The sequence below is a fragment of the Lactobacillus xylocopicola genome (assembly GCF_033096005.1).
Lineage (GTDB): Bacteria > Bacillota > Bacilli > Lactobacillales > Lactobacillaceae > Lactobacillus > Lactobacillus xylocopicola.
The window spans coordinates 752,157-809,827 of sequence record NZ_AP026803.1; the positions used below are offsets into that span (position 1 = coordinate 752,157).

Sequence of the window (57,671 nt, forward strand, 5' to 3'; positions counted from 1 at the left end):
GATAAAACAGTAGAAAAATATCTAACTTTCATTTAAAATTAGGTTATGATATTGGGAGGTAAATAATGTCAGAAAACAGTAATCAATTTTTAGATGCACTAAAGCAAATGCAAGGAGTTGAGGTCGGCGATATTGTAGATGTTGAAGTCCTGGACGTTGAAGAAGGTCAAATCGATGTTGGTGTAACCAATGCTGGTATCGAAGGTGTTATTCCACGTCGCGAATTCACGTCAGATCGCAACCTTGACCTTCGTAGTGCAGTTAAGCCAGAAGACAAGTTTAAGGCTTTAGTCTTAAGAAAAGCTGGTGGCGATAAGGAGAATGGTGAGTTCTTCTTCTCCGTTACCCGTCTGAAGGAAAGAGAAGCTTACGACGAATTACAAAAGGACTTTGAAGCAGGCAATACTATCGAAGGTACTGTTACTTCATCAGTACGTGGTGGTTTGTTAGTTGATGTTGGTACAAGAGGATTCTTGCCAGCTTCACTTATTTCCAACCGTTACGTCTCAGATCTTAAGCCATACATTGGTCAAACCATGAAACTTAAGATTACCGAGATTGATCCAAGTAAGAATCGGTTAATTCTTTCTCATAAGGACTTAATTGAAGAAGAGCGTGAAGAAGCCTTTGATAAAGTAGCATCACAATTAGTTGTTGGTGATGTTGTCGAAGGTACAGTTTCTCGTTTAACTAACTTCGGTGCATTTGTTGATGTTGGTGGTGTGGACGGTTTGGTTCACATTTCCGAAATTTCATACAAGCATGTTGACAAGCCTAGCGATGTCTTAAAGACTGGTCAAGACGTTAAAGTTAAGGTAATCGGTATTGATGATGATAGACATCGCATCTCCCTTTCAATTAAGCAGACTGAACCTTCTCCATTCGAACAAGCAACAGCAGAATTGCACGAAGGCGACATCTTTGAAGGTGAAGTTAAGTCATTGACTAACTTTGGGGCCTTCGTTGAAGTTGCTGATGGTATTCAAGGCTTAGTCCACGTTTCAGAAATATCATACAAGCACGTAGATAAGCCTAGCGATGTTTTAGAAGTAGGTCAGACAGTTAAAGTCAAGGTTTTGAACATCGATCCAAATGAGCGTAGAATCTCCCTTTCAATGAAGGCTGCTGATTCTAAGGGTTCAGACCACGAAGGATCTCATTCAAACGGTTCATATAATCACAATGCAGCTAACAACAAGTATATGAATAATGATGATGGTGGCTTTGCATTGGGCGACATTATCGGTGACCAATTAAAAGATCGTCAATAGTTGTAATAAAAGAGCTGACTTGGTCAAGTCGGCTTTTTTTATTTTAAGGAGGCTGAAAATATGGTTTTACCCGTAGTTGCTATTGTAGGACAACCCAATGTAGGTAAATCAACGCTTTTCAACCGGATTATCAATGAGCGCCTGGCCATTGTTGAAGACAAACCGGGTGTTACTCGCGACCGTAATTATGCGCAGGCGGAGTGGTTGGGGCACAAGTTTGATCTAATTGATACAGGTGGGATTACCTGGGAAAATGGTCATATCGAGGAGGAAATCCGTGCTCAAGCAGAAATTGCAATCGAGGAAGCGGATGTAATCGTCATTTTAACAAGTGTAGCCAACCATTTAACTGATCTCGATGAACGGATTGCGCAGTTGCTCTATCGAACTAAAAAGCCGGTCATTTTGGCGGTCAATAAGGCCGACAACCCCGAGCAACGAGCAGAAATCTATGATTTCTATAGTTTAGGCTTAGGAGAACCAATTCCCATCTCCAGTGTTCATGGCACCGGCATTGGCGACTTACTTGACCGAATTGTCAGTGAATTACCAAGAGATTTAGCCAAACAAGACGAGGAACGAATTTCGTTCAGCGTCATTGGACGGCCCAATGTTGGCAAGTCATCAATCGTTAACCGACTGGTGGGTGAGCAGCGCGTAATTGTCAACAATGAAGAGGGCACGACCCGTGATGCCGTTGATACGCCCTTTGTTGATGACAGTGGGACTAAGTTTCAGATTGTTGATACGGCTGGTATCAGACGGCGGGGCAAAGTTTATGAAAAGACCGAAAAGTATGCTGTAATGCGGGCTATACGAGCCATTGAACGCTCAGATGTGGTTTGCTTGGTGCTTGATGCAAGTACCGGTATCCGGGAACAAGACAAGCACGTAGCCGGCTATGCCCATGAAGCGGGGCGCGGAATTATTATTGTAGTTAATAAGTGGGATCTGCCCCAGAAAACCAGTAGCAGTGGTAAAGAATTTGAGCAGACCATTCGTGAGGAATTGCAGTATCTAGATTATGCGCCAATTGTCTTTGTTTCAGCTAAGACCGGGCAGAGAATCGCCCAACTACCTGAATTGGTTAAGATGGTTCACCATAATCAGACTCAGCGAATTAAGTCGAGTGTGCTGAATGATTTGCTACTTGAAGCCAGTAAGCTGGTACCTACGCCGATGATCAAGGGTAAGCGGCTCCGGGTTTACTATATGACCCAAGTTTCAACTAAGCCACCTACTTTCGTAGTTTTTGTTAACGATGCTGAATTAATGCATTTTTCTTACCAACGTTTCCTGATTAATCAGTTGCGCGATAATTTTGATTTTACGGGAACCCCAATTAAGATCATTGCGCGCAAGAGAAAATAGTTTGTATCTTGCAAGTAGATAAAAAGCACATTTTTTGAAGAAAATGCTTGTTGTAGTAAGGGTTTTGTGCTATTTTGAAAACAAGGGAAATAATGGTTAGTCATGATCATTTATTCCTTGTTCCTCTTTTGAGGGATAAGTTACGAATCTCCACTTGGAGATTTAATCAGGGGAGGTGAATTCCAGATGGCAAATAAAGCAGAATTAGTTACTGAAGTTGCATCAAAAACTAACTTGACTAAAAAAGATGCGGCAACAGCTGTTGATGCAATTTTTAGTTCAATCCAAGAGAATCTTTCTAGTGGTAAAAAAGTTCAATTGATTGGTTTCGGTACTTTTGAAGTACGTCAACGTGCAGCCCGTAAAGGACGCAACCCGCAAACTGGTGATGAAATTGAAATCCCAGCTAGTGTTGTGCCAGCTTTTAGACCTGGTAAGGCGCTGAAAGAGGCTGTTAAATAGTTAACAGTTGAACTGAGAAGATGGTGGCATACTCGCCATCATCTTTTTTGTTTGGTATGATTTTTTTAAAAAAAGGCTTCACCTAAAGTTCAGGAAAGCAGCGGAGGTAAATTATGAGTTATTCAGAACAGTTGCTCGACTCAATCGAGCAACAGGATTTTTCGCAAGAAAATATTTTATTGCAGCAGGCATTGGACAATGACGAGCCAGAGATTTTGGCATCATTAGCGGAAAACCTTACTGGTCTTGGCTTTACCAATTTGGCCAAGGAGGTTTATCGCAGTCTAATTGCCCGGTTTCCTCAAGAAGACCTGTTTAAAATCTACCTGGCTGAAATTCTCTTAAATGACGGCAAGGAGGACGATGCCTTGTCCTTATTGTATGATATTCCTGAAGGCTCGGCGGCTTACCTTGACGCTCTCTTAGTGCAGGCGGACTATTATCAAACTAATGGCTTGCTTGAAACTGCCTATAGTAAGTTGCGGGAAGCGGTCAAAATTGCTCCGGATGAGGATGTAGTTAAGTTTGGGCTAGCTGAACTAGACTACCTTACTGGCCATTACGAGCGTGCCCTTGACCGCTACCAAGACTTATTGACGCGCCAAGAGATGTTTGGTGAGGTTAAGTTGAGTGACCGTCTTTTTCAGACGCTGGCCAAGCTGGGGCGTTATGAAGAAGCAAGTCAAATAATTGACCAAAATAGTGGCAACTTGCTAGATATTGACGTTAAGTATCAGGCTGCCCTAGTCATGTTAGCCGTTAAAAAGAGTGACCAGGCAATCAAGTACCTTAATGAGGTGATTGATCAGAGTCCCGATTACGCCAATGCTTATCGTCTGTTAGTGGCTGCTTATGAACAGCAAGGTGATCAAGCGCAAATACTGCGTTCGGCTCAGGCAGGACTTGCTTATAACGAGCTTGATCCCGTCTTATATGAAGAAGGCGCTCGTGCAGCAGTGCGGTTGGGGAATTTTGTTACCGCCGAAGACTTGCTTAAAAAAGGTTTAAAATTCATGCCAGATGATCATGAATTACGGCTACAATTGTCAAATTTATATGTGCGAGAAAAGAAAAACCAGGAGAATATTGCCCTATTTAGCAAACTGAGCGATGATGAGCTTGAACCGCCGGTGCATTGGAACTTGGCCTTATCATATCAAGCTTTAGGCCAACGTAAACAGGCTAAGAGCGAATTTTTACTGGCTTACCCGGAATTTCAGCAAAATGCTGATTTTCTAAAGCAAATAATTCGCTTCTTTATCAATGAGGCCAATTCTACTGATATTGTGCGGCAACTATTAGCGCAATATTTGAAATTAGCACCAACAGATACAGAAATGCAGGATCTAGCTAATAACCTCTAAAACAACAAGGTAAACAAAAAACCGCATAGCGGTTTTTTTATTTACGGATAAAAAAATGGTGGTGCTTTTGCTAATAAGTGAAACCTTCGCCCAAGACCTCATGCACAGCAATTACCGTGACGAAGGCTTGCGGATCTTCTGCGGTAATCAATTCTTTGACAAGAGGAACTTCTCGTGGAGCAACCACCAGGTAGATCATGGGGCGGTCAGTCTGGCGATATCCACCCTGAGCTTGGAGGTAGGTGAAGCCGCGGTCTAATTCCAGGTCAATCATCTTAGCGATTTGTTCATAACGATCTGAAATAATTAAAAGTCCTTTGGCTGAAGCAGCTCCTTCTTGGACCGCATCCATTACCCGAGAAAGAATAAAGGCGGCCACTAAGGTGTACATAATATGTTTGATGTCCAAATAACTGAGAGAGGACAGCAAGACTAATGTATCTAGAATTAGTAGAGCCTTGCCAGAAGGAAAGCCGTACTTCATTTGGATGATGCGGGCAATGATATCAGTTCCGCCTGAAGTGCCGTTATAACGAAAAACCAGGCCCAGTCCGATGCCAGAAAGGGTCCCAGCTAGACAGGCAGACAAGAAGAGGTCGTGTTCTAGATTTAATTGAGCTATAATAGGGAATGAGCGCCAGAACCATAAGAAAAATGACAGCCAGAGTGTACCCCAAATGGTGTAGGCTAAGAGTCGTTTACCCATAAAGCGGTAGCCTAGCACAATTAACGGGATATTTAACAATAGGGAAGACAGTCCCATATTGACCCCCCAGAAATGCTTTAGTAGCAGGGTGATTCCACTGATTCCACCATCAGTTAATTTGTTGGGAGCTGAAATTAGATCGAGGCTGAAGCCGTAAATAGCGCAGCCTAGCATAATCATCAAAAGCTCTAGCATGTTTCTCTTGGTGATTTTTTGCATAAGTGATTTTCTTTCTTTGGCAGGAGATAAACTTAAGTAAACGATAAAAATAAAAAATGAGTTGATAACTAATGATGAAAATAGATAAACTACCAGCGCTTTTTGTAACGGCAATTCCCGTTTTAAAGAAGTTAGAACAAGCCGGATTTGAGGCCTACTTTGTGGGTGGTTCAATCCGCGACTTGTTACTGCAGCGCGACATTCATGATATTGATATTGCTACAAGTGCCTATCCTGAAGAGGTCAAGCAACTCTTTAGCAAAACCATTGATACGGGCATCAAGCATGGGACAGTAACCGTGTTGTACGATCACGGTAGTTATGAGATTACCACCTTTAGAACGGAAACGGGCTACCAAGACTTTCGTCGTCCGGACCAGGTAACTTTTGTGCGTAACTTAAGTGAGGATCTCAAGCGGCGTGACTTTACCATTAATGCATTAGCGATGAATACGGAGGGCCTGATTGTCGATTTGTTTGATGGCCTTGGTGACCTTGAACGGCACTTAATTAAGGCGGTCGGCAACCCAATGCAGCGCTTTCATGAAGATGCACTTCGGATGATGCGGGCGGTTCGCTTGATGAGCCAGCTAAAGTTTACCCTTGAAGATAAAACGCAGGCAGCGATTAAGGATATGCACCAACTGCTACCGAAAATTTCGGTTGAACGGATTCGCGATGAATTTGTCAAAATGGGTCTGGGTGCCAATTCTAGGGCAGCCTTTCAAGTGTTTTTAGATACTCAACTAAGTGAAGGGGTCCCTAACTTTACTGGTAAGAGTGAGCTACTGTCCGTTTATCCCAGCTTAGAGTTTAATCCTGCTGAGGAGTCTAGTTTGTGGGCAGTAATTATTATTTTGCTCAAGCTGCAAAATAAGGAAATTGCACACTTCATGCATGATTGGAAAAATTCAAATGCCATGACCGCTAAAGTAGAAAAGATTGTTGCCTTATTTGATCTTATTTCGGAACGCTCGCCCTCAAATTATGACTTATTTGAGGCGGGTAAGGAAACACTGCTGAAAACCATTGATGTTGCCCACATTCTGGGGCAGCCAGTTAATGCAGAAGCGCTAGTTGACCGGTATCTGGCCTTGCCAATCAAGTCTTTAGCTGAATTAGCGGTAGACGGTCAATTTTTAATTGCGGCAGGCGTAGCTCCCGGACCGCAATTAGGTCAGTTGTTAACTACGTTGAAGCAAAAAATACTCGCGGGTGAGCTTGAAAACACGCAAGAAGCAATCAGTACTTATTTGGCGCAAGGTTAGACATAAAGGAGAATTGAAAAATACATTAAACCCGAGCCTAAAATAACGAAGAGGTGCCAAATAACGTGGATGTAAGGAATCCGTTTCATGGTATAAAAGAGTGCCCCGACCGTGTAGGCTACTCCGCCGCCTACCAGTAACCAAAAGCCGGTAGTGTTTAAGCGGGCGTATAAAGCCTTACCGACCAGCATTACTAACCAACCCATTCCCACGTAAAGGACAGTGTCTAGAATAACGTGTTTACCACGATTAAAGATATAGTAAAGAATACCAAAAAGTGCTAAGAGCCAGATTGAAGTTAGTAGTATCCAGCCCGATTTACCACCGAGTGTTACTAGGGAATAGGGCGTGTAAGTACCGGCAATCAACAGAAAAATTGAAGAGTGGTCGAAAATCTGAAAAACATTGCGTGCTTTAGTAAAAATCAGGCTATGAAAAAGCGTCGAAAACAGGTATAACAGTAGTAAACAGGTACCATAGATAGTAAAAGTAGTAATGCGTAAGGCACTGTGGGTTGATACGGCCTTGATAATCAGTAAAATCAGGCCAATGAGCGCTAAAAGGGAACCGATGCCGTGGACCACGGCGCTAAAAATATTGTCTAAAAGGTAGTAATTTTTTGGTCGTTTTTGGGGCTCAAGCCAAATTTTTTTCAAATTCATGGTGAAAGAATTCAATCCCTTTCTTTTTTTACTAGTTTTTTTGCTATAATAATTTATAATTGATTCAGTTCACATTCTATCATAAAATAGGTGAGCAGCAATTCAGAATTGAGGGCGAGTACTTTGTCAGAAATAAAAGTTTTGACCGATTCTTCAGCGCAGTTAACGCCAGAAGAAATAGAAAAATATCATATTACGGTGGTGCCACTATCGATTACGATTGATGGAGCAACTTATGTCGATGGCGTTGACATTACCAGAGCAGAATTTGTGCAGCAGATGAATGAAGCGGCGGAGTTGCCTAAGACCAGCCAGCCACCAATTGGTCGCTTTGTTGAAACCATCAATGAGTTAACTAAGGATGGTAGTGAGGTAATCGGTATTTTCTTAGCTAAGGCGCTGAGTGGTACGGTTGATGCGGCAAGGCAGGCAGCAACCATATCTGGTAAAGCTGAAATGGTCCATATTATCGATTCGGAGTTAACTGATCGGGCCGAGGGTTTTCAAGTTTTGGCGGCGGCTCGCGATGCAGCAGCTGACAAGTCAGTTGGCGAAATTTTGACTCACATTGAAAAAATCAAAAAGTCGCAACAACTCCACATGATGATTGTCAACCTCGAAAACGTCATCAAAGGTGGGCGTTTGGGGCAACTCTCAGGTAAAATCGCCAACTTGCTCAATATTCGGATTGAACTTCAAATGCCAGACGGTCAACTAAAGGTAGCTAAAAAGGGGCGGGGTAAAAAATTCACCCTTACCTTTGATGAGCGCGTTTTAGATGACATTAGAGCCAATTCAGACCAGATCAAGGAAGTTGGTATTTCTTATGTCTCGCTAGGTGAAGAGCCAGAGAATTTACGTGACCTAGCTAGTAAGATTAAAGCAATTAACCCCCAAATTGATGTACTAGTAAGAGAGACTAGTCCGATTATTGCGACACACGCTGGTATGGGGGCATACGCAATTTTATATTATAGGGAGTAAGTAAGTGGCCTATCGAGAAAGTTTTTACCGCTACCTAATGACGCAGCGAAATGCCAATTCAAGTGATGAGATCGCCCAGTTTGCCAATAACGCCCAAAACGATCAAACTTTTCCCAAGCAGGAACAGAGCTATGAAAAGTTATCGGATTACCTTGAATTAAATGCGGGTTACTTATCAAGTATGAGCATCTTTGACGAGGCCTATCAGAGCTACCGTGAAAAGATGTCCTATTAGGATTCGATTTTCAGTTGAATCATAGTTATAAAGAAGGCTAAAAAAATGGCTAGAATACAATGGTATCCAGGTCATATGAACAAGGCTCGGAACCAGCTGGAAGATAAGATGGGATTAATTGATGTCTTCGTCGAAGTTTTAGATGCACGCATCCCGGCGTCCTCCCGTAATCCAATGATTGAGGACTTAGTCGGGGACAAACCCCATCTAATTATCTTAAATAAGGCTGATCTGGCTGATCCCGTAATGACCAAAAGATGGCAAAAACAGTTGGCGGGCAAGGGCAAGTTAGTGATGGCAATGGATGCCCTGCATGCTAATAACATGCAAATTTTAGTTAGCATGGTCAAAAAGGCCGCAGCTGAAAAGGTTAAGAAATTAGAGGCCAAAGGTGCTTCTGACCCGGTGGTCCGGATTGCTTTAGCGGGGATACCGAATTGCGGTAAATCCACCATTATCAACCGCCTAGTCGGCCGCAACGTAGCTGCTGTGGGCAATAAACCGGGGGTAACTAAGGGGCAGACCTGGTTAAAGGCGCAAGCAAATATTCAAATTTTAGATACTCCTGGCATCTTGTGGCCTAAGTTTGAAGATCAAGCGGTGGGCTACAAACTGGCCGCCTTTGGTGCTATCAAGGACAGTGTTTTTAGCGGTGATGATGTGGCCCTCTTTTTACTGGAGAATTTGCGTAAGTACTATCTGGGCGATCTGGTCAAGTTTGCACGCGCGACTAAAGAGGAAATAGCAAAGATTAATAATCCGGACTTGTTACTGGCGTTGACCACAGAATACGGGATGCGGGATGACTATGACCGCTTTTCGCTTTATTTATTGCAACGCTTACGCAAGGGCAAGGTAGGAAGGATTACGTTGGATCGCATATGACAATTAATGAGATTAAGCAGTTATTGGCTGCTGGCAAGGTTAGCAAGGCAGAATTAGCCGACTTGGCAAACGATTCGCGCAGTGGGGTCCAGAAATTACTGGCCAGCTACCGCAAACGCCAGAGCAAACTGGCTGCGCAAAAGGCAGAATTCAGAGAGCGCTTTGCCTATGAGAAAGAATTTTGGGCTAAGGGACAAACAGTAGCTGGGGTCGATGAAGTCGGTCGTGGCCCACTTGCAGGTCCGGTGGTTACAGCTGCAGTCGTGCTTGATGACCACTTTGACCTAGTTGAAGTTAACGACTCCAAAAAGTTGACCGGCGCAAAGCGTTTGGAACTATATCCTCGCATCTTGGAAGAGGCCGTTAGTGTGGCTGTCGGCGTTAAGAGTGCCGAGGTGATCGATCGGATTAACATCTATGAGGCGGACTGTTTGGCCATGGTTGAGGCAGTGGCTGCCCTTGATCAACAACCTGATGCCTTGTTAGTAGATGCAATGACTGTTCCACTTGATTTGCCGCAAGTAAGTTTAATTAAGGGGGATGCCAAGTCTAACTCGATTGCAGCAGCCTCAATTATTGCCAAAGTCTTTCGGGACCAATTAATGGCAGACTATGCCAAGCTCTATCCCGAATATCATTTTGATAAGAATGTTGGGTATGGTACTAAGGACCACCTTGCAGCAATTCATGAGTACGGTCCGACCCCCATCCATCGCAAAACTTTTGCGCCGGTAAGTGACTTTTATCATGATTAATTAAAAAATTCCCCTCCTTTTTTACGTAAATGTAAACAGGAGGCTTTTTTGATGAAAATAATTGATTTTTTGTTACGGATAAAATTACAAAAGGGCATTGGTTATGCTAAAATGCTTCAAGTTGCAAGTTGTCTTGAGGGCGACCAGGTCGATGAACTGCTAATTCAGGAGATGGCAGTTTCCGCTTCCCTAAAGCAAGCTTGCCTGGCCGCATACTATGATGATCAGGCGGACAAGGTAATTAGTCACATTAAGCAGCAGTGCAAGGTGGTCAGTTTTTTTGACCCCGAATATCCAGAAAAATTGCGACAGATTTACCAGCCGCCACTAATCCTGTTTGCTCGGGGTGAGCTTGACCTACTGCAAAAAAAGACGATAACTATTGTTGGTGCTCGGCAGCCGACTGTTTATAGTCAACTGGTTTTGGACAGGTTGGTGCCCAACTTATTGCGGGCGGACTATGTCATCGCTAGTGGCCTGGCTAAGGGCGTTGATGGCATGGCTCACCAGGTAACCTTGCATAACGGGGGGAAGACGATTGCCGTTGTCGGTAATGGCCTTAATTGCTCATATCCAATGGTAAATTATCATGTTCAGGAGCAAATTGCGCAGCAAGGGCTACTGCTCAGCGAATACTTACCTGATACTCCGCCGCGTCCTTTCCGCTTTCCTGAGCGCAACCGGATCTTGGCGGGCCTGGCTGAGGGAGTAATCGTAACTGAGGCCAAAGAAAAGTCCGGGTCACTGATTACGGCCAACCTTGCACTACAGGAGAATCGGGATGTTTATGCGGTTCCGGGCCCAATCACGAGTGCCTTATCAGTTGGTCCCAATCAGCTGATCGAAGCCGGGGCCAGTCCGGTTACTAATTTTCAACTTCGACTTGAAAGATTTGACAATTAGCCCGTAAATATTTTATCCTCATTCTAGTGTTTTAAAAAAATAGAATTTAATGAGGAGGCTTTTGATGCCTACTAGGTCAAAGCCAAAAAAACGTAAAAAAACTTTAGTAATCGTGGAGTCACCGGCCAAGGCCAAGACTATTGAAAAATACCTGGGACGTAACTACCGGGTAATTGCGTCAAAGGGTCATATCCGTGACCTACCTAAGTCGCAGATGGGGATTGACTTTGACGATAACTATAAGCCAAAGTACATTTCAATTCGCGGTAAGGGTGAGACAATCAAGGAATTAAAGTCTGAAGCCAAAAAGGCCAAAGACGTCTATCTTGCATCTGACCCGGATCGGGAAGGTGAAGCAATTGCCTGGCATGTGGCTCATGCGTTGAATTTAGATGACACCGCCAAGAACCGGGTAACCTTTAATGAAGTTACCAAGGATGCTGTTAAAAATAGTTTTGCGCATCCGCGTGCTATTGATATGGATACCGTCAACGCCCAGCAGGCCCGACGGATACTGGATAGAATAGTTGGTTATTCGCTGTCACCTATTTTGTGGAATAAAGTCAAAAAAGGTTTGAGTGCGGGACGAGTTCAATCAGTTGCACTCAAGTTAGTGATTGACCGTGAAAAGGAAATTAAGCGCTTCAAGCCGCAGGAGTATTGGACGATTGATGCTCAATTCAAGCAAAAAGCCAAGACTTTTAAGGCGCAATTTTGGGGAAGTGACGGCAAAAAGCAGGAATTACCCAATAATGAAGCTGTCCAGGCTGTTTTAGCTAAAATTGATAAAAAGCAGCCCTTCGAGATCGCCAATGTAGTCAAGCGTGAGCGCCGCCGGCAACCGGCCGCACCGTTTACCACGTCGACGATGCAGCAGGAAGCTAACAAGCGGCTTAATTATCGGACTAGAAGGACAATGAGCATTGCTCAGCAGTTGTATGAGGGGATCAGTCTGGGCAAGCAGGGGACTGTGGGTCTGATTACTTATATGAGAACAGATTCGAAGAGAACCTCGCCAATTGCCCAAGCAGAGGCGGCCAAATTTTTAAATGAAAAGTATGGCAAAGAATACGCCGCCAAGGGGGCGAGACACTTCAAAAACCAAGGCGCTGCCCAAGATGCCCACGAAGCGATCAGGCCAACCAGTGTTTACCGGACGCCGGAATCGTTGAAGGCAGCTTTGACGCCAGAACAGTATCGCCTCTACAAGTTAATCTGGTCTCGTTTTGTAGCTAGTGAAATGACCCCAGCGGTTTACGATACAGTGAGAGCTGATATTGAACAGAACGGTGTGCTATTCAGAACGACTGGCTCAACGATGAAGTTCGCGGGATTTACTAAGGTATATGACAATCAACAGGAAAAAAACGTTGAATTACCTGAACTCAAGGCCGGTGATCAAGTTAAACTGGCGAAGTCTGACAACAAGCAGCACTTTACCTTGCCACCAGCGCGCTATACTGAGGCTAGCCTGGTTCATGCCCTAGAAGAAAATGGTGTAGGGCGCCCTTCAACCTATGCACCAACGATTGATACGATTCAGCGCCGCTATTACGTCAAGTTGGAAGGCAAGGCAATTGTTCCCACAGAATTAGGTGAAATTGTTGATGACCTAATTGAGCAGTTTTTCCCGGATATCGTTAATATTGACTTTACCGCCCAACTTGAAAGTGATTTGGACCGAGTTGAAGAAGGCAAAAAGAACTGGGTAAAAGTCATTGATGACTACTACCATCCCTTCAAAAAGGAATTAGACAAGGCTGATTCCGAAATCCAGAAGGTGCAGATTAAGGATGAGCCTGCAGGGTTTAACTGCGATATTTGCGGTGCGCCAATGGTAATCAAGATGGGGCGCTACGGTAAGTTCTATGCCTGTTCACGCTTTCCCGATTGTCGCAATACCAAGGCAATTGTCAAGAAGATCGGGGTTACTTGTCCAAAATGTGGCAAGGGCGATGTAGTTGAAAAGAAGTCCAAGCGCAATCGGAAGTTTTATGGTTGTTCAAGATATCCAGAATGTGACTTTGTTTCCTGGGATAAACCAGTCAATCGGACTTGTCCTAACGATGGTCATTACCTTGTTGAAAAGAAGAGCAAGCAGGGTCCAGTTATCCTTTGTCCTAACGGTGACTATAAGGAAGAACCGCGTGAAGAAGTAGTCGCAAAATAAAGTTAAAATTACCTAAATATCATCAAATCCAGAGTGATTTGATGATATTCTTTATATTAAGCAATTATTTTTAGTAAAGGAATTTATAATATGCCTAAAAGTGTAACTGTAATAGGTGGCGGTTTAGCCGGCAGTGAGGCGACCTGGCAACTGGCCAAGCGCGGTATTCCCGTTGACCTTTATGAAATGAGACCCCAAAAAATGACCCCTGCACACAAGACGGGTGAATTGGCAGAGCTAGTTTGTACCAATTCAATGCGGTCAAATCAGTTATCTAATGCGGTGGGCCTGTTAAAGGAAGAAATGCGGCAGCTCGATTCACTAGTCATGGCCGCGGCTGATCGGACACAGGTTCCAGCAGGTGGTGCTCTTGCGGTTGACCGGGATGACTTTAGCGCCTATATCACCCAAAAATTGCATAGCCTAACTAATGTGACTTTTCATGACGCTGAAGTTAAGACCCTACCTCAAGCGGGGATAGCGATTGTGGCTACCGGGCCACTAACTAGCGATGCTCTGGCAGAGCAGATACAACAATTTTCGGGAGCGCAAAGTCTACATTTTTTTGATGCCGCTGCTCCAATTGTGGCGGCTGATTCAATCGATCAGGAGATTGTTTATCGTAAGTCGCGGTATGACAAGGGCGAGGCGGCCTATCTTAATTGCCCAATGACCCAAGAAGAATATGAAAATTTTGCCCAGGAATTGGTTAAGGCGGAAACGGCCGCAGTCCATAGTTTTGAACAAGACAATGTTTTTGAGGGCTGCATGCCAATTGAGGTAATGGCTGCTCGAGGAGCTAAGACGATGCTTTTTGGACCACTTAAGCCAGTGGGACTAGAAGATCCGCGGACGGGTAAACTGCCTTATGCCGTTGTGCAGCTACGCCAGGACAATGCAGCTGCATCGATGTATAATTTAGTTGGCTTTCAGACCCACCTCAAATATGGTGAGCAAAAGCGGGTCTTTTCGCTTATTCCAGGACTGGCTGAGGCACGCTTCATCCGCTATGGCAAGATGCACCGCAATACCTATATGGCTTCACCTGCAGTTTTGACTAAGAGTTATGAGGCTCAAAAGCAAGCTGGCCTATTTTTTGCCGGACAGGTAACCGGAGTTGAAGGTTATGTTGAAAGTGCAGGCAGCGGACTAGTTGCTGGCATTAATGCAGCTAGAGCAGCATTAGGTCAAGCAGTAGTATCCTTTCCCAAGACTACGGCACTCGGGTCAATGGCCAATTATGTGACGACTGCCAGTGTCAAGCACTTTCAGCCAATGAATGCTAGCTTTGCCCTGATTCCGGGCTTAGAAGGGAAAAAAGTGCGCAACAAGCGGGAACGTCACGAAAAGATTAGCGAACGTAGTTTGGCCCAGCTTGCCGAGTTTAAGCAGGAAGTACTTACTTAAAATGGCTTTTGACAAAGATGAGTTGGTACAGCTTTTTATTTCATACTTGCAAAATGAGCGGCATTACAGTGCGCAAACCGTTAAGTCCTACCGCATTGACTTGCTTGAGGCGAGGTCGTTTTGGCAGGACAACGGTGGTTTTAGCGGTTGGGAAAAGGTTAGTAAGCGTGATGTTGAGGTTTTTTTACAAAATCTTGCCGACCGGAAGCTAGCACGTACCACGCAGGCCCGTAAAATGTCGAGTATGCGTGCTTTTTACCGCTTTTTGACCAGGAGGAAGATCATCAAGGTAGATCCAACCCAGGCAATTGTTCTGCGAACCAGTGACCATAAACTACCGCAGTTCTTTTACGCACCTGAATTAAAGCAGGTATTTGCTTCATTGACCGGTAGTCAGCCACTGACCATGCGTAACCTGGCAATGTTTGAATTGTTTTATACGACTGGCATGCGAGTGAGTGAGGTCAGTGGCTTGACCATAAGTCAGGTTGAACTCGATTTGAAAGTTATTCTGGTACACGGTAAGGGTAATAAGGACCGCTATGTAGCCTTCGATGAGGCAACTAAAACAGCATTAAGCAACTATTTAACAACTGCTCGCCCGCAGCTGCTGGGGGAACAAATGGACCACGGCTTTGTTTTTTTAAATAATCGAGGTCGTCAATTAACTGCACGTGGTATTGAATATGTCATGCAAAAGGTCTTCAATAGTGCAGGTATTAATGGGAAAGTGCATCCGCATGAGCTGCGTCATTCCTTTGCAACGGCAATGCTTAATAATGGTGCTGACTTGCGCAGTGTTCAGGAATTGCTGGGCCACCTCAACTTGTCGACTACCCAGCTCTATACTCACGTGACGATGCGCCACTTGCAAGAAAATTATGACAAGTTTTTTACCCGTAATGATAAGAAAGATAAGGCAAAATAATGACAACAATCTGTTCAGTAAAATTTAATGGAAAAACAGCGATCGCCGGTGATGGTCAGGTTACTTTAGGTGAAAAAGTAATTGCGAAAGCAACTGCCAAAAAAATCCGGCGAATTTATCATGACCGCGTCGTTATTGGCTTCGCTGGTGGCGTGGCTGATGCGGTTAGCTTGCAAGAAATGCTTGAAAGTAAGCTAGAAGAATTTGGTGGTGACTTGCGGCGAGCTGCAGTTGAAATGGCTCAATCTTGGCGTAAGGATGCCACTTTACAAAAGTTGGAAGCAATGTTAATTGCCTTTAATGACCATGATCTGCTGTTAATTTCGGGGAATGGTGAGGTACTTGAACCGGATGAAAATGTGGTGGCAATTGGCTCGGGAGGCAATTTTGCTCAGGCTGCAGCAATTGCCATGACGCGTCACGGGGTAGACTTATCAGCCAGTGAAATAGCCCGTGAAGCAGTTAAAATCGCAGCAGGAATTGATGTTTTCACTGACGATCAAATAAATGTTGATGAGCTATAGAGGTAGTGGATTTTTATGGAAACTAAAACACCAAAACAAATCGTTGAATTACTGAACAAATACATCATTGGTCAAGATGAGGCAAAAAAAGCGGTTGCTGTTGCGTTATACAACAGGTATCGACGGATGCAGCTGCCAACTAAAATGCAGGAGGATATCACGCCCAAGAACTTACTAATGGCTGGTCCCACTGGTGTTGGTAAGACAGAAATTGCCAGAAGACTGGCTTTGATCGTGCAAGCTCCCTTCGTAAAGGTTGAAGCAACTAAGTTTACCGAGGTGGGCTACGTTGGTCGTGATGTTGAATCAATGGTGCGCGACCTGGTCAACGAAGCTGTCCGAATGGAAGAAAAGAGTCAGTTTGACCGTATTCGGCCGCAGGCAACCAAAGAGGTAAATAAGACGCTAGTACGTCTGCTAGTTCCTGGCATCAAGCACGAGCAACATAAAAATCAGTTGCAAGAGATGCAAGATATGATGTCGATGTTAATGGGAGGCGGTGCCAGCGCAGAGGCTTCACCTGACACTGAGCAAGAAGAAGTTACAGATGCTGTCCGTAATGAGCGCTTAAGCGTTTCTGAACAATTAAATAAGGGTCTGTTAGAAGATCGCGAAGTTACAATTGAGGTCGAACAGGCTCCTAAAGTCAATCCAATGGGCGATATGATGGGGCAAATGGGGATTGACATGAGCAGCCTAATGAATAATTTGGCGCCTAAGAAACGGATTAAGCGCACCTTGCCAGTAAGAGATGCGCGTGAAGTACTGATTCAAGAAGAATCTCGTAAGATGGTGGATTATGACTCCATCTACCAAAAGGCCATTGAGCGCACCAGTAATAATGGTATTATTTTTATTGATGAAATTGACAAGATTGCGGCTGGTAATCAAAAGACTTCTGGTGAAGTTTCACGGGAAGGAGTTCAACGGGACATTTTGCCCATCGTAGAAGGTTCCACAGTTCAAACTAAGTATGGTCCCGTGTCGACCGAGCACATTCTCTTTATTGCCGCTGGTGCCTTTTCCGAGGCTAAACCAAGTGACCTAATTCCAGAGCTTCAGGGACGTTTTCCCATTCGAGTGGAACTCGCTCCCCTGACTAAGGATGACTTTGTTAAAATTTTGAAAGATCCGGCTGATTCATTGCTGGAGCAGTATGTGGCCTTACTGAAGTCCGATAGTATCAAGTTGATCTTTACCCAGGAAGCAATCGAGCGCATTGCGCAGATTGCTTATGACGTCAACCAGGGGACCGATAATATTGGTGCTAGGCGGCTGTCGACAATTCTGGAAAAATTGCTAGAAGATGTGCTCTATGAGGGGCCGGATATGGCAATGGGCGAAATAACAGTCACTGAAGCATACGTTAATGAAAAACTTAGTGATATAATAACTAATAAGGATTTGACTAAGTTTATTCTTTAATGAAGGCGGTGTGTAAGTATGGACTACACCATCAAAAATAGTATTTTGCAAGTAGTTATTTCGAGTAAGGGCGCGGAAATTCAAAGCGTCAAGAGCCAACATACGGATTATGAGTATATCTGGCAAGCTAATCCCAGTGTTTGGCAGCGGCATGCCCCGATTTTGTTTCCCTTTGTCGGCAGACTAAAAGATGATCAGTACACCTACCAGGGCAAGACCTATCACATGTCCCAGCATGGCTTTGCCCGGGACTTGGACTTTGCGGTTGAGCATCAGGATGGGGAGAGTATCACTTTTTTATTGACTGACTCAGAAGAAACTAAAAAAAGCTATCCCTTTGAGTTTGAGTTGCGGGTGAATTACAACTTGCTCAATAACCTGTTGGAGGAGAATTTCACGGTCACCAATAAGACTGACGGTGAGCTAATTTTTGCGATTGGTGGTCATCCCGGTTTTAACATCCCAACTTCTGAGGCAACGAGCAAAGAAGATTTTTATTTTTCGACTAAGCCGTCACTTGCGCGAGTTCAAATTCCGCTTAAAGGTGCTTTTTTGGACTGGCCCAACCGCTCGCTGGCTTCAACTAATAGTTTGATTACACTTAGCGACCATCTGTTCAAGCATGATGCGCTAATTTTTCAATTACGTGGACATGACAATCGGGTGTCGCTTAAGACCGATACAAGTAACTTTCACGTTAATGTCTGGCTAAGAGATGCACCTTTTGTGGGAGTCTGGTCCCAGTATCCGCAAACTGCTGATTTTGTCTGCATAGAGCCCTGGTGGGGAATTGCTGACCGCATTGATAGCAAGGGCAAGTTGGAAGAAAAGTATGGTATGAACCACTTAGCTCCGGGTAATACTTTTTCAGCCGGCTTCAGCATGGCTTTTCACGATCAGGATTAATCAACCAAAATAAAAGTTCCCAAGTCAGCTGACTTGGGAACTTATTTATTTGCTGGTGGGGCAACAAGAGCGACCGCTGCGCTTGAGCTAGCTTATAATAGGTCATGCCTTTTTTTGTACCAGTACCAGAGTCCAAAGGGGATGATATTTTCCTTGTGGTGGATCAGGCGGTTAATATTAGACCGGTGGCGCACAAAAAGAACAACCATGATACAACCCAGAATTAGTTCCAGGTAGACGTCATGGAAGAAAAAAGTGACGATAAAAATCAAGACCACGGAAATTAGACTAGCCAGACTGACGTATGAGGTAATAAAGACTAGGGGCAGGAAGATTAAGGCACAGACACCAAAAAACTTCAGGTTGTAGCCCAGGAAGAGTCCGGCACTAGTTGCTACTGCTTTACCGCCCTTAAATTTAAGAAAAATCGAACAGGTATGGCCTAAAATAGCCAAGCCGCCTGAAATTAGCAGCAGATATTGGGGTCCTGGTACATGCATGAGGCGCGGCAGGGTGGTGGCCAATGTGCCTTTGAGGACATCGATGACTAGCACTAGGCTACCTGCAAAAGGACCAAACACCCGGAAGGAATTAGTTGTGCCAATGTTGCCTGAACCATGGTTGCGAATGTCTTTGGCAAAAATTATTTTCCCAATTATCACACCGGTGGGGAAGGAACCGATTAAGTATGCTAGAATAAATACCAGTATTAATTTTAGATTTATCATTTATATCCTACTCTCTTGCTATCTAAAGCTATTTTATCAAAGATTGCAGGGAATGAGGATTAAAATAAATAAATGATGTAAAACTGGAGGAGTTTTTTTGACTAAGCCAAATACAAAAACAAGTTCTTATGATGACTCAGCGATCCAGATTCTTCATGGTCTAGAAGCCGTGCGTAAGCGTCCGGGAATGTACATCGGGTCGACTGACATTCACGGTTTAAACCAATTAGTGTATGAAATCGTTGATAACTCAGTCGATGAGGCAATGGCTGGATTTGGTCAAGAAATTGATGTGACGATTCACCCAGATAACAGTGTGACTGTGCGTGATTTTGGGCGGGGGATGCCGACAGGAATGCATAAGTCGGGAAAACCGACCATCGAGGTTATCTTAACGGTCTTGCATGCGGGGGGAAAGTTTACCGAGCAGAATTACCGGACTTCGGGTGGTCTGCACGGTGTTGGTTCCTCTGTCGTTAATGCTTTGTCCAGTTACATGGATGTTAAGGTTGTTCGAGACGGCGTGGCTTACGAGGAAGAATTCCAGGATGGCGGCCACCCGGTTGGTAGTTTGAAGCGTCTAGGTAAGACTAAGGAACCAACAGGTACAACAATCACTTTTAAACCCGATGAAAAGGTCTTTTCAACGACTAAATACAAGTACGAGACAATTCAAGAAAGAATCCGTGAATCAGCCTTTTTGCTGAATGGCGTGCGTTTTGTTCTGACTGATGAACGTGAACCGGAACATCATGATGACTTTAAGTATGATAATGGTATTCAGTCCTTTGTAGCTTACTTAAATGAGGGTAAGGATACGCTGAGTGACGTCTTTTACTTCACGGGCAAGCAGGACGAGATTGAGGTTGAATTCAGCGGGCAATATGGTGACGGCTATTCCGAAAGTCTCGTTTCCTTTGTTAACAATGTCCGCACCTCTGATGGTGGAACCCACGAAGCTGGTGCTAGGAGCGGCTTTACTAGGGCCTTTAACGATTATGCTAAGAAGCAGGGGCTACTCAGTAAAAAAGACAAGAATATCGACGGTTCGGACTACCGCGAAGGACTCAGTGCGGTTTTGTCGGTTAAAATTCCGGAAGAATTACTTGAGTTTGAGGGCCAGACCAAGGGCAAGTTAGGGACACCACAGGCCAGGTCAATTGTCGATGCAATTGTTTATGAGCAAATGTCCTACTACTTAATGGAAAAAGGCGAATTGGCCCAGGAATTAGTCAAGAAGGCCCAACGTGCCCGGGATGCTCGTGAAGCAGCCAAGAAGGCGCGCAACGAGACCCGCAATGGTAAGAAGCGGCGTAAGAAAGAGGTCTTGTCGGGTAAGTTAACGCCAGCCCAATCCCGTAACCCGAAGAAAAATGAACTATTCCTAGTCGAGGGTGATTCTGCCGGGGGCTCGGCCAAACAAGGACGGGACCGGAAGTTTCAAGCAATTTTACCTCTGCGCGGAAAGGTTTTGAACACGCAAAAAGCCAAACTGCAAGATATCTTTAAAAATGAAGAAATCAACACGATGATCTATACCATTGGTGGTGGTGTGGGAACAGAATTTAAGGTTGAAGATGCCAACTATGATAAGGTCATCATTATGACGGATGCCGACGATGATGGCTCCCACATTCAAATCTTGCTCTTAACCTTTTTTTACCGTTATATGCGGCCGATGATTGAAGAGGGAAAGATTTACATTGCCCTGCCGCCGCTTTATCGCCTGCAAAAGGGGCATGGTAAGCAGGTCCAGGTTAAGTATTCGTGGACAGATGAGGAATTATCCCTTGATGAAGAACAGATGGGCCGCGGCTACACTTTGCAGCGCTTCAAAGGATTGGGGGAGATGAATGCCGAACAGCTGTGGCAGACCACCATGAACCCTGAATCACGGATGCTAATCCGGGTGAAGATTGATGATGCTGCTCTAGCTGAGCGCCGTGTGACCACCCTGATGGGCGACAAGGTGGCCGTCAGGAGAAAGTGGATTGAAGAAAATGTTAAGTTCAGAATGGGCGAAGATGCTTCAATCCTAGAAGAAGAAAATGAGTAAAGAGGTTTTTGATTAATGGCTACAAAAGAACGAATCCGTGAAATGCCGCTCGAGCAGGTCATGGGCGAACGTTTTGGGCGGTATTCGAAGTACATCATCCAGGAACGGGCCTTACCAGATATTCGCGATGGTCTAAAGCCGGTGCAAAGAAGAATCCTGTTTGCGATGTACCGCGATAATAATACTTACGATAAGCCCTTTAAAAAGGCAGCCAAGGCCGTTGGTAATATCATGGGTAACTTTCACCCCCACGGTGACAGCTCAATTTATGGTGCCCTGGTTCACCTTTCCCAGAATTGGAAAATGCGCGAAACTCTAGTTGAGATGCACGGCAATAATGGGTCAATGGATGGGGATGGACCTGCGGCCATGCGGTACACTGAATCACGACTCAGCAAGATCTCTAATATGCTGCTAGCCGACATTGACAAAGACACCGTCAACATGGTGCTCAATTTCGATGATACTGAATATGAGCCGACGGTGCTGCCAGTCCGTTTTCCTAATTTACTGGTTAATGGGTCAACGGGAATTTCGGCTGGTTATGCCACCGAAATTCCGCCGCACAATCTCAGCGAAGTCATTGATGCAACGGTTTATTTATTAAAGAATCCAGCAGCTTCTTTGGCAGAGTTAATGAACTTTGTGAAGGGACCTGACTTTCCCACTGGCGCGATTGTCATGGGCAAAGAGGGCTTAGAGGAAGCCTATCGAACTGGTCGGGGCCGGATTCAGGTGCGGGCCAAGACGACAATTCAAGAGCTGCGCGGTCATCGCGAAGAAATTGTGATTACGGAGATTCCCTTTGCGGTTAACAAGGCGCTCCTAGTCAAAAAAATGGACGAAATTCGGTTGAACAAGGAAATTGATGGAATAGCCGAAGTGCGTGATGAGACCGACCGGCATGGACTTTCCATGGTGGTCGAATTGAAGAAGGGTGCGGATGCCCAAAATATTCTAAATTACCTATTTAAGAATACGGAACTGCAAGTTTCCTATAACTTCAACATGGTCGCAATTGATGACATGACACCGATGCAAGTTGGACTTAAGCACATCCTGTCCTCTTATCTGAAACACGAAAAAGACGTAATTACTAAGCGAACTAAATATGACCTGAATAAGGCCGAGAACCGTTTGGAAATTATCCAAGGTCTGGTTCATGCAATGGATATCCTGGACCAGGTTATTAAGGTTATCAGGGCCTCTAAAAATAAGGCAGCAGCAAAGGACAACTTGACGGCCAAGTTTGATTTTACGCCGCGGCAGGCAGAAGCAATTGTCTCGTTGCAATTATACCGGTTGACTAATACCGATGTGGATGCACTGGTAGCAGAACAAGCTGCTTTAAACGAAAAAATAGCCCAGTACCGTGAACTGCTGGCTGATCGCCAGGTTTTGGAAAAAGAAATTGTTAAGGAGTTACTGGCCGTCAAGCGCGAATTTGGCAACCCGCGCAGAACTGAGATCTCTGGTGCAACGGCCAAGATCCAAATCGATGAAAAAGCCTTAGTTGCAGATGAACAGGTACGGGTTTTGATTAGTCGCGAGGGCTACTTGAAGCGCTCGTCACTGCGTTCATGGCAATCTAGTGATGATGAAGATAATGGGTTACCGGATGGAGATGAGGTTATTTATGCCAAGACTTTATCGACCCTGACCAATCTCTACCTCTTTACCAATCGGGGCAATGTTATTTTCCGCCCAGTGAATGAGCTCGTTGAGGCCAAGTGGAAAGAGACTGGTCAACACTTATCCCAAGAAATCGGTTTAGACAGCTCAGAACAGATTATTCGCGTCTTCTCCTTTGATCATTTGGAAGAAGAGGTTAACTTCCTGTTGGCCAGCGATGACGGCTACATTAAGCAGTTAAAATTGGCCAATCTGCAACCAACCAGAACTTATCGATCACGCGCCATTACGGCAATGAAGATGAAGCAAAAAGACAGCCAGCTGGTCCGGGTTGATGTGGTTAAGCCTGACACAGTGGCGGAAATTATTTTATTTACTAAAAATGCTTATGCTGTTCGCTATTGTGTAAGTGAAATTCCCGAGTTGGGAGCCAAAGCTGCTGGGGTTAAGTCGGTCAACCTTAAAGCTGATGACTTGATTGTGTCTTATCTTTTAATTAACCCGGAGTACCTGGATCAGATGCGGGTGGGTATAGTAACCCAGCGCGGGGCCTTTAAGCAGTTTAAAGCTAAGTTAATCAACCGGGTCTCCCGAGCCAAACGAGGAGTCCTTGTGCTGCGCGAGCTTAAAGCAAAACCGCATCGAATTGCGGCATTGTCTGCCTATGGCCAAGACCACACTCTTATTATCACAACCAGCAGTAGACGGCACATAAAGCTCCAAAGTAATGAATTTCCGTTGGGTGACCGTTATTCGAATGGTTCATTTGTGGTTGATACCGTCAGTGATGGTCGCCCGGTCAGCTTAAAGCTGGGTCGCCCGTTGAGTTCCGAATAAGAGTTGGTTTATTTGAATATTATTATTTGTTTATGAAGTAATTTAATTGTATTCAAAGTGTATTTTGACATAGAGATGTTTTTGTTTAATAATAGGTATAACAGTGAACCCCATTTTTGCAAAACAAAAGGAATAATTATATGCCTAAAACAGACACAATACTCTCGACCAAGTCCTTGCAATATTTTTTGCAGCTAATTGATACGATGAATTATACTCAAGCTGCGCAAATTTTAGGAATTACTCAACCGGCCTTAACCCAACAAATTAAAAAATTAGAACGGGCAATTGGCACACCGCTCTTTGGACAGATGGGGAAGCAGCTTTATTTAACTGAAGCTGGCAAGGAATTGCAAACAGGTGCAATCAAATTGATTAGTACAATTAATAATGTTGTGAGTGATATCCAAGAATTTACCCAAGCCGATAAGGGCAACATCACAATTGGCGTGCTGGAAGGCGTGGACGCTGAGCTAGTGCGGCAATTTTTGATCAAGTTTAATCAAGCGACACCGGATATTATTACCGGTATTAATTATTTTAATCGCAAAGATTTATGGTATAACTTGGATAATAATCTGATTGATTTGGCAATTTTTTATGTTCCGCAGACGATGAAGAAGAGTCAAAGTAACTTGCAGAATCAATATGACTGGATGAAGATTTGTTCTGATCGGTTAACAATTTTGACCCATGATAGTAAACTAGAGGCTGGTAAATCGTATTTGCCGGCCCAGCTTAAAAATCGGCAATGGGTGGCCTATCCAGATCACTTTTATCTGACTAAAATGATGAAAGCAAAATTTGGTAGCAAAATTAACGTCAAGAATGGTCTAAAAGCGCCTATGCGCTTCTCATCAACCAAGCAGTTAGTAGCAACTGCTGAAGAGACCAGCTATGATACCTTTGTTAGTGGTGTATACTATCAACATCACCAAGAAGAAATTAGTTTAACGCCAATTTATTTGAAAGATGAGCAGGAGTATACGATTTCAGTTATTTACCGCAAGGGCAAGAATGATGTACCCCGCATTAAGAAATTTTTGACGGAGTTTAAAGATTTTTTGGCTAAGCAAGCTGATAAATAGGAAGAAGAGGAAGAGTTTTTAAATGGAAAAAGAGTTAGTTTTTGGTCACCAAAATCCAGATACGGATGCGATCGGTACCGCAATCGCTTATTCATATTTACAAAATAAACGCGGCTTTAATACAGAAGCTGTGGCTTTGGGTAAAGCCAATGACGAAACCGCCTTTGCCCTGGCTAAGTTTGGTTTTAAGGAGCCCAGAGTTATTAAGACCGCTGCCAATGAGGTGGACAAGGTCATGTTGGTAGATCATAATGAACCCCAGCAGAGCGTTGCTGATATTGATCAAGTGGAGGTCACTCACGTGGTTGACCATCACCGGATTATGAACTTTAATACAACCATGCCCTTGTTTTATCTGGCAGAACCTGTTGGTTGTACAAGTACGATCATGTGGAAGCTATACCAACAGTATGGGGTTGAGATACCGCAAAATATTGCGGGCATTATGTTGTCAGCTATTATTTCGGATACTTTGCTCTTAAAATCACCGACAACGACTGCCGATGATCATGAAGCGGTTAAGGCCTTGGCCAAGATTGCCGGAGTTGATTATGAGCAATACGGTTTGGAAGAACTAAAGGCGGGTACCAATATTGCCGGCAAGTCTGAGCATGAGCTGATCAATTTAGATGCTAAGAGTTTTGACTTAGCTGGCAAGAAGGTGCGCGTTGCGCAGATTAACGTCGTTGATCTACCTGAAGCAATGGAACGGAAAGAAGCATTTTTACAGGCAATGCGGACGGTCTCCGAGGCTGAGCATTACGACTTATTTATGTTATTGATTACTAATGTTTTAGACTCAGACTCAACTGCTTTGGTGATCGGATCAGGGGAAGCGCAGCAGGCTTTTGAACAGGCCTTTGGACCCGTAAAGGATGCTGAAATTAGCTTACCGGGCGTGGTGTCACGGAAAAAGCAGGTCGTACCACAGTTAACGGGAGCTTTTAAGTAAGCAAAAAACAAAAAACACGAGATCGGTTTTAAACCGATCTCGTGTTTTTTTGAAATTAATCTTTATTAATTTCTTTAGCCAGGACAATAAAAGACTTACATACTCTTTCGGCCTTATCCGGAGCCATCTTTCTCAACTCGTTGAGAACTTTCTTGATGAACACCGGGGTGTTATCTTGGTGATTTTCAACCTTAACTTCCTTAAAGCGATATGCGTTCATAATGATGTCAGGCGTAGTAGTATTTAAAGCTCGCGCAATTGAGTCGAGCTTTTGAATACTAATATTCTGATTCTTAGTACGCTCAAGCCGTGAAATAAAGTTTACCGATAAATCACTCAACTCAGCCAGATCTTCCTGAGTTAGCTTTTGCTCGCGCCGACGGCGACATATCTCTTTTCCTAAATTAATGCTCATGGAATAAATTTCAACCCTTTCCAAAGTAACCCCATGTTCTATATGTGCCGATATAGAATAACAATAGAATTAACCAATACAACTAATACAATAAAAATAACTAGTAAAATGCTCATTTCCGACTAAAACTAAGACTAAGAAGGTTAATGTCAGAAAAATCATTTTAAACTATACCCCCAGCTAGTATTGTAAGTCAAATCGCAAGAAAATGAAATAAAAATGCATTAAAAAAATACACTTAAAATAAAAAAAGTAAAAAGGATAGGTGAAATCCTAAAAGGTGTAACTACTTGCTATATGGGCAGGTATAGCATTCCATTGTTTAAAAAAAGGTTATATTCTTACCATTATATAAATTTTATATAAAATAATGTTATTTCCTTATAAATTTGTATTATATTAAACCAAAATATTACAAAATGCAGACTCAAGGACACCACTTTTTTGCCCTGATAGTCAATAATCGGCGAAATAATTCAATAACGAGCGGGCGGTAGTCACTGAGAATAATGTAACAAAGTTGTGAAAATGTTTTAAAGAATAGTGTAGAAAGTTAACGTGCAATAACTTCGTATAATATATATTATGTAAAGTAAATGACGAAAATGCCTTTGATCTTACTTCTAATGTAGCCGACTAAAAAACGTTGGCTTTAAAGGTACCAACGCTTTTTTGAGATATATATAATGTTTGCCTTTTAGTAATCAGTCAAATCTGACTTGCCAATTGGCATCCTTAAGAGCAGCAAAACACATTTTGATTTCTGCTTGGCTGTTCCGTTGAACCGAAAGTGGCGGTAAATGATCGTAATCAAAGTATTGACAAGCATCAGTTTCGGTATTTGGGCTAAAGTCACCGCCCGCTTCATGGGCCAAAAAGAAGACGTTACAGACATTGATGGCTCGTTCAACCCGTTTATGGTTATGAACGTTAGCTTGGTGGTTGCGGATGGCAATCACCCGGTCAAGCACAATATCCCGACCGGACTCTTCTTTAGCTTCTTTAATGCAATTGTCCGCAACGTTGGTATTAGGCTCGCACCAACCACCAGGAAGTGACCAGTGGTCATCAGTGGTTTCGCGAACCAGGAGAATTTTTGACCCATTAAAAATTGCCGCACGCGTGCCTAATTTGGGGGTTTGATAGCCATCTTCACTACTAAAGAGAGCCTTGACTTGCTTGACCGGTAAACCGGTTTTGGCCACCATCATCTCCGTCGCAATGTCCCTAATTTCTTGGTAACGCTCTAAATCAAAGCGATCATGGCCATATTTCAAACCATTCTGGGCTAAGCTCTGCAGTTTAATTGCCCAGCGAGTAAACTGATCTGATCTTGCTTTTCCATGTACTGTTTTACCTCTTAGTCATTTATGACAAGTCAATTTTGTCGATATCAATCATCCAGCAGATTGCAAGTGACTTTTCACCTAAATGAGTGGCTATTACAGGAGTAAACTTGGTAAGTGAAATATTTTGATTCGGAAAATTCTCTTCCAAAAAGAGCTTCGCCTCTGCAGCCTGGCTGCTATCGTTAGAATCAATAATGAACAGCTTAATCTGATCTTTATATGGTAATTCGGCAATCTTTTGGAGCGTCAGCTCTTTGATTTTGGCAAAAGCACGCTTCATTGACCGAATTTTATCAAAAGCTACAATGTTGCCATCTTCAAAGGTTAACAAAGGCTTGATGTTTAACATTGAACCAATAAAGGCACTGGAATTACTTAACCGACCGCCGCGGCTCAAATTATTTAAGTCGTTGACAACGAATATTTCATCAATGGTAGTCCGAATCTCTTTTGTGCGCGCAATAATTTTATCCAGCTCAACTTGGTTCTTAATCATTCGTGCCGTTGCTAAAACTAAGTTTCCTTGCAGACGCACGGTCATCTTCGAATCGATAACGTGCAAATTGTACTGCGGATTCGTCTGGGCAACGTTGCATAACGTCTGATAAAAGCCAGAAATTCCGCTGGATAATGTAATAGCAATAATTGTGTCGTAACCTTCATCAAGCAACTGGTCAAAAAGCTGAATCATACTACCCATACTTGGCTGCGAAGTCTTGGGGAAGTCTGCCCCTTGCCGTTGCAAGTCAAATAGCTGTTCAGAAGTAATGTTGACCCCTTCCAGGTATTCTTTATTACCAATGATAATTGGAATAGGAACAACAATGATGTGGTTGTCCTTGGCTTCTTGTTTGCTTATAACGCTAGTACTATCAGTAACTAATGCAATCTTCATCTAATTTACCTTTCGCTTTTGATATGCAATATAGAGAATTATAGCATAAAATAACAAGCGATTCGACTACTGCTTAAAATGATTTTGGCTGGCAGTCTTATTTAGTAAAATATTGAAAATACGATTAAACTCGGTAACTTCTTGGTCTGTAGAGCTAGCGAACAAGGTCTTTTCAATTTCAGTCAAAGTTTTTTTTAATTCAGCAACTTTCTTTAGTCCTGCCTGGTTAAGCGCGACAGTCTTGCTAGAATCCGTTTCTGAGCGCGTAATCGTGACTAACTCCATGGTTTTCTTTTGTTGAAGTTGTCTACTAAGGGTGGATAATGAAATCTTTAAATAAGTAGCCAAATCGCCCATTTTCAAAGCCGTATTATTGTTCTGCTGAAAATAAAGCAGAATCCTAGTTTGTGAAAGATTCAAACCACAGCGGTGGCTAATTTCTTTTTTGATATTTTCTGCGATTGTACTGAAAGATAAAATATCCATTTACATACCTTTTTCATTTAAAGAAATAAACAACAAAGCGGTTAGCACGGTGGTAAAAAATAGATTAGGCAACCACACACGCGTGAAACAATTAATAAGTATTATTTTTAGCTTATAATTAATTGTAGCGATAACCTTACGCCTATGTCAACAGTATACCAGTTTTCTGCTGTAAATACCTTACCAAACGCTATTGTTTATATATGAATAGCGGTAACTTATTTTCAGGTAACGGGTGTGACACTTTTTTATACTTATGGTCAAATGATTGGTATAATAGAGCTCGTTAGTTGAGGTGATAATGATGGCTTTTGATGGATTATTCATTCACAGCCTGTTAAACAGTATTAGACCGATTTTGGTCAATGGTCGGCTGGCCAAGATATATCAGCCATTTGAACATGATGTAGTTTTGACTTTTCGAAAAGAACGTAAAAATTACCAGCTGCTAGTTTCGGCCAATCCGCAATTCCCTAAATTTTATTTAACTAAGCAGGCAATTCATAATCCTGACCAGGCTCCTACTTTTGTGATGGTTTTGCGTAAGTACTTAGAAGGTTCGGTTTTGCAGGAGATTGAGCAAGTTGGGCTTGACCGCATTGTTAATTTTTCATTCAGCAACCGTAACGAACTGGGTGACCAAGTTAAATTAGTGTTGTCAGTAGAGCTTATGGGCCGCCACAGTAACGTTATTTTGTATGATGCGGCGAGCGGGCACATTATTGACTTACTCAAGCGAATTGCGCCTGAAGAAAATCGGGTCCGGCTCCTTTTGCCCAAGGCCAAGTATGAGTTACCGCCACTAATTCCCGGAATTAACGGCTTTAAGCTGACTGAAAAAGACTTTGAGCAAAAGGCCCAAGCGCTTAATCCAGCGGATTTTGCTAAGCAAGTAAGCGGCTTGGATCGTGATGATCGCCGTGAATTAAGTGGTTACTTAGAGGATGCTTTTTCTTATTCTGCCTTTAAGACCTTTATGGGACAATTCGACCAGCCCCAGCCGAGCGCATTTCTATTAAAAACGCCTGACCATCAGCATAAGCTCTTCCCTTACCTGCCCTACCATTTGGACCTGATTAAAGAGGGTGTTGATCCCGACTTCAATCATGCACTGGAACAATTCTACCTTAACCAGTCCCAACATGATTGGGTTAAGCAAAAGGCGGGACAAGTTGAGCGGGTCGTGAAAAATGAACGAAAAAAACTCAGCAAAAAAATCTCCAAGTTGGAAAAACAGCTTGATCAAGCGGAGAATTCTGAAAACTACCGGATTTGCGGGGAAATTCTTAACGCCAACTTGGGACAAGTGAAGTCTGGCATGACCAAGATTGTGTTACCAAATTATTATGACAATAACCAACCGCTTGAAATAAAGCTAGATTCAGCCCTTTCTCCTGCCCGGAACGGTCAAAAGTATTTTACTCGCTACAAGAAATTACGCGATTCGATTAAACATGTTAAAGAACAAATTACTTTGGCACAGAGCAATTTGGCTTACTTTGAGACAATTCAAACGGCCATTGATAATGCTGAGCCCCAAGATATTGATCAGATTACTGATGAATTGACCAATCAGGGCTATTTAAAACGTCCGCAGAAGCAGCGCCGGCGCAAAAAAATGACGGAACGTAACTTAAATCGCTTTCGACTTACTTCCGGTAAGCAAGTATTGGTTGGTAAGAACAATTATCAAAATGACTGGTTAACGTTCAAAAAGGCCAGCAAGACTGATATGTGGTTCCATGTTAAAGATATTCCCGGCTCTCACGTCATTTTGCAGGATGACCAGCCTAGTCCAGCAGATATACTTGAGACGGCGGAAATTGCTGCATATTTTTCAAAGGGAAAAGATTCCGCTCACGTGCAAGTTGATTATGTTCAAACTAAGCGGGTCAAGAAACCTAATGGTGCCAAGCCCGGCTTTGTCATTTATACTGGTCAAAACTCTATCGAGGTTACACCTGAAAAAGACCGTGTTTTAAGTAAAAGAATAGACTAAAAAAGAGGATGCAAGCTGCTTCCTCTTTTTATGAGCGTTAAACTGGCTGAGTGGTCAATGATAGCGACTCTAAGACCGTTAAGATTAATTCCGTTGTTTCAATACTGGAAAAAACCGGGATATGGATATTCAAGGCTTCATCCCGAATCCTGATGGCGTCTCCGCTCGCGGTATCAGACAAGTTAGTGATGTTAACGACCAGAACGATTTTATGCTGGCGAATTTTCTTGAGCAGGTTATTGGGCTCTGAATGGACCTTGCTGACCACGCCAGTAGTAATACCAGCCTCGGCAAAAACGTTGGCCGTTCCCTCAGTTGCCACAATTTTGAACCCCAACCGGTCAAATCGTTGTGCCAATGCTGTCATCTTGTCCTTATCCTCGTCTCTGACCGAAATAAAGATTGTCCCAAAACTAGGAATGCGGAGCCCGCTTGCCTCATAACCCTTATATAAGGCCTTGGCCAATTGGGTATCCCGACCTGTAACCGCCCCCGAAGACTTCATTTTAGAATCAAAGGTGTTGTCGCTGTTGTAGTCAACATAGGAAAAGACCGGCATTTTGACGTAAATAAAGTTATTTGAAGGCCAAAGTCTACTTCTGTAATCAAGCTCTTTTAGCTTCTGACCAGTTAAAACCGCAGTGGCACAGGCCGTAATATCTTTACCAAGGGACTTGGACAAGAAAGCAACATTATGCCCGGCAAAAGGTTTAACTTGTAAGAGGTAAATTTTTTTAGCAGCAGTCAAAAAATGTAGCGTGAAGATACCGCGCATGTGCACGCGTTTAATTAAATCAACCGCGTATTCCAGTAACAGTTTCTTGTTTGTTTTGGAGAGGGTTTGGGGTTTGAAAACGGCAATCGAATCGGAAGCATGAGATCCAGTCTGTTCTAGGTGTTCGATAATGCCCGGAATGGTAACATCTTGGCCATCAGAGATGGCGGTAATTTCATACTTGTTGCCTTCAATGAAATGCGATAAAGAAATCTTTGATAATTGGTTTTCAGCCAGATATTTTTTTAGGGCCGGTCGATCATAAACGACGGCCGACTTTTGTTTAACCCCCTGATTGTTAAAGCCACCGACCAAAATTGGAAAGTCGTGTGTATTGACGAAATTCTTGGCTTCACTGCTGTCCACCGTAGTCAAAAGTGGATTTTGCTTTAGGGTCTTCATGGGTCCGGTTAGAACTTGCTCAATTCGGTCTTTGGGGTTAACGCCATGCGTTCCAAGTACATTTAACCCGTACTCAACTAGCTTTTTACCCAGAGCATTGACCTCCTTACCCGAGAATTGCAGGAGGACATCTTTAATCTGCTCTTTAGCAGCGATATTCAGAATATTTTCAACGGAAATCGGTTCAAAGTATACCTTGTCTGCCCTGCGGTAGCTGGTAGCTACAGATTCATCATTGTTGGATAAAAGGACTGTGTCATAATTATTATTATGTAAAGTATCTAGTGCATGGCTAATCATGTAATCGAACTCATTGGTGACCGAAACCTGCAGTGGTAGCATGCCCACTACCAGTATTTTTTGGTTAGCAGTAGGTGGTGCTGATTCGTCCTCTACGCCATAGGCACTGTAATAGGCCTGAACGCGCGGAGCGTAGATGCCGGCAGAGCCATCAATGCGCAGGTATGATGGTTTGAGCTGCAATTTGGCAAGTCGCTTTTTTAAGGTATCCAGGTTAATTGCAGTTAGCTCAGAAATAACTACGTTGGTAAAGCCACACTTTTTGGCTTCCAGTAGTAATTCGTCCGTTACCTCTGCCGCACTTAACTGGCAACTAATTTTGGCCAGATGTTCCAGCTTTTGGTAGTAGACGGGATGAATGAAAATCAGGTGTTGCAACTCCTGATAGTTAAGGCCTTTGGAGATTGCCGCCAGTACCTTAATGAGGTGTAGTTCATCGGGATGTAAAAGATCCTGGATGATTTCGTCTTTTTCCTTGGCTTTTTCTCGGCGAAAAACGCTTAACGCAATCTGCGTATTTATCGTTGACGTTAAGCCCTTCATAAAGGCCGTTTCAAAGTTGCGGCCAATTCCAATAGTTTCCCCACTAGCCTGCATTCGATTACCCAAATTGTAGTGATTGCAGCCAGATTGAATTAGTGACCAAAACGGCATTCTGATTGCTACCTTATCAAAAGTAGGTTCAATGGCAGCCGAGAGTCCTGATAAGGGGTCAGTAATTTCATTAAGGTGGTAACCAATCGCCACCTTGCAGACCACATAGCCCACGCTGTAGAGCGCAGTCCGTTGCACCCAAATAGCGCTGCGAGTTAGACGTGGCTTAATGGTTAAGATTTTGACGGCAAACTTGGTGCCCTCATGCCTAACTGCAAAGTGCATATTTAAAACTCCAACCATTTCGAGACCGTTAGCAATCTGCTGGGCAATTTGGCGGATTTTTTGTACCTGGTCATTGTTCAATGTTAGTGCTGGCATAACTGCAGCAGAGTCACCTGAATTAATCGATACTGGTTCAATGGTATCAGCTAAACCGGTAATGAGGGTATTGCCATTGCGATCGCGGATAATATTCAGGATGACCTCTTCCCAGGCTGATAAATCTTCCGTTAACTGGTAGCGGTCAGCTGAAAAGTCTTCGTTTTGCCGTTCTTTTTTGAAGTATTCAACTACTGCCTGAGCATTGGCAAATACAGCCTGTTTGTTGTGCTGGTAGTGCTCTTCCTTAATAACTAAGACCGGAAAAATCACGCGAGCAGCTAGTTGTTGTTCCAAATCATTGCTGGCAAAGTCAGATAGCTTCCAGTAGCGATTAACCGTCAGCTCGTTTTGCTCTAAAAAAGTCGCCATTTGTTGGTGGCTGTGCAGCCTTAGGGTCTGTTCATTAAGCGTCAACAAACGGATGCCCATCTGGTTAAGGATACCGTCATGAACCAATTCACGGGTTACCTTAAGTCCCATTGTTGATCCATAAGCTGGCATAATTGCACTCGGTTCTTCCATGCGGATAATTCGTTTGAGAAAGTCCAGCGACATGGGTTCCAGGTAGACGGTTACCCCAGGCTGTTTGTCAGTTGAAATAGTGGCTGGGTTGGGGTTCACTAGAATGACCTGAATGTCTTCTTCTAAAAGAGCCCTAATTGCATCTGAGGTTAAAACATCTGTTTCAGAGACATTACCAATTAGCGTTGGCCCTGAACCGATAATTAAAATTTTGGTCAAGTCGTTTTCTAAGGGCATCTTTACACCATCATCTTTATAAAATCATCAAAAATACTAATTGCATCTAAACTGCCAGGAGCCCCTTCGGCATTGAAGGCAGTCGCAATGACTTTATGCTTCTGGTTGCTGAAGCCGGCAAGCAATTCAGTGTGCAGGTCGTAAAATTCTTCTGACATTTCAAGCTGGACACTGCTGGGCAAAACCAATTGGTCAATATTCATGGTTACTTGCCAAATTTGATTCGAATTTTGCTCAATTATGGGATAGTTGGTGCCATTAAATACTTGTGGCAGCTCGACCAATTCAAAGTTGAGATAGTCACTGAGGGCCAAAAAGCCAAGTCCGATACCCCAAATCGGGTATTGTTGATAGAAGGTATCAAAAATTGGCTTGAGGTCTTCCTTAACCTCACTTACCTTGCCGGGGCCACCTGAAATAATGATCCCTTCCGGACGCAAGTTTTCAATGTCAGGTACGGAAACATTGCTAGGCAATACCGTTGCATTGATTTTGCGCAAAGATAGTTCGCGCAGCATGGAATGTTTGAGCCCTAAATCTACAATCGCAATCGTCTTACCAACATTAGGTACTGCATAGGCATTCTTAGTAGAAACGGTGGCCGACTTGTTTTTAGGCAAAACTAAGGCCTTGATCTGGTCAAAGGCGTGTTCGTCATCGGTATCCATGATTGAAGCCTTAATGGTCTTTTGCTCGCTAAGACAGTGAACCAGAGCGCGCGTGTCAATATTGTAGATTGCCGGAATGTTCTTTTCTTGCAGAAAAGAAGCCAAATCTTGGAAGTTTTTGCTGTCGGAGATATTGCGGGCAATGTCATTAGCAATAATTCCCTTGACTGTGGGATTAATACTCTCATAGTCAATGGCATTAATGCCATTGCTACCGATCATGGGGGTCGTAAAAACAAGAATTTTGCCAGCATTGGTCGGGTCAGTCAAGGCTTCTTGGTAGCCAAAATTACCTGTCTGAATAGCTAATTCTCCAGTTGAAATAATGGCAGCGCCAAGTCCTTCACCAGCATATGAACTGCCGTTTTCAAGAATCAAATATCGTTTCATGTTATCACTGTGTTTCTCTTAATTCGGTCAAACGTTTACGAAAAATGGGCGGTACAGCTACTTTAAACTCGAGCTGCTCACCGGTTGTTGGTTGCGTAAAGCCTAAAGTTTGGGCGTGCAAAAACTGCCCCTGCCCTTGCAAAGTGTGGTGCGGACCATATAAGGGGTCACCTGCAACAGGATGGCCAATATAGGCAAGGTGAACTCTGATTTGGTGAGTTCGGCCAGTTTCGAGCTGGCAGGATAACAGACTATAGCCCTTAAATTGTTCTAAAACCGTAAAATGAGTAACTGCGTTTTTCCCATTTTCAACTATAGCCATCTTCTTACGGTGGTAGTGGTCGCGGCCAATCGGCGCATCAATTAGGCCTGAGTCCTCATTGAAATTGCCATGGACGATTGCGAGGTATTGCCGCTTGTTACTTTTGCGGGCAAGCTGCCTTTCTAAACTTATCCGGGCCGGGCCATTTTTAGCTATCATTAAGAGCCCGGAAGTATCCTTATCAATCCGATGCACAATCCCAGGGCGAAACCCTTCCGGACTACTTGCCAGGTCTTTAGTATGGTACAAGAGCGCATTTACCAGAGTTTGGTCTGGGTGCCCGGCCGACGGATGCACGACCATTCCTTGGGGCTTGTTGACCACAATTACATCTTGGTCTTCATAAACAATATCAAGAGGAATATTCTCTGGCACTACATTTAATGCTTTAAGCGCTGGAACGGTTACCAGAATATGATCACCGGCTTGGACGTGGTAGGATACCTTGCTGCTTTTGCCGTTAACCAGCACCTGCTGACTTTGAATTAAGTCTTTAATCTTGCTACGAGACAAGTCGTTGATCTGCTCGGCCAGTAACTTATCTAGCCGTCCCCGGTTATCCTCTATTTGGAATTCATAACGATTAGGCATGACTTGGATCACTTTCATCAAAAAACAGCAGATAAATAAAGACTAGAATGATGCCAACTGTAATAGCGGAATCGGCAATATTAAAAATATTGAAGCGCACAAAGTCTACCTGAATCATGTCAATTACGTATTTCAAGTGGATCCGGTCCAGCAGGTTACCAATAATTCCCCCTAGAACAAGCGCTACACCGTAGTTAAAAAGTTTACGCTGTTTTTTGACCTTGAAGAGGTAATATAGGCAGATGATAATTGCGACCGCACTAATAATATAGAAGAGCCACATTTGGCCGGTTAAAATATTCCAAGCAGCGCCGTCGTTTTGCACATAAGTAAACGAAAGCAAGTTGGGTATAACCGAATGAACCTCACCCAGTTGATAGTTTTGTGCAATATAGTTTTTTAAGCCCTGGTCAGCACCAACAACCAGCAAAGTAATAAGTAAGTATAAAAATTGCATCTGTAAATTTAAAATAAACCGCTAATCTTGCCATCATTGTCTACGTCAATATCAAGTGCCGCGGGTTGCTTAGGTAAGCCTGGCATGTCTAAAACATGACCAGTAGTAACAACGATAAAGCCGGCTCCATTCTTTAGACTGGCACCCTTGACGTGTAGCGTAAAGTCAGTTGGAGCACCCAGCAACTTTTGATTATCCGTAAATGAATATTGGGTTTTGGCGATAATAACGGGTAATTTATCCTTTCCCATTTTGACTAGTTCGTCAATGTCTTGTTCAGCTTGCTCTGAGTACTCGACCTGACTGGCATGATAAATCTTTTTAGCCACCTTAGCAATCTTACTTTTGACTGCATCATCCGCCTGATAAGTGGACTGCAGCTCAACGTGACCAGTATTGGCTAAGTTAACCACTGCTTTTGCAGCTTCAACTCCTCCGCTTGAGCCCTGCTCGTGATAGTCAACTACCCGAGCATCAATGCCCTGGTCCCTGACTAGGTTTTGCAATAGCTCAAGTTCCGCCTGAGTATCAGTGGCAAAGTGGTTAATCAAAACAATGACTGGAACACCGTAATTCTTCATGTTTAACATGTGACGTTCGAGATTCTTGAAGCCCTCACGTAAAGCAGGAAGATTTTCTTCATTTAGCCGGTCTGTAGTACCCTCGGCTTGGTATTTCAAGGCTCGTACGGTCGCAACCACAACACTGGCATCAGGTTTTTTCTCCAAATGATTGGAAACGAAATCCATGAACTTTTGACCGCCAAGATCGCTGCCAAAACCAGCTTCAGTTAAGACGTAGTCACTAAGGTGTAATGCCAAGTTAGTAGCAATGACTGAGTTAGCCCCATGAGCAATATTAGCAAAGGGTCCGCCGTGCACTAATGCCGGAGTATGTTCGATTGTTTGTACTAAGTTGGGTTTTAAAGCATTGGCTAGCAGTGCCGCAATTGCCCCTTCAAAGCCGAGATCCTTAACATAAACGGGTTGTTCAGCCCTGCTGTAGCCGACTAGCATCAAGCCAATCCGCTGCTTAAGGTCAGCAATATCCGTTGCCAGACAGAGAATTGCCATCAACTCGTTGGCAACTGTAATGGCAAAACTCGACTTGTGTTCAATTCCATTGAACTTTGAGCCCTGACCAATAGTAACCTGGCGCAGACTACGATCATTAACGTCAATTCCGCGCTTTAACAAGATGCGGTCTGGATCCAGACCAACTTCATTACCCTGATAGATATAATTATCAACCAAGGCTGCCAACGTATCAATCGCAGCCGTTAGCGCATGCATGTCGCCAGTAAAGTGCAAGTTGATGTCTTCCATCGGGATCACTTGCGCCTGGCCACCGCCAGTGGCGCCACCCTTTAAACCAAAGACTGGGCCCATTGAAGGTTCACGTAAAGCTATCATTGTCTTTAGGTGCAGGCGCTGATTAATTGCATCCCCCAAACCAATCGTCATTGTCGATTTGCCTTCACCAGCAGGTGTCGGAGAAATAGAAGTTACCAGGATTAACTTGCCTAAGTCTGGGCTAGCCATTGCCTTTTTAATGGCTGGCCAATTGAGTTTAGCCTTATCTACTCCATATGGTTCAAGGTCCGTGGCGGATAGTCCAACTTGGCTTGCGATTGTGCTAATCGGTAGTGCTACTGCTTCCTGTGCAATTTGGATATCTGTTTTCATTGCGCATGCTTCTTTCTATATACATAAATTAAACGGTCATTTCATCAATTGCCTTTGCACGATTAGAATTTAGGTCCCACCTTTTTCTTAATTACCTTAATTATAACAAAGATTGTTTAAGATTTATTGATTGTTGATTAGCGGGCTATTGGTAAAAGAAAAACCAAAACAAACTTAGCTGTTTTGGTTTAGAAAAGATCGTGGGTAAGTTATTGTCCCGGCAGTTGGTAAAAATTTTAAAAAGCAGATCATGACTAACCCTTGTACTCAATTCTCAATAAGTGGTACTTTTCAAGGGAATCTACCTGGATCCGGTATATCCGGAAGAAGCTCCAGCAATGGATTAACTCGGGTTCCACTTTACTGCTCATCTTGGCCTTGTAGGGCAATTTTAAACCCTGCTTGTTCCAATAGGAATTAATTAGCGTATAGCCGGTTAACAGCAAAAATAAGCTTCCCCAAATAATGGCAGGCCAGTTAAGGCTTGGGGTGCCCTCGTAAAGCATAATCAGACTGATGAGGAGGACAATTAATAGCCAGCTATAATAAACTAACCCCACCCGGCCCAAAATAATAAAGTGTTTCTTATTCATCAACTGCACCTCTAATATCTGATTTTGACAGCTAAATTGCTGTGACTACTAGTGTCATACAAGGTCTTCAAATAGTTGCTAAAACGCGGCATGGCTGCTACTAACGTGCGATACTCGGCTGAATCATAAAGCTGGTTGAGGGCCGGTTTACTAAGATGGTTGTGGCCCGTAAAGTAGTTATAATTCATTTCAAGAAATAAATGATTGACCCGGCTTAGTAGCGGAGACTCACTCTGACTGGCTGCGGCCTGGCCCAGTGACTGATTGCTAAGGTTGCGCAGCTGAAGATCCTTTAAGTATTGGTGAAAATGAGTCAAAGTATAGTTCTCCTGCTCAATCTTTGTTAAGTATGGTTTCATGTTAAAAATCTGGCGGTGGTATGCGATTTCGTCTTGATTTACAGCAACGATACCATAGGCCTGGTCATAGGAACAAAAGCTGGAAGTCACAATTTCAGTTGTTGGTGTCGGGGCTTGTGGTCCCAAAATATTCTGGGCATGGATATGGCCTGAAAAAGCCACCTTGATGTCATAATCCTGACATATCCTGCGCAGGGTTTGCGCATTGTTTAAGACAAAGCCGCGGTTAACTGCGGGGTTATGGGCATAGAGGTTATGGTGCATAAAAAGCAGCGGACGCAGTTGGTGTTTTTGCGCATAAAGTAGTTGTTTTTTTAACCACACCAACTGGTCTTCGCTAATCTCCCCTGCAGTGGCCGGCGCACCACGACCTTCTTCTTGGCCATAAAGGTTTGAATCAAGCAGTAAGAGTAGGTATTGCGGGTTGAGCTGCACGCTATAGGCCAAAGAATGTGGGTCTTCATCCAGGGCACAATCATATGAGGGCTGAAAGGTTGTGTGCCACTCACTAGGGCTAATTTGACTAGTATAGAGCTGGTCTTCGCCTTTAAAATGGCGGGCCCAACCATCAAAGAGATCATGGTTGCCGGGTACCACCAATAACTTGGTGGTGGTCAGTTCACTGAAAATTTCCTGAAACTTTTGAGCAGACAGTAATTCACCGTTAAAAGTGACGTCACCGGTAACAATGATTGCGGCTGGCTTTTGGTCATTGGCCATCCGGCAAAAGGCACTCAAGGCTGACTCCTGGTATGCCAAGTCTTTGCCCTGACTCGTATTTTGGATCAACTTAAAAGCTGCCCCGTTATCATGCAAACTGTCAGCAATTAAATGGGTATCGGTAATTACCCAAAATTCAGCATTGGTCTGGTCTGTAATCATTTTTGTTTGGCAGCCCAATATTGGTAAAAGTCGACCCGGAGGTTACCATTGAAGAGTTTCCGTTTCTTGGTCGCTTTTTTACCAAAAAAAGTTTCGAAGGCAGGATCGCCGACCAGGTAATATTGGCTGAAACTGTCATATTTACTCAGGACCTCACCCATCTGGGTGTAGAGCTCCTCCGCTGTCTTCTGGTCCTTCAGTCGCATACCGTATGGAGGGTTAGCGATAATCACCCCATTTTCCAGATCGGTGGCAAAGTCTTTGACGGCCAGCTGCTTGAAGTAAATATCCTGCAAAACGCCAGCATTATTGGCATTGAGCTTGGCAATTTCCAAAATTGACTGGTCGATGTCACAAGCCCAAATGGGCTGTTCCAGTTCTTTTACCATGGTTTTGGCGGCATTAACGGCTTCTTGATGGAGGTTTTCGTCAAACCAGTCAAAGCCATCAAAGGCAAAATCCCGCCATGTTCCCGGAGCGATATTTTTACCGATTAATGCGGCCTCAATAGCCAAGGTACCTGAACCGGTCATCGGGTCAATTAGCGGGTGGCTGCCGTCAAAGGGGGTCAATTTAAGGAGGCTGGCCGCAAAATTTTCTTTCAGCGGCGCGCCGCCGTGTTCAATCCGATAACCGCGCTTAAATAGACTCGCTCCACTAGTATCAAGAGAAATACGGGCCTGGTCCTTGTACAGATGAACATCTAGCGGGTAAAAATTACCGCTTTCGGGCAAAAATCCCCGCCGGTGGTACTGGTCCGACATCTTGTTAACAATCGCCTTTTTGACGATTGATTGGATACCGGGTTCAGAATGCAGTTTTGAGCGCACCGACCGTCCTTGAACTGGAAACTTGGCATCAACGGGCAATAATTCTGCCCAGTCAAGGTCATAGACCTGGTCATAGAGCGTTTCGAAGTCGGTCGCCGTGAACTCCTTCAGCAGAATCTTGACCCGGTCAGCCGTCCTTAGCCACAGGTTGGTCTTGACGATATCTTCTTGGGTCCCCTTAAAGAAAACACGACCGTTTTCGGTCTGTGTTTCATAGGCCAAAGCTTGTAGTTCTTTAGCTACAACACTCTCAAAGCCCGCACCCATGGTCGTATAAAGTTGGTATTGTTTCATTAATTAACTCTTTCATTTTTTTTAAAAAAAGCGCTGAGCCCTTTGAAAAGCTCAACGCTGCCTGTGCAAATTTCTATAAGCCACGTTCTGTTCAGGTGATTTTTGGCAAAATCACCGTTGGCAGCCATCTATCTTTGCTATTGACTAGCAATCCAACCTTTAGTTCATTTTCAGCGGTTGAGACGCCCCCACCAAATTTGGGTTGCACGCTCGCAGGGTTTACCTCGTTCCACCAGTAGCGTTTCCGCTCCTGCTTCGTCACTGTGGCACTTTTCAGAATATTCATGCATATCTTGCGACTTAGCACTTTTTTCGCCGTAATCAAAAATCCTTTAGCTTATTGGGCTAAATACGAGCACTACAGACATCGCAGTCTGTGCGTGCGTGGACTTTCCTCAGCTCAGTCATAAGGACCAAACCGCGACTGCCCAAAATTTGCACTAGTAAAAATTATACCAGAGCTTAGTCCTTTTGTAACCCATAAACTCGTTGTTCGAGGTTGTACACCTTACGTTCAAGTGTAGAGATACGTTGGATAATGGCCATGTTAGTCGAATTTTCTGCTTCCGCAGCGGTACTGTCTTGACTATCAGAATGCTTAGTCGGAGTGTATCTTTTAACCCTTTCGGCATGCTCTTGCGGCTCTTCAGGTGTTTGGGGTTCAGTCGCAGAACGGTCATGATGTTGGTCATCCATTAGTTCGCGCTGCAGTTTGCCAATTTGCCCGTATAAGTCTTCGATGATCTGCTGGAAAGTATCATAATCATCGATTACCTGGTCCAAAAAGGTGTCAACTTCCTCTGGATCAACGCCCTTCACCTTGGTTCTGAATTCCTTTTTTAAAATATCATCTGTCGTTAATTTAACATTTTTTATATCTGTCATAATCAGACAACTCCTTTATCAATCCTCTTTATTCTAGCAAAAAGAATAACGGCTTAAAACTAAAAACCTCACTTTAGGAAAAGTTTTAGAAATTTATTCATTAAATTGGTCTTCCTGGTCCGACTGATATTCCTCGGCAGTATCCTGGAGATCATAAAAATCGATTAAGTCTAGGGGATATTCCTTGGTTTCTTGGTATTTTTTGATTAAATGATAGTCAAACTGAGGTTTGCCCGGCTGCTCCTCATCATACAGTAGCAAGGCTCGGTCGGTGTGGAGAAGCATGAAGTTCTGGTAATTGCGGAGCTGGACAGGGCTTTGATATGGTTGGTTAGAGGTAGCCGCAAAAAAATCCACCGCTTTTTTTAACTGCAGAAACTTACTTTGATTGACCTCATTCCAGCGGCTAGCAAATTCCTCATAAGGAATAAGCATTGCGACCCGCAGGGGATACTCCTTACGCAGCTCAATTGCAACTTCACTAGCCCATTGTTCAACGCCCAGATTAGCACCAGTGATGACCCAATCCAGCTGACTGTTGTCAAGTAAAGTGGTCAGACGCTGGGTAAGCGCCAGCTTAATGATTTTGATTTTTGGATCCTGGTCGCCCAGAGTATTTAATTCGTAGTTGCGGTAACCGCTTACCCAAAGTCGTTGCATAATGAAAGAGGTGGCTCCTTGTTCAAAAACTTGTCCTTTATTGCTATAATGCTATCAGGAGTGAGATTGATGGTCAAATATCCAAGTGGCAGTGCTGCTGCATTACAAAAATTTACTAAGGTATCTCAAAAACGGGGAGAATCCCACCACCGCAAGGATGTTAGTTTTTCCGACCGTGGGATGACCCTTGAGCAAATGATTAATGAATCGAACAAATATTATCTGCTTAAGGAAGTTGCAGTTGTCCATAAAAAGCCCACACCAGTTCAAATCGTCAAGGTCGACTACCCTAAACGGTCGCGGGCGGTAATCAAGGAAGCCTACTTTCGGCAAGAGTCTACCACGGACTACAATGGTGTGTATAATGGTTACTACTTAGACTTTGAAGCTAAGGAAACCAAAAACAAGACCAGTTTTCCCTTGAAGAATTTTCATGAGCACCAGATTGTTCATCTGGAAAAATGCTTGAAACAAGCGGGTATTTGTTTTACAATTATCGGTTTCACCAGTCTTAACCGCTACTTTGTGACTCCAGCCAGTGCGGTGATCAAAGCATGGTGGACTAAAAGTAAAAGTTCTGTAACTTTAGCCGAAATCGAATCCTGGTCAGTTGAAATCGCGAGCGGTTTCCAACCTACCCTACCGTATTTAACGGCCGTGGATCAGTTTATTGCAGATAGGAAAAGTAACTAATGGCAAAAAATGATTATCATTCTACTAGTGGCCGTAAGTCACGCCAAGAATACCGCCATCACCAGTCTAAGCCGCGGTGGCGGCGAATTTTAAAGTGGCTGTTTTTAGGCGTCTTTCTGATCTTAGTGTCGGGGGTTGGCCTCTTTGCATACTATGCTAAGGATGCCCCTAATGTCAGCAAGGCTCAACTTGAAAGTGGCGGCTCTACCGGATTTTACACCAAAAGTGGTAAGTTTATCTTAGCTCTAGGCTCGGGCAAAAGAATTTACGTCAAGGACAGTCCAGACTTGCAATTGTTAAAAGATGCGATTGTTTCCGTTGAAGACAAGCGTTTTTACAAGGACAAGCTGGGAATTGATCCGATTCGTATTGCTGGGTCAATGCTAACTAACGCTCAAAGTAAGAGTATTGCTGCCGGAGGATCGACAATTACGCAGCAATTGGTCAAGCTGACAGTTTTTTCAACTGATGCGCCTGCCCAAAGGACGCTGCGGCGCAAGGCCCAGGAAGCCTGGCTGGCGATGCGAGTGCAGCGCGAGTATAGCCATGACGAGATTTTAGAATTTTACATTAATAAAGTCTACATGAATTATGGTAATTACGGGATCGGGACGGCTGCTGACTTTTACTATGGTAAAAAAGTTGGTCAGCTAGACCTCGCCCAAACTGCTTTACTTGCCGGAATGCCGAATCGGCCGACCGCATACAACCCCTACACATACCCCAAATATGCTAAATATCGCCGCAACCTTGTATTGAAAGCTATGCTGGATAATGAAAAAATCACTCATCAGCAATATGTTAAGGCGAAAAAAGAAAGTATCAAAAAAGGGCTGAAGCCTTACAAGCAAGAGGCGCAATCAAACTTGCGAAAAATCGATGATCCATACATCAAAGAAGCAATTGCGGAGGTTCGGGCGAAGGGCTTTGACCCCTACCGCGACAACCTAAAAATCACTGTTAATATTGACCAAAAGGCTCAAAACAAGCTTTATGAACTCGCCAATAACGGACAGGTGCCCTTTACTAATGACCGGATGCAGATTGGTGCTACCGTGGTTGATCCCGAAAATGGTCATGTTGTCGCCATTCTTGGTGGGCGCCACTTACCTTCGACGGTACAACTAGGACTCGATCGGGCCGTCCAGACAAGCCGGTCAACCGGTTCTTCGATTAAACCTGTGTTGGATTATGGACCGGCAATTGAATACTTGAATTGGTCCACGGCCAAGGTGCTTAATGATAGCAAGTACACTTACCCGGGGACCAATATCCAACTCTATGACTGGGATAACAAGTATGATGGCTTAATGAATATGCGACATGCGCTTGAGCAATCGCGCAATGTCCCCGCTGTTAAAACCTTGAAGGCGGTTGGAGTCAAGCGGGCGGGCCGGTTCGCTGGTAAGCTGGGGATTACTATCCCCAAGGATGCTGGTCTGTCAGTTGCCATTGGTGCAGAAGCATCTAGTTTGCAGATGGCAGGTGCCTTTAGTGCCTTTGCCAACATGGGGGTTTACCACAAGCCGCAATTTGTTTCGAAGATTGAAACTCCCGATGGATTAACGAGAAACTATGATTCCGAAGGCATCCGGGTCATGAGCAAGTCGACGGCTTATCTGATTACTGATATGCTAAAGGGAGTTATCAAACGAGGATCTGGTACCAATGCCCAAATCAAGGGACTCTACCACGCTGGTAAGACTGGATCAGTCAAGTATTCTGAACAAGACTTGGCCCGCTACCCAAGCTATGCCGCAACTCCCAAGGATTCGTGGTTTGTTGGTTATACCCAGAGCTACACGCTCGGTATCTGGACCGGTTACGATAATCTGAAAGATGGGACGATATCTGGTATTGGGCAGCAATCAGCTCAGCTTTTTTATAAAAATATGATGTCTTATCTGATGCGCAATAAGCAGAATGTCAATTGGCAAAAACCAGACTCTGTGGTACGGGCCAAAATTGCCAAAAATTCTAACCCACCTGAAGTTTCCAGCAACGGTGAATGGCAGTTGTTTGTTCGTGGCCATGCTCCGGCTGGGATTGTTGATGACCCCAGTGATTATGATGAGGAAGACGAGGCAACAAAAAATAATAATTCCGGGTCAGCCAACAATACGGAAGCTAGTCGATCAACCGTAGAACGCCATAATGGGTCGCCTAAGCAAGCTAAAGAAAATCAAACTAACACTAATTCTACTAACAAAAAGAAGATCAAGCCAAAGGAACCTAGCGAACAACCCAAACCGCCTGAGGCAAATAACAATCAGGATGATTCAGATGCCGGTAGTGGAACTACAGACAATCAGACGAGCAATAATAATCATTGATAACATTATAAAAACCACATCATTTTGATGTGGTTTTTACTTTACCTATTTTTGCTGGAGGTAGCTATAAGGATCGTCTTTGTCGCGGGCCGTCATCGAATAGCGGCCAAATAAAATCATGGCGTGATGAGTTTGAATCCACTCTTCAGGGGGCAAAATTTCCTCCAACCGTTTTTCGATTTCTGCGGGTTTAGCCGTTTGACTGACAATCTGAAATCGCTTGGAGATCCGTGCTACATGTGTGTCTACGGCAATCGCCGGAATGCCATAACCGTCTGCCAAGACAACATTGGCAGTCTTCTCTCCTACTCCCGGTAAAGTGACCAGGGCCTTTTTGTTAGCAGGAATTTGGCCATTGTATTGCTCGACCAAGATGGTGGCCATTGCCTTAAGGTGCTTGGCTTTAGAATGAAAAAGACCAATCTGGGCAATGTGTTCTTCAATGTCTGCTATTGAGGCCTGGGCTAAAGACTGGGGATTAGGGTAATCTGCGATAAAGCGCGGCATAATCCGATTAACCATCTTGTCGGTTGTTTGAGCACTCATCAAAACAGCACACAGCAAGTGGAATTTGCTGTCCCAGATTAGTTCACTCTTAGCATTTGGGTACAGTTCATTGATTTTTCTAAGTACTTTACGTGCCTCTGCAGTAGTCAATAATTTTGCTTCAGTCATTATCGGTTCCTCTGTAAAAATTTTTGTACTTCACTGCTTGTCTTTAAGTTGTGGCGTTGCCAATTGAGCAAAATGCGGTCAACATACTTGAGGCTGTACGCTTGGGCTAGTACGGCTTCTCTTAGCGCCAGTTTGATTATTTCTGGATCATAATGGTCCACATTTAGCCAGGCAGCGACCTCCTCGCGTTCGATGGGACTTAGGTAACGGCCGAATTCTATTTCAAATTGACGCATTAGCTGGTTTAGTTGACTATTGTCGACTGCAGCAATTGTTTGTTCTGTATGCTCGCCCTGCTTAAGTGTCCCGAGCTGTTGGGTTAGGAATTCATCTACTTTGGTGTATAGCTGATTAAGCTCATAGACATTGCCAATTCTACCATTATCATCAGTGACCTGGGCGATGGTCAAATATTTTTGTTCAATTAATTGTTGAATGAGGCTTGCCACTTCTGCAGTCGAAAAATTAGTGTTGGCGGCTAATTGCTCATTTGAGGGAAAAGGTTCGTTTTTTTGGCTGAACATTTCCAGCTGAATAATCAGAATAAGCTCGGCGTCACTAATTTTAAGTTGCGGATAATAGGCGAGCAACCCATTGCTAAAGGTGGTAAAACCTAATATACGATAATCATTGTAATGCAAGTTCATGCTCCCTTTTAAAAAAAGTTGAACTAAGTTACCTAGTTCAACTTTTGAAAATATTTGGTTAGCTTAACTTTAAGGCTGAATGCGGTTGATCATTCGTGGGAACGGAATTGCTTCCCGGACGTGGTCCAACTTACAAATCCAGGCGATTACCCGTTCAAAGCCCATGCCAAAGCCGGAATGAGGCACACTACCATACTTACGTAAATCCATATACCAACTGTAGTCCTGCTCATTCAACCCTGCTTCCGCAATCTGCTTGTTCAAGGTTTCATAGTCACTTTCACGCTCTGATCCGCCCATAATCTCGCCATAACCCTCAGGTGCTAATACGTCGGCACAGAGGTACTCTTTTGGATTATCAGGGTTCTTCTTCATGTAAAACGGCTTAATGGCAGTTGGATAGTTGACAATAAAGAATGGTCGGTCGAATTGTTCAGAAATAAAAGCCTCGTCTGGGGCACCGAAGTCATCGCCCCACTTAAAGTCGCGTCCGTCTTCTTGCAGTAACTTGACTGCATCATCATAGGAGAGTCTAGTATAGTTACCTTCAGATGCTGGTGCTAACTTCTTAGGGTCGCGCTCAAGCAGTTCGAGTTCATACTGGCAATTTTCTAGGACTTGTTTAATTACATAAGCTAGGAAACGTTCTTGGAGGTCGAGCGATTCATCTTGGTGCATCCAAGCCATCTCAGGTTCCATCATCCAAAACTCAGTTAAATGGCGTCTAGTTTTAGATTCTTCTGCTCTAAAGGTCGGACCAAAGGTAAAGATCTTGCCAAAAGCTTCTGCCCCGACTTCGCCATACAGTTGGCCGGATTGTGATAGGTACGCATCTCCACCAAAGTATTCGGTATGGAATAATTCAGTCGTTCCTTCGGGCGCAGAATGCATAAAAATTGGGGCATCGAACTTAACGAAGCCCTCTTTTTCGAAGAAGTCAACAGTTGCCTTGTAGACCGTGTTACGAATGCGCATAATTGCAAAGGGACGTCTACTTCTTAACCAGAGATGGCGGTGATCAAGTAAGAACTCGATGCCATGTTCCTTGTTACCAATAGGGTAATCTTCCGTGTTAGTAACCAGCTCTAAATCAGAAATTTGCAATTCATAACCAAAGTGCGACCGTTCATCTTGGTGGACGGTGCCCGTCAGATAAAAGCTGGCTTCCTGGTGCAGGGACTTGGCAGTTTCAAAAACTGCTTCAGAGACATCATTTTTTCTAATGACCCCCTGGAAAAAGGCGGTCCCATCACGCAATTGTAAGAATACAATTTTGCCGCTAGAACGCTTGTCAGTCAACCACACGTGCATCTTAACTGTTTCATCGACATGCTGGGAGCAATCTCTGATTGAAATTAATTTTGTCATATCTTTCGTCTACTTTCCATATCGTATCAGCTTAATAATACCAAAGATTTTTAAACTTGGCGACCTAACCAATTAAATTTCCGTTCTTAAAGTCATATAACCGGTAATGGTAGGATCCAGCATAATTTTTGGAGGTTGTTTCCCAAACTGCCCGCCCGCGGTACCAACCTAGATTTACCTTGGTAATCTTTTCACCAGGGGTCTTAGCAGTAAATTTAGCCCTAATTGCCGCCTCGCTAAGCCCTTTTTGGGCCGGTAAGAGGTAGGCTCGTTTAGAACCAGGCAAATAAACAAAGTAATATTTTTGCTTATTTTTACCCACGCCCATTAAGGCGTAACTGTTAACGCCACGATCCAGGTGATAATTTTTGGTAATAGTGGTAATTGGTGTTTTTTGCCTGGCCACGCGGTTAATTTCTTGTGTTTGGCTGCGCTCTGGCCTGCTTGCCCGGTAGAAAATAACTAGCGTGGCAAAGTATAGCAGCACCAAAGCTGCCACCAGCCAGGCAACAACTTTAATGGTCTGTCTTGTATCGTCTTTTATCATAGTTTTCCAACTTTTTTCGTACTTCTTTTAAACTGATTTTTTGCGCTTCTACCGGAATGGCTTGTAAAAATACTTTACCATAATCTTTGGTCCAAAGGCGTGAATCGAGGACTAAAAATTGCCCCTGGTCTTGTTCGCCGCGAATCAGCCGCCCCATTCCTTGCCTGAAGCGGATAACGGCCCGGGGCATCGTATCGGCTTGAAAAACATTGATTCCGCGATCTTGGAGCTGCTTCTGGCGAAGCCTGACCTCTGGTTGGTCGGGCGATTCAAAGGGCAACTTGGCCGCAATTACCAAGTCAACACCGCATTCATGGAAGTCAATTCCCTCCCAAAAACTGTCAGCGCCAAGAATAATGGCCTTTTTGGCAATGGCGAAACGTTTGGAAATCCGATTATTAGAACCTGAAACGCCCTGCGCCAAAATTTCAAAATCACGTAAATTAGGCGAGTTCAAAATCGTCCGGAACACTTCTCTGATGGTGTCTAAATTAGTCATTAAAACGAGCACATGATTTTTGTGGTTTAAGTCATTTTCAATAAGCTGGGCTAAGACCCTATCGTAGCGCGAATTGTTGCTATCCGGTGCGTCAGTTACGGTCAGTACATCCAAGTGCGCAGCTAACTTAAAGGTACTTTTGCCAAGATATGTTTGCGGCTGCAAGTCTGTTAGGGCTAGCTGCTTAATTGTGAACGTAAAGTCGTTTTCACTGGTCAAAGTTGCACTGACAAAAGAAATATGATCAAAGCGGTCGTAGATTTGCTTTAGTTCACTGCTAGCATCAAGCATAATCCAGTTAAGGTTAGCACTTAAAGGATCCTGCGGGTCAGTCAAAGTGACAATAAATCCTTCTTGTTCCAACTTGTCGGCGCGATGCAATAAGTCAGACAATTGGTAGCTTTTAGAAACGTAAAAGTCCAACCGGTCAAGCTGAGTGGTCAGTTCGCTGAGCACGGCCTCTTGGTCAGCTGTGGAAGTGTCCAGATCATTTTCGAGTTTAAAGAGAATTTGGTTGGTCTTTTGCTGGACTTGCTCCAGCTTGCGTTGAAATTCAGTTAGTTTGGCCCGGAATTTCCCTTTTTTAGGGAATAAATCGGTCGTCTGAAAACTAAGTTGCACATTCCCGTTAGCCAGTGTGGTTTGGTTAACAGCTTTGGACCGCTTAGAATACAGCAAACGTTGCAGTTGATTGAGCACGTGGATGAGTTCACGGATAGCTGGGTTGATCTTTTCTAGTAAAAAATTGCACTGGACATCATTGCCATACTGACTGAGAATACTATCCTCAGCGTAATACAACATATTGCGCAGGTGGTTAAGCACGCCCCACAGCGCTTCAAACTGGAATGAGTCGTTGCGTGAACTAATCACGTTATCGTCGAAACGGTGTGCCTCATCGATGACTAGGTATGGATGTTGGCCCCAGATGGTGTCATGGTAGTGATTAGCCAAGTAAGCATGGTTAGTAATTAAAATATCGGCCTGTTCTTGCCTTTGGCGGGCCAGATTCCAGAAATCAGCCTCAGCAAAGCTGCTGGCAACGCGCGCATCTCCCGGATGGGTTATTTGGGTAAATAAAGGTGCCCGGTAGCTTGTCAATTGCAACTCATCCAGGTCACCGGTTTTGGTTTTGGTCAACCAGACCAAAATACGCATTTGCAAGATAAGGGTTAATTGGTTGTTGGCTCCCTGGTATAGGGTCTGGTAAAAGCCATCGAGGTCAATATAATGGCTACTCGATTTAACTACCTCGGCGGTCAAGTCCAGACCAGTTACGTCTAGCAACTGTGGAATTTCATGGCTAATAATCTGCTCTTGCAAAACCTGAGTAGGCGTTGCAACTACCAACTTTCTTCCCGTATATAACTGGTAGGCATAGGCGAACAAGTAGGAAAAAGTTTTGCCCGTACCATTAGGTGCTTCAATCAATAGTGCCCGTTGGTCCGCTTCTTGTAAAAAGGCATTAATCTGATTGATTAAGTCGACCTGGGGCTTGCGGTAGTTGATTTTTTCTTTAAATAAATTTTGTTTAACTTTATTTACTGGAAAAGTTGCAACGGGCGTAGTCTGTTCGCGTCCATTTTTAGCGGCTTGCTTGCGCAAAACAATGGTGCGAATTTGGCGATATTCCTTGCCGAGCGGCCGTTTTTGTTGACGGAGCTGATCAGCTATCTTAGTGAATACCCATGACGTGTCCCGGGTTAGGCCGTGACCTAGGGAACTGAGTGTATTTAGTGTTGCTTGGGGTAATTTTTCTAATTCAGCAATTGCCTTGATGAAGAGGACGGCGGTTCCATATGCATCAGAATCAGCCTTGTGCGGATTAAGGTGCTTAATTGCGAGTTGGTCAGTTAAGTCGCTTAACTTATAAGATGGTAAGGTTGGAAAAGCAATTTTAGTTAGTTCAACGGTATCAATTGCACGATTGGTCAGTGCTTCATAGCCGTGTTGAACAAGTTCATAGTTTAAGAATGGTAAGTCGAAGTTAACGTTGTGGGCCACAAAGATGGTGTTTTTAAGAATTTTAATAATCTTCGGGGCATAGTATGAAAAATCATGCTGCTTCGCCACATCCACGTTATGAATATGTGTTAGGTTTTGCACGGCCAGTGGAATATCACGGTGGGGATTGATCATAAACGAGTAGGTTTTGACCACCTTCATATTCTTAATGATGGCGCACCCAAATTGAATGATGTGGTTATCATCCTCGCGTCGCGTCCCAGTAGTCTCGAGATCAACTACTGCAAAAGTTTCTTTAGTAAATGAGGTCATCTTTCCCCTGCCCCTCTTCTAGCTAACTTCGACAACTTGCTCAGCATCAAGCAAAATCAAATACTTGTGGCTGACCCGTTTGCTGGCAAAAGAATTTAGTGCCCGCTCGTACAAGCGGAGCTGGCCGGTGTACTTTTCTTTGATTTTGGAGATGGCCAGCTCCAAGTGGTCAGTATCAATATGGTCAGTCTTATAGTCAAATAATATGATACCATCATCGCCAGTAAAGTACCCGTCAATGGTACCATGAATCAAAATTTGTGCGCTAGGATCACTAAAATCAGCAAACAGTTTGGCCGCTGGTAGTAGACTCGAAAACTCGACTTCACGCTGCAAATTTTCCGGATTCCGCCAAAAATAGCGGGCAAAATCGCTGTGCACGAACCAATCAAGCTGATCTAAGTTTAGGCTGGGGACAATTGCCGCCTGCAGCTTATTCTGGTCCACTAGGTCATCCAGTTCGTGTTCTAACTGGGCCCGGTCACCGGGTCCGCGATAATCATAATATTGCAAAATAAGGTGCATTGCCGTGCCAATCTCAGTCCCGGTATACTTAGTTTCAAACAGAAAGTTGGGCTTAGTATCAATTGGTTGAAGGTAGCGATTTGTCGAGGACAATAGGTGGGCATTTTCCAGTTCGACATCCAGTGGATCGTTGAAGGCTTTTTTGATTTCTGAGACCGATTGATAAGCCGTTGTTTGGCTGGCGTCCTTAAAAGGATAAGAAAAGTCATAAAGTTTTTGGGCGGTCTTCTCTAGCAAGGTGGCTGGATCATTTTTTGCTTCATGGTTTGCTGGCGCGACTACCGCTGCTTTAATCGGTTCTTCTTGGTAGTTGAAGATGAGCAGGTCTTGGCTTTCATCAAGGGCAGCAGTAACCTCACCAATGGTCTGGGGGACCTGCCGGTCCCACTTAATTGCTGGCCCAATGTAGCTCATGGGACTAGTTGCGGCTAACTTATCATGTAAAGTCAGCTGGCGGTGGTGAGCTGACTGCTGGTCCCAGACTTTGGTTGTCTGGGGTACGTTCTTTAAATCAGCAACAAGAATCAGCTTTTGCCGAGCTCGCGTCATTCCCACGTACATAATACGGGCCTCTTCTTCAAGCAGCTGTTGCTTTTTATCCAAATTGTCAGCGGACTTAAGCAGTGTATCAGCCCAGTAATGTTCCTGGCGGACCGTTAAGCCCACGTTATCGCCGCTAATGAGGTAGTTATTGCTGAGCTCACGCATTTGAAAGCGGTGTTGCAGGCCAAGGTAAAAAACAATGGGGAATTCTAATCCCTTGGACCCATGGATAGTCATCAATCTGACGGCGTGGTCAGCTTCCTTAGTTAAGAGCGGCTGGGCCAAGTCTTTCTGGCTACGGCGCATGCGCTCGATAAAGTTAATAAACTGGTAAAGCCCCTTAAAGCCGGCGCTTTCGTATGAAGTTGCTCGCTCATACAAGGCCTCAAGGTTAACTCGGCGCTGCTTGCCGTTAGGTAAGGCTGTCATAATCTCTAAGAGGCTGGTTCGTTCATAGATACTCCAAATTAACTCAGAAATACGGTGGTTGGTTGAGAATTTTCGCAAATCTTCCAGTTGATTTAAAAAGTCTTTAACCTTTGAACTTAGCTGATCGCTTACCGTCAAATAGGCGGTTAAGGCATAATAAAAGCTGGTTTTAGGGCTCTGAATTCTGATCTTAGCCAGGTCCGCTTCAGTAAAGTTAAACACCGGCGACCGCAGCACTGCAACTAATGGAATATCCTGGTCGGGATTATCAATAATCCGCAGATAATTCATAATAATAGTGAGTTCCAGCGTTTGGAAGTAGTTTTTGGCGTCAGTTACCAGCAGTGGTAGCTGGTTTTTGGCAAATTCTTGCATAATTCGTAAGTTGTCACTGCGACTCCTGGTTAAAATGGCAATGTCACTGTATTCAAACTTGCGTAATTTACCCGTTTGCGAATCATAAACCTGCAAATTTTCATTGTTGAACTGCTTGATGCGGTTAATGACCATAGCAATCTCAGCCGAATCAAGCTCATCGTCATCATCCTGGCGCTCCTCATTAGCTTGTTCCTGATCATGATAAATAAGCTCGGTAGCTTGCGGCAAGGGGGCGGGATAGTAGTCGGCTCCCCAAACTAACTGTCCTTCCTCAGCATAATTGATGCCGCCAAAGCCGGTTGTTAGGACGCGGTCAAAGACCTGGTTGACAAACTTGACTACGGGTTTAGTAGACCGAAAATTCTCAGAAAGCAGAATACGTTCCGCGCCCGGATTTTTCTGGTCGGCAGCCTGGTGGTACTTATGCAAAAACAGGGCCGGTTCAGCCTGCCGAAAGCCATAGATAGATTGTTTGACATCCCCCACCATAAATAAGTTGTTTTGTCCCTCATGTTTAATTAATTGGAGAATTTTTTCCTGCAAGGCATTAATGTCTTGATACTCGTCAACCATAATTTCTTTAAACTTGTTCTGGTAAAAGGAGCGCGCCACTTGTGAATTGGTGGTATCTTGACTGAGGATTTGGTAAGCGAGCTGCTCCATATCACTAAAGTCGAGCAGATTTTCTGACCGTTTCAATTCAGTAAAGCGATCAATTAAAGCCAGTTCAGCTCTGGTAATGGCCGTAGTGAGTTGCTGGCCCTTATCTAGCAACTCAACTTGCTCTTTTTCAGTGGTCGCATAAAAAGACGTAAAAATAGTAAAAACTTGTTCTGTTGCCTCATTTTTGAGGGCCAGGGCCTCATCATAAAAGTCCAACAGATCTTCGTCCCATTTTTTGGACCGCCGCATTCCGCTAGCAAAGGTGCAGCTACGTAACATTGCTCGTTGTTGGTCATAGTTGGCATCACTTTTGAGTGCGTCTAAGTAGCCGGTTAAACACTTTTGAAACAAAGTGAAATTTTCTTTAACTTTACTCAGCTCCTTGCTCTCAAGCAGAGTTTCTTCTAGCAATTCTGCAAGTTTTTGCTTTAGCTCAGCAAAGATAGCCACTAAGTAGGGTTTAATCCTATCTTGCCATAAGGCAGATGGTACAATTTCGCCTTGAACTTCATATTTTTGTGCCAGGTCATTAAGCCAGCTGCGGTAATCGGGCTTGGCTAAGGCATAGTCGTAGAGGTCAAGCAAGAGGTTCTGGGCCGCTGCTACATCCCGGTCACCGGCAAAGTTTTGATAGAATGCAATAAAGCCCGGGTCTTGCTTTTCCAAAAATTCGGCTTCGATTTCCTGCAAAGCCCGCTCGCGCATTAAGCCAGCCTGAGTTTCATCAGTCAAAATGCTGAAGCTAGGGTCAAGGTCGATCACATAATAAAAGCGGTGGATGACATCAAGACAGAAAGCATCAATCGTAGAAATATTGGCCGCATCAACCAGGTTAAGCTGCTGACGTAAGTATTGTGAATTAGTGGCCCGATTAACTTGTTTTTGTAATTCTGTCTTGATGCGGCTTTTCATTTCTTGGGCGGCAGCCTTAGTGAAGGTTACCACCAGGAGTTGGTCAACTCCAGTGCCAGCACTAATTTCTTGTAGCAAGCGTTGTACTAAAACTGTCGTTTTGCCACTGCCAGCTGAAGCGGAAACTAGGATGTCTTGGTCGCGATCAGTGATTGCTTGTTGCTGTTTTTTTGTGAATTTAGGCATGTTATTCATCTTTTCCTAATTTTGCTTTGATCTTGGCTAGTAATTCCTTTTTACTAAGATTGCCGATACGGTGGTATTGATTCTCTTTAAGCATGGCATCAAAAAATAAAATATCGCGGTAATCAGAATAAGCTAGTGCATTAACCGCCTTGCCGTATTGATAAGGGTTAAGCTTGATTTTGCCCGCGAGAATCTGGCTCGCTGCACCTTTAATCAAAGCTTCATCGTATTCCAGCAAGAGTTTAAGCTCATCGTCATTGAAGGCGTTCCCTCGAACAGTTATGCTGCCATCCTTTTTAGCGCTAATGCCAGCATAAAGTTGTGAGGACGAACTAGGCTGCTTTAATTCCGGCTCCGCTTCGAGCAACCTTAATTGGTCATTATTAATTAAACCGGTGTACTTCAGCCGCGCTTGACCATCCAAGCTAGGTTGCTTGAGGGTAAGATCACTTGCATAAAGATTCTTGCCGTTCAAACGCTCAACCTGGCGCGTAACCGTTTGGTAAAAGGCGCCGAGTAACGCCAGTGGCTGTTGACCAGCGAAAAAGTCCTGGTTTTGCGCCAGCACATCAAGATATGACACCATCTGCAAGGATATTCCGTTATAAAATAGTCCAAGGTTGAATTTTTGTGCCGAAGATTTATAGTCAATCACTTGGGCCAATACCCCTTTTTGCTCTGGTACCGGAGCCAGGTCAACCCGGTCCATTTTACCGCGCAGGTTGACTTGGTGGTTGCCGGCCAGGTCGGGCAATTCGAAGTTTAGTCCGGTTACCTGCTCACCCAGGCCAAAGCTCAGCTCGGCATACTTGGCCCGGAGCGGAGTTTTTTGCACCGCTTGGTGCCAGTTCCCTGCTACAGCTGTGGTTGTCTGATCCAAACAGTTAAATAAAAATTGGTTAAACGGATCAGTCAGTAGTTGCTGGTATCTAGCTTCTGCTTTCATTTTACCGCGTACCAGGTCCAGCAGTTGCTTGAGGGTTGGTTCATCAATTTCTGCTAGATCAAGTGAGCGCTGGCTGAGTTCCTTAACCAGCCGGTCGAAGGTTTCGTGAAAGTAATTACCAGCCTGAATAACATCGAGTTCATTATCAAAGCGCTTCCGCAAACGTAACCCATAGTTCAAAAAGTACTCAAAGGAGTTGCCATAGAAGGTTTCAAGCTGTGAGACTGATGAATTGAGGTTTTCCCCGTATAGTTGCTGGGCCAAAGGCGCCCCGATATCTGTTGGTTCATTAATAAATTGACTGCCGGCCAGCACTAAGGCCGTTTTTTGCGGCAGCCGTTCCGCTGTCAGCTTGAGCAAAGCGTCGACTGCAACATTCTGGTCAGTCCGTTGCAGATAGGTCAGATAACCTAGGCTCGCTTCAGGATTAGTCAAAAATGATAATAGCTCTTGCCGTTTTTCCGGTAAGTCATGTTGACAAAATTCCGCTGCCCCAGCCTTTTTAAAGCGTTCATAGTAAAGTGACGGCTCAACGGCCTCATTTTCGCTACCAGCAACGGCATAAGACAAATAAACCTGGTCTTGAGCCAGGGCCAGCGATAAGCCGAATTGGTAGTTCTGGTCTAGGTTACTGAGTTGCTGCCGGTCTTCAAGGTAAGCATCCTCGCCGAAGTTCGCACTCAATTGTTCCAGGTTTTCTGTACTTAAGAAGCCAGGGGTAGTCTGAATTTGCGGTAGACCATTACTGGTCGCCCCCAGAATAAAAACTTGCTTATAGCCATCAACTTGCACAATTCCAGTTTCGGAAAGATCAACGGCATCTAAAGTGGACGGGATTTGTGAAAAAGTGGCTTCCTTAAAGCCATTAACCAGCACAGCAAAAAATTCAGCGGAAGTAAATTCAGCTGGGTTGATCAAGAGGTAATCACGCAAGAGGTTAATTAACAAGTCCCAGACCTGCTCGGACTGGCGTGCTTGCTGCAAATCGCCCTGATCTTGGGCGGCTTCACGCCATTTTTCTAAGCTGCTTGGCACGCCGTTTTGCGTTAACCAGTTAAAGAAAACAGTAAGAGCCTGCTGGGTGTCCTTTTCCTTAGCTAACTTGGTTAGGAGGTCCGTAACCTGCTTGACAAAGAAATTTTTTAACTTGTTGATTTTGGCCACCTGATCAGGAACCTGATCAAGGCGAATCGTTTTGGCAGCAACAAAGGACGTAAAGTCGCGCTGCCAGAGCTGATGGTTAATACCGTGGGCCAAGACAAAATTCTCCAATTGATCGACATCTTGGAGGTAGGCAGCCTCATCCTTGTACCATTTAGGAATGATCAGGTGAGTTTT

Annotated in this window: 48 protein-coding genes and 1 other RNA gene (2 of these 49 cut by a window edge); 24 read left to right on the top strand and 25 right to left on the bottom strand. The window is 44.0% G+C overall.

The genetic code is table 11. The features are described from left to right. From cmk to R8389_RS03865, 5 genes are all read left to right on the top strand, one after another. On the top strand, positions 1–5 hold the end of the coding sequence (cmk, locus tag R8389_RS03845; RefSeq protein ID WP_317638248.1) for a (d)CMP kinase. It extends 682 nt beyond the left edge of the window; only the last 5 of its 687 coding nucleotides appear in the window; its start codon lies beyond the left edge, outside the window; the stop codon is at positions 3–5. A 60-nt stretch (positions 6–65) separates the two neighbouring features. Then, positions 66–1,271, top strand: a complete 1,206-nt coding sequence (rpsA, locus tag R8389_RS03850) for a 30S ribosomal protein S1 (RefSeq protein WP_317638161.1) — start codon at positions 66–68, stop codon at positions 1,269–1,271. 60 nt (positions 1,272–1,331) lie between these two features. Continuing rightward, positions 1,332–2,642: a ribosome biogenesis GTPase Der gene (gene der / locus R8389_RS03855; protein ID WP_317638162.1), complete on the top strand. Its 1,311-nt coding sequence runs from the start codon at positions 1,332–1,334 to the stop codon at positions 2,640–2,642. Positions 2,643–2,828: 186 nt separating this feature from the next. After that, a complete protein-coding gene (locus R8389_RS03860; RefSeq protein ID WP_317638163.1) occupies positions 2,829–3,104 on the top strand; it encodes an HU family DNA-binding protein in 276 nt (91 codons plus the stop codon). A gap of 113 nt (positions 3,105–3,217) precedes the next feature. After that, entirely contained in the window at positions 3,218–4,468 is a 1,251-nt protein-coding gene (locus R8389_RS03865) for a tetratricopeptide repeat protein (protein WP_317638165.1), read from the top strand. A gap of 70 nt (positions 4,469–4,538) precedes the next feature. On the opposite strand, the gene R8389_RS03870 is transcribed toward R8389_RS03865, so the two are convergent. Then, the gene (locus R8389_RS03870; RefSeq protein ID WP_317638166.1) at positions 4,539–5,393 is read right to left on the bottom strand and encodes a YitT family protein; all 855 of its coding nucleotides are present in this window, start codon (positions 5,391–5,393) and stop codon (positions 4,539–4,541) included. A gap of 71 nt (positions 5,394–5,464) precedes the next feature. Here R8389_RS03870 and R8389_RS03875 point away from each other — a divergent pair, with 71 nt between their 5' ends. Continuing rightward, positions 5,465–6,661, top strand: a complete 1,197-nt coding sequence (locus R8389_RS03875) for a CCA tRNA nucleotidyltransferase (protein WP_317638167.1) — start codon at positions 5,465–5,467, stop codon at positions 6,659–6,661. On the opposite strand, the gene trhA is transcribed toward R8389_RS03875, so the two are convergent. Beyond that, positions 6,658–7,323 carry a PAQR family membrane homeostasis protein TrhA gene (trhA, locus tag R8389_RS03880; RefSeq protein ID WP_317638168.1) on the bottom strand — a complete coding sequence of 222 codons (666 nt, stop codon included), beginning with the start codon at positions 7,321–7,323 and terminating at the stop codon, positions 6,658–6,660. The two genes, R8389_RS03875 and trhA, sit on opposite strands and share 4 nt — an antisense overlap. 123 nt (positions 7,324–7,446) lie before the next feature. On the opposite strand from trhA, the gene R8389_RS03885 reads away from it, so the two are divergent. From R8389_RS03885 to R8389_RS03935, 11 genes are all read left to right on the top strand, one after another. Then, positions 7,447–8,307, top strand: coding sequence for a DegV family protein (locus tag R8389_RS03885; protein WP_317638169.1), 861 nt, complete (start codon positions 7,447–7,449; stop codon positions 8,305–8,307). A 4-nt stretch (positions 8,308–8,311) separates the two neighbouring features. Next, entirely contained in the window at positions 8,312–8,542 is a 231-nt protein-coding gene (locus R8389_RS03890) for a YozE family protein (protein WP_317638170.1), read from the top strand. Positions 8,543–8,587: 45 nt separating this feature from the next. Continuing rightward, the gene (ylqF, locus tag R8389_RS03895) at positions 8,588–9,427 is read left to right on the top strand and encodes a ribosome biogenesis GTPase YlqF (RefSeq protein WP_317638171.1); all 840 of its coding nucleotides are present in this window, start codon (positions 8,588–8,590) and stop codon (positions 9,425–9,427) included. Beyond that, positions 9,424–10,182, top strand: a complete 759-nt coding sequence (locus tag R8389_RS03900) for a ribonuclease HII (RefSeq protein ID WP_317638173.1) — start codon at positions 9,424–9,426, stop codon at positions 10,180–10,182. Before ylqF ends, R8389_RS03900 begins: the two co-directional genes overlap by 4 nt. Before the next feature lie 51 nt (positions 10,183–10,233). Further along, on the top strand, positions 10,234–11,085 hold the full coding sequence (dprA, locus tag R8389_RS03905; protein ID WP_317638174.1) for a DNA-processing protein DprA: 852 nt from the start codon (positions 10,234–10,236) through the stop codon (positions 11,083–11,085). A 64-nt stretch (positions 11,086–11,149) separates the two neighbouring features. After that, positions 11,150–13,255 (top strand): type I DNA topoisomerase, encoded by a 2,106-nt coding sequence (topA, locus tag R8389_RS03910; RefSeq protein ID WP_317638175.1) that lies wholly within the window; start codon positions 11,150–11,152, stop codon positions 13,253–13,255. Between the two features lie 90 nt (positions 13,256–13,345). Next, positions 13,346–14,662 (top strand): methylenetetrahydrofolate--tRNA-(uracil(54)-C(5))-methyltransferase (FADH(2)-oxidizing) TrmFO, encoded by a 1,317-nt coding sequence (gene trmFO / locus R8389_RS03915; protein WP_317638176.1) that lies wholly within the window; start codon positions 13,346–13,348, stop codon positions 14,660–14,662. 1 nt (position 14,663) lies between these two features. Next, positions 14,664–15,590: a tyrosine recombinase XerC gene (locus tag R8389_RS03920; protein ID WP_317638177.1), complete on the top strand. Its 927-nt coding sequence runs from the start codon at positions 14,664–14,666 to the stop codon at positions 15,588–15,590. Next, positions 15,590–16,114, top strand: a complete 525-nt coding sequence (gene hslV, locus R8389_RS03925; protein ID WP_317638178.1) for an HslVU peptidase proteolytic subunit — start codon at positions 15,590–15,592, stop codon at positions 16,112–16,114. The genes R8389_RS03920 and hslV overlap by 1 nt, the downstream gene beginning before the upstream one ends. Positions 16,115–16,129: 15 nt before the next feature. Then, positions 16,130–17,539: an ATP-dependent protease ATPase subunit HslU gene (gene hslU, locus R8389_RS03930; protein ID WP_317638179.1), complete on the top strand. Its 1,410-nt coding sequence runs from the start codon at positions 16,130–16,132 to the stop codon at positions 17,537–17,539. An 18-nt stretch (positions 17,540–17,557) separates the two neighbouring features. Continuing rightward, on the top strand, positions 17,558–18,445 hold the full coding sequence (locus R8389_RS03935; protein WP_317638180.1) for an aldose 1-epimerase family protein: 888 nt from the start codon (positions 17,558–17,560) through the stop codon (positions 18,443–18,445). 92 nt (positions 18,446–18,537) lie between these two features. Here R8389_RS03935 and plsY read toward each other — a convergent pair whose 3' ends face one another. Then, positions 18,538–19,173, bottom strand: coding sequence for a glycerol-3-phosphate 1-O-acyltransferase PlsY (plsY, locus tag R8389_RS03940; protein WP_317638181.1), 636 nt, complete (start codon positions 19,171–19,173; stop codon positions 18,538–18,540). A 97-nt stretch (positions 19,174–19,270) separates the two neighbouring features. Here plsY and parE point away from each other — a divergent pair, with 97 nt between their 5' ends. The 4 genes from parE (at position 19,271) to R8389_RS03960 (ending at position 25,738) form a co-directional block, all read left to right on the top strand. After that, complete coding sequence (gene parE, locus R8389_RS03945; protein WP_317638182.1) at positions 19,271–21,229, top strand: DNA topoisomerase IV subunit B; 1,959 nt, start codon at positions 19,271–19,273, stop codon at positions 21,227–21,229. A 15-nt stretch (positions 21,230–21,244) separates the two neighbouring features. Beyond that, entirely contained in the window at positions 21,245–23,698 is a 2,454-nt protein-coding gene (parC, locus tag R8389_RS03950; RefSeq protein WP_317638183.1) for a DNA topoisomerase IV subunit A, read from the top strand. A gap of 140 nt (positions 23,699–23,838) precedes the next feature. After that, positions 23,839–24,786, top strand: coding sequence for a LysR family transcriptional regulator (locus R8389_RS03955; RefSeq protein WP_317638184.1), 948 nt, complete (start codon positions 23,839–23,841; stop codon positions 24,784–24,786). A 22-nt stretch (positions 24,787–24,808) separates the two neighbouring features. Beyond that, the gene (locus R8389_RS03960) at positions 24,809–25,738 is read left to right on the top strand and encodes a manganese-dependent inorganic pyrophosphatase (protein ID WP_317638185.1); all 930 of its coding nucleotides are present in this window, start codon (positions 24,809–24,811) and stop codon (positions 25,736–25,738) included. 55 nt (positions 25,739–25,793) lie between these two features. On the opposite strand, the gene R8389_RS03965 is transcribed toward R8389_RS03960, so the two are convergent. The 4 genes from R8389_RS03965 to R8389_RS03980 form a co-directional block, all read right to left on the bottom strand. After that, on the bottom strand, positions 25,794–26,153 hold the full coding sequence (locus tag R8389_RS03965; protein WP_317638187.1) for a helix-turn-helix domain-containing protein: 360 nt from the start codon (positions 26,151–26,153) through the stop codon (positions 25,794–25,796). Positions 26,154–26,857: 704 nt separating this feature from the next. Further along, positions 26,858–27,430, bottom strand: coding sequence for an NUDIX hydrolase (locus R8389_RS03970; RefSeq protein WP_317638188.1), 573 nt, complete (start codon positions 27,428–27,430; stop codon positions 26,858–26,860). A gap of 91 nt (positions 27,431–27,521) precedes the next feature. Beyond that, positions 27,522–28,397 (bottom strand): DegV family protein, encoded by an 876-nt coding sequence (locus tag R8389_RS03975; RefSeq protein ID WP_317638189.1) that lies wholly within the window; start codon positions 28,395–28,397, stop codon positions 27,522–27,524. 66 nt (positions 28,398–28,463) lie between these two features. Beyond that, positions 28,464–28,883 carry a MarR family winged helix-turn-helix transcriptional regulator gene (locus tag R8389_RS03980; protein WP_317638190.1) on the bottom strand — a complete coding sequence of 140 codons (420 nt, stop codon included), beginning with the start codon at positions 28,881–28,883 and terminating at the stop codon, positions 28,464–28,466. A gap of 304 nt (positions 28,884–29,187) precedes the next feature. On the opposite strand from R8389_RS03980, the gene R8389_RS03985 reads away from it, so the two are divergent. Continuing rightward, positions 29,188–30,882, top strand: a complete 1,695-nt coding sequence (locus R8389_RS03985; protein WP_317638249.1) for an Rqc2 family fibronectin-binding protein — start codon at positions 29,188–29,190, stop codon at positions 30,880–30,882. Positions 30,883–30,919: 37 nt separating this feature from the next. On the opposite strand, the gene carB is transcribed toward R8389_RS03985, so the two are convergent. The 11 genes from carB to R8389_RS04040 all read right to left on the bottom strand — a co-directional run bounded on the left by carB (position 30,920) and on the right by R8389_RS04040 (position 42,712). Beyond that, positions 30,920–34,096, bottom strand: a complete 3,177-nt coding sequence (carB, locus tag R8389_RS03990; protein ID WP_317638191.1) for a carbamoyl-phosphate synthase large subunit — start codon at positions 34,094–34,096, stop codon at positions 30,920–30,922. A gap of 2 nt (positions 34,097–34,098) precedes the next feature. Further along, positions 34,099–35,154 carry a carbamoyl phosphate synthase small subunit gene (locus R8389_RS03995; protein ID WP_317638192.1) on the bottom strand — a complete coding sequence of 352 codons (1,056 nt, stop codon included), beginning with the start codon at positions 35,152–35,154 and terminating at the stop codon, positions 34,099–34,101. 4 nt (positions 35,155–35,158) lie between these two features. Beyond that, positions 35,159–36,067, bottom strand: a complete 909-nt coding sequence (locus tag R8389_RS04000) for an RluA family pseudouridine synthase (RefSeq protein ID WP_317638250.1) — start codon at positions 36,065–36,067, stop codon at positions 35,159–35,161. Continuing rightward, the gene (lspA, locus tag R8389_RS04005) at positions 36,060–36,524 is read right to left on the bottom strand and encodes a signal peptidase II (protein WP_317638193.1); all 465 of its coding nucleotides are present in this window, start codon (positions 36,522–36,524) and stop codon (positions 36,060–36,062) included. The genes R8389_RS04000 and lspA overlap by 8 nt, the downstream gene beginning before the upstream one ends. A gap of 8 nt (positions 36,525–36,532) precedes the next feature. Beyond that, a complete protein-coding gene (locus R8389_RS04010) occupies positions 36,533–38,209 on the bottom strand; it encodes a formate--tetrahydrofolate ligase (protein ID WP_317638194.1) in 1,677 nt (558 codons plus the stop codon). 254 nt (positions 38,210–38,463) lie between these two features. Continuing rightward, the gene (locus R8389_RS04015) at positions 38,464–38,802 is read right to left on the bottom strand and encodes an acyltransferase (protein WP_317638195.1); all 339 of its coding nucleotides are present in this window, start codon (positions 38,800–38,802) and stop codon (positions 38,464–38,466) included. Positions 38,803–38,813: 11 nt separating this feature from the next. Continuing rightward, the gene (locus R8389_RS04020) at positions 38,814–40,043 is read right to left on the bottom strand and encodes a metallophosphoesterase family protein (protein ID WP_317638196.1); all 1,230 of its coding nucleotides are present in this window, start codon (positions 40,041–40,043) and stop codon (positions 38,814–38,816) included. After that, entirely contained in the window at positions 40,040–41,167 is a 1,128-nt protein-coding gene (locus tag R8389_RS04025) for a THUMP domain-containing class I SAM-dependent RNA methyltransferase (protein WP_317638197.1), read from the bottom strand. Before R8389_RS04025 ends, R8389_RS04020 begins: the two co-directional genes overlap by 4 nt. Before the next feature lie 71 nt (positions 41,168–41,238). Further along, positions 41,239–41,603, bottom strand: an RNA gene (gene rnpB / locus R8389_RS04030) — RNase P RNA component class B. A 26-nt stretch (positions 41,604–41,629) separates the two neighbouring features. Beyond that, the gene (locus tag R8389_RS04035) at positions 41,630–42,052 is read right to left on the bottom strand and encodes a DivIVA domain-containing protein (RefSeq protein WP_317638198.1); all 423 of its coding nucleotides are present in this window, start codon (positions 42,050–42,052) and stop codon (positions 41,630–41,632) included. A gap of 93 nt (positions 42,053–42,145) precedes the next feature. Beyond that, positions 42,146–42,712, bottom strand: a complete 567-nt coding sequence (locus R8389_RS04040; RefSeq protein WP_317638199.1) for an SLOG family protein — start codon at positions 42,710–42,712, stop codon at positions 42,146–42,148. 69 nt (positions 42,713–42,781) lie between these two features. On the opposite strand from R8389_RS04040, the gene recU reads away from it, so the two are divergent. Continuing rightward, on the top strand, positions 42,782–43,405 hold the full coding sequence (recU, locus tag R8389_RS04045) for a Holliday junction resolvase RecU (protein WP_317638200.1): 624 nt from the start codon (positions 42,782–42,784) through the stop codon (positions 43,403–43,405). After that, positions 43,405–45,738 carry a transglycosylase domain-containing protein gene (locus R8389_RS04050; RefSeq protein WP_317638201.1) on the top strand — a complete coding sequence of 778 codons (2,334 nt, stop codon included), beginning with the start codon at positions 43,405–43,407 and terminating at the stop codon, positions 45,736–45,738. The genes recU and R8389_RS04050 overlap by 1 nt, the downstream gene beginning before the upstream one ends. 45 nt (positions 45,739–45,783) lie before the next feature. On the opposite strand, the gene nth is transcribed toward R8389_RS04050, so the two are convergent. The 7 genes from nth to R8389_RS04085 all read right to left on the bottom strand — a co-directional run. Then, the gene (gene nth, locus R8389_RS04055) at positions 45,784–46,413 is read right to left on the bottom strand and encodes an endonuclease III (RefSeq protein WP_317638202.1); all 630 of its coding nucleotides are present in this window, start codon (positions 46,411–46,413) and stop codon (positions 45,784–45,786) included. After that, positions 46,413–47,054 carry a DnaD domain protein gene (locus tag R8389_RS04060; protein WP_317638204.1) on the bottom strand — a complete coding sequence of 214 codons (642 nt, stop codon included), beginning with the start codon at positions 47,052–47,054 and terminating at the stop codon, positions 46,413–46,415. The genes nth and R8389_RS04060 overlap by 1 nt, the downstream gene beginning before the upstream one ends. A gap of 75 nt (positions 47,055–47,129) precedes the next feature. Continuing rightward, a complete protein-coding gene (asnS, locus tag R8389_RS04065; RefSeq protein WP_317638205.1) occupies positions 47,130–48,428 on the bottom strand; it encodes an asparagine--tRNA ligase in 1,299 nt (432 codons plus the stop codon). Positions 48,429–48,492: 64 nt separating this feature from the next. Beyond that, positions 48,493–48,975: a hypothetical protein gene (locus R8389_RS04070; RefSeq protein ID WP_317638206.1), complete on the bottom strand. Its 483-nt coding sequence runs from the start codon at positions 48,973–48,975 to the stop codon at positions 48,493–48,495. After that, positions 48,944–51,751, bottom strand: a complete 2,808-nt coding sequence (locus R8389_RS04075) for a helicase C-terminal domain-containing protein (RefSeq protein WP_317638207.1) — start codon at positions 51,749–51,751, stop codon at positions 48,944–48,946. Before R8389_RS04075 ends, R8389_RS04070 begins: the two co-directional genes overlap by 32 nt. 18 nt (positions 51,752–51,769) lie before the next feature. Further along, a complete protein-coding gene (gene addA, locus R8389_RS04080) occupies positions 51,770–55,387 on the bottom strand; it encodes a helicase-exonuclease AddAB subunit AddA (protein ID WP_317638208.1) in 3,618 nt (1,205 codons plus the stop codon). A 1-nt stretch (position 55,388) separates the two neighbouring features. Continuing rightward, positions 55,389–57,671, bottom strand: partial view of a PD-(D/E)XK nuclease family protein gene (locus R8389_RS04085; RefSeq protein WP_317638209.1) — the 3' portion only. The gene runs 1,191 nt beyond the window's last position; only the last 2,283 of its 3,474 coding nucleotides appear in the window; the start codon falls outside the window, past its right edge — the gene reads right to left on this strand; it ends in the stop codon at positions 55,389–55,391.

Excerpts from the sequence above, each read along its gene's own strand:
- R8389_RS04040 (WP_317638199.1), bottom strand. The coding sequence starts at position 42,712 with ATGCAACGACTTTGGGTAAGCGGTTACCGCAACTACGAATTAAATACT.
- R8389_RS04010 (WP_317638194.1), bottom strand. The coding sequence starts at position 38,209 with ATGAAAACAGATATCCAAATTGCACAGGAAGCAGTAGCACTACCGATT.
- der (WP_317638162.1), top strand. The coding sequence starts at position 1,332 with ATGGTTTTACCCGTAGTTGCTATTGTAGGACAACCCAATGTAGGTAAA.
- R8389_RS03985 (WP_317638249.1), top strand. The coding sequence starts at position 29,188 with ATGGCTTTTGATGGATTATTCATTCACAGCCTGTTAAACAGTATTAGA.
- carB (WP_317638191.1), bottom strand. The coding sequence starts at position 34,096 with ATGCCCTTAGAAAACGACTTGACCAAAATTTTAATTATCGGTTCAGGG.
- R8389_RS04015 (WP_317638195.1), bottom strand. The coding sequence starts at position 38,802 with ATGAATAAGAAACACTTTATTATTTTGGGCCGGGTGGGGTTAGTTTAT.
- asnS (WP_317638205.1), bottom strand. The coding sequence starts at position 48,428 with ATGACAAAATTAATTTCAATCAGAGATTGCTCCCAGCATGTCGATGAA.
- R8389_RS04035 (WP_317638198.1), bottom strand. The coding sequence starts at position 42,052 with ATGACAGATATAAAAAATGTTAAATTAACGACAGATGATATTTTAAAA.
- parC (WP_317638183.1), top strand. The coding sequence starts at position 21,245 with ATGGCTACAAAAGAACGAATCCGTGAAATGCCGCTCGAGCAGGTCATG.
- R8389_RS03980 (WP_317638190.1), bottom strand. The coding sequence starts at position 28,883 with ATGGATATTTTATCTTTCAGTACAATCGCAGAAAATATCAAAAAAGAA.
- rpsA (WP_317638161.1), top strand. The coding sequence starts at position 66 with ATGTCAGAAAACAGTAATCAATTTTTAGATGCACTAAAGCAAATGCAA.
- R8389_RS04025 (WP_317638197.1), bottom strand. The coding sequence starts at position 41,167 with ATGAAACAATACCAACTTTATACGACCATGGGTGCGGGCTTTGAGAGT.
- topA (WP_317638175.1), top strand. The coding sequence starts at position 11,150 with ATGCCTACTAGGTCAAAGCCAAAAAAACGTAAAAAAACTTTAGTAATC.
- dprA (WP_317638174.1), top strand. The coding sequence starts at position 10,234 with ATGAAAATAATTGATTTTTTGTTACGGATAAAATTACAAAAGGGCATT.
- R8389_RS03900 (WP_317638173.1), top strand. The coding sequence starts at position 9,424 with ATGACAATTAATGAGATTAAGCAGTTATTGGCTGCTGGCAAGGTTAGC.
- R8389_RS03935 (WP_317638180.1), top strand. The coding sequence starts at position 17,558 with ATGGACTACACCATCAAAAATAGTATTTTGCAAGTAGTTATTTCGAGT.
- ylqF (WP_317638171.1), top strand. The coding sequence starts at position 8,588 with ATGGCTAGAATACAATGGTATCCAGGTCATATGAACAAGGCTCGGAAC.
- R8389_RS03960 (WP_317638185.1), top strand. The coding sequence starts at position 24,809 with ATGGAAAAAGAGTTAGTTTTTGGTCACCAAAATCCAGATACGGATGCG.
- R8389_RS04020 (WP_317638196.1), bottom strand. The coding sequence starts at position 40,043 with ATGATTACAGACCAGACCAATGCTGAATTTTGGGTAATTACCGATACC.
- addA (WP_317638208.1), bottom strand. The coding sequence starts at position 55,387 with ATGCCTAAATTCACAAAAAAACAGCAACAAGCAATCACTGATCGCGAC.
- R8389_RS03860 (WP_317638163.1), top strand. The coding sequence starts at position 2,829 with ATGGCAAATAAAGCAGAATTAGTTACTGAAGTTGCATCAAAAACTAAC.
- R8389_RS03920 (WP_317638177.1), top strand. The coding sequence starts at position 14,664 with ATGGCTTTTGACAAAGATGAGTTGGTACAGCTTTTTATTTCATACTTG.
- hslU (WP_317638179.1), top strand. The coding sequence starts at position 16,130 with ATGGAAACTAAAACACCAAAACAAATCGTTGAATTACTGAACAAATAC.
- R8389_RS03875 (WP_317638167.1), top strand. The coding sequence starts at position 5,465 with ATGATGAAAATAGATAAACTACCAGCGCTTTTTGTAACGGCAATTCCC.
- R8389_RS03870 (WP_317638166.1), bottom strand. The coding sequence starts at position 5,393 with ATGCAAAAAATCACCAAGAGAAACATGCTAGAGCTTTTGATGATTATG.
- R8389_RS04050 (WP_317638201.1), top strand. The coding sequence starts at position 43,405 with ATGGCAAAAAATGATTATCATTCTACTAGTGGCCGTAAGTCACGCCAA.
- R8389_RS03975 (WP_317638189.1), bottom strand. The coding sequence starts at position 28,397 with ATGAAGATTGCATTAGTTACTGATAGTACTAGCGTTATAAGCAAACAA.
- R8389_RS03955 (WP_317638184.1), top strand. The coding sequence starts at position 23,839 with ATGCCTAAAACAGACACAATACTCTCGACCAAGTCCTTGCAATATTTT.
- hslV (WP_317638178.1), top strand. The coding sequence starts at position 15,590 with ATGACAACAATCTGTTCAGTAAAATTTAATGGAAAAACAGCGATCGCC.
- R8389_RS04075 (WP_317638207.1), bottom strand. The coding sequence starts at position 51,751 with ATGACCTCATTTACTAAAGAAACTTTTGCAGTAGTTGATCTCGAGACT.
- trmFO (WP_317638176.1), top strand. The coding sequence starts at position 13,346 with ATGCCTAAAAGTGTAACTGTAATAGGTGGCGGTTTAGCCGGCAGTGAG.
- R8389_RS04000 (WP_317638250.1), bottom strand. The coding sequence starts at position 36,067 with ATGCCTAATCGTTATGAATTCCAAATAGAGGATAACCGGGGACGGCTA.
- lspA (WP_317638193.1), bottom strand. The coding sequence starts at position 36,524 with ATGCAATTTTTATACTTACTTATTACTTTGCTGGTTGTTGGTGCTGAC.
- trhA (WP_317638168.1), bottom strand. The coding sequence starts at position 7,323 with ATGAATTTGAAAAAAATTTGGCTTGAGCCCCAAAAACGACCAAAAAAT.
- recU (WP_317638200.1), top strand. The coding sequence starts at position 42,782 with ATGGTCAAATATCCAAGTGGCAGTGCTGCTGCATTACAAAAATTTACT.
- R8389_RS03965 (WP_317638187.1), bottom strand. The coding sequence starts at position 26,153 with ATGAGCATTAATTTAGGAAAAGAGATATGTCGCCGTCGGCGCGAGCAA.
- R8389_RS04070 (WP_317638206.1), bottom strand. The coding sequence starts at position 48,975 with ATGATAAAAGACGATACAAGACAGACCATTAAAGTTGTTGCCTGGCTG.
- R8389_RS03995 (WP_317638192.1), bottom strand. The coding sequence starts at position 35,154 with ATGAAACGATATTTGATTCTTGAAAACGGCAGTTCATATGCTGGTGAA.
- nth (WP_317638202.1), bottom strand. The coding sequence starts at position 46,413 with ATGACTGAAGCAAAATTATTGACTACTGCAGAGGCACGTAAAGTACTT.
- plsY (WP_317638181.1), bottom strand. The coding sequence starts at position 19,173 with ATGATAAATCTAAAATTAATACTGGTATTTATTCTAGCATACTTAATC.
- R8389_RS03865 (WP_317638165.1), top strand. The coding sequence starts at position 3,218 with ATGAGTTATTCAGAACAGTTGCTCGACTCAATCGAGCAACAGGATTTT.